54 protein-coding genes and 1 pseudogene (1 of these 55 running past the window's edge) are annotated in these 56,588 nt (G+C 71.8%); 36 read left to right on the top strand and 19 right to left on the bottom strand.

Annotation, left to right across the window (positions count from 1 at the left end; genetic code table 11):
- On the top strand, positions 1-791 hold the 3' portion of the coding sequence (locus tag OQ02_RS34655) for an ADP-ribosylglycohydrolase family protein (protein WP_033442888.1). The gene continues 43 nt to the left of window position 1, outside the view; the window shows 791 of its 834 coding nt (coding positions 44-834); the start codon falls outside the window, past its left edge; its stop codon occupies positions 789-791.
- Here OQ02_RS34655 and OQ02_RS34650 read toward each other — a convergent pair.
- The 4 genes from OQ02_RS34650 to OQ02_RS34635 are packed head-to-tail and all read right to left on the bottom strand — an operon-like array spanning position 779 to position 3,690.
- Positions 779-1,630, bottom strand: coding sequence for an SRPBCC family protein (locus tag OQ02_RS34650; RefSeq protein ID WP_033442887.1), 852 nt, complete (start codon positions 1,628-1,630; stop codon positions 779-781). The genes OQ02_RS34655 and OQ02_RS34650 overlap by 13 nt on opposite strands.
- The gene (locus OQ02_RS34645; RefSeq protein WP_033442886.1) at positions 1,627-1,941 is read right to left on the bottom strand and encodes an ArsR/SmtB family transcription factor; all 315 of its coding nucleotides are present in this window, start codon (positions 1,939-1,941) and stop codon (positions 1,627-1,629) included. Before OQ02_RS34645 ends, OQ02_RS34650 begins: the two co-directional genes overlap by 4 nt.
- 55 nt (positions 1,942-1,996) lie before the next feature.
- On the bottom strand, positions 1,997-2,746 hold the full coding sequence (locus OQ02_RS34640) for an alpha/beta fold hydrolase (RefSeq protein WP_033442885.1): 750 nt from the start codon (positions 2,744-2,746) through the stop codon (positions 1,997-1,999).
- A gap of 20 nt (positions 2,747-2,766) precedes the next feature.
- A complete protein-coding gene (locus OQ02_RS34635) occupies positions 2,767-3,690 on the bottom strand; it encodes a sigma-70 family RNA polymerase sigma factor (RefSeq protein WP_051773151.1) in 924 nt (307 codons plus the stop codon).
- Positions 3,691-3,797: 107 nt separating this feature from the next.
- On the opposite strand from OQ02_RS34635, the gene OQ02_RS34630 reads away from it, so the two are divergent.
- The 7 genes from OQ02_RS34630 (at position 3,798) to OQ02_RS34600 (ending at position 8,737) form a co-directional block, all read left to right on the top strand.
- Positions 3,798-4,931, top strand: a complete 1,134-nt coding sequence (locus OQ02_RS34630; RefSeq protein WP_231500348.1) for an aminotransferase-like domain-containing protein — start codon at positions 3,798-3,800, stop codon at positions 4,929-4,931.
- 106 nt (positions 4,932-5,037) lie between these two features.
- On the top strand, positions 5,038-5,427 hold the full coding sequence (locus tag OQ02_RS34625; protein WP_156077493.1) for a hypothetical protein: 390 nt from the start codon (positions 5,038-5,040) through the stop codon (positions 5,425-5,427).
- A complete protein-coding gene (locus tag OQ02_RS34620) occupies positions 5,421-5,762 on the top strand; it encodes a hypothetical protein (RefSeq protein ID WP_231500347.1) in 342 nt (113 codons plus the stop codon). The genes OQ02_RS34625 and OQ02_RS34620 overlap by 7 nt, the downstream gene beginning before the upstream one ends.
- Positions 5,744-6,829 carry a sensor histidine kinase gene (locus tag OQ02_RS34615; RefSeq protein ID WP_197043630.1) on the top strand — a complete coding sequence of 362 codons (1,086 nt, stop codon included), beginning with the start codon at positions 5,744-5,746 and terminating at the stop codon, positions 6,827-6,829. Before OQ02_RS34620 ends, OQ02_RS34615 begins: the two co-directional genes overlap by 19 nt.
- Positions 6,826-7,431 (top strand): response regulator transcription factor, encoded by a 606-nt coding sequence (locus tag OQ02_RS34610; RefSeq protein WP_033442884.1) that lies wholly within the window; start codon positions 6,826-6,828, stop codon positions 7,429-7,431. The genes OQ02_RS34615 and OQ02_RS34610 overlap by 4 nt, the downstream gene beginning before the upstream one ends.
- Positions 7,432-7,582: 151 nt before the next feature.
- On the top strand, positions 7,583-7,966 hold the full coding sequence (locus tag OQ02_RS34605; protein ID WP_033442883.1) for a hypothetical protein: 384 nt from the start codon (positions 7,583-7,585) through the stop codon (positions 7,964-7,966).
- 15 nt (positions 7,967-7,981) lie between these two features.
- Positions 7,982-8,737 (top strand): hypothetical protein, encoded by a 756-nt coding sequence (locus tag OQ02_RS34600; RefSeq protein WP_156077492.1) that lies wholly within the window; start codon positions 7,982-7,984, stop codon positions 8,735-8,737.
- Here the strand turns inward: OQ02_RS34600 and rnhA are convergent.
- The gene (gene rnhA / locus OQ02_RS34595; protein ID WP_156077491.1) at positions 8,681-9,178 is read right to left on the bottom strand and encodes a ribonuclease HI; all 498 of its coding nucleotides are present in this window, start codon (positions 9,176-9,178) and stop codon (positions 8,681-8,683) included. The two genes, OQ02_RS34600 and rnhA, sit on opposite strands and share 57 nt — an antisense overlap.
- A 139-nt stretch (positions 9,179-9,317) precedes the next feature.
- On the opposite strand from rnhA, the gene OQ02_RS34590 reads away from it, so the two are divergent.
- Both OQ02_RS34590 and OQ02_RS34585 read left to right on the top strand, forming a co-directional pair.
- Positions 9,318-10,109 (top strand): class I SAM-dependent methyltransferase, encoded by a 792-nt coding sequence (locus tag OQ02_RS34590; protein WP_033442881.1) that lies wholly within the window; start codon positions 9,318-9,320, stop codon positions 10,107-10,109.
- 10 nt (positions 10,110-10,119) lie between these two features.
- Positions 10,120-10,713, top strand: coding sequence for a DUF7711 family protein (locus tag OQ02_RS34585; RefSeq protein ID WP_156077490.1), 594 nt, complete (start codon positions 10,120-10,122; stop codon positions 10,711-10,713).
- Here OQ02_RS34585 and OQ02_RS34580 read toward each other — a convergent pair.
- Positions 10,680-11,570: a ChbG/HpnK family deacetylase gene (locus OQ02_RS34580; RefSeq protein ID WP_033442879.1), complete on the bottom strand. Its 891-nt coding sequence runs from the start codon at positions 11,568-11,570 to the stop codon at positions 10,680-10,682. The two genes, OQ02_RS34585 and OQ02_RS34580, sit on opposite strands and share 34 nt — an antisense overlap.
- Before the next feature lie 81 nt (positions 11,571-11,651).
- Entirely contained in the window at positions 11,652-12,329 is a 678-nt protein-coding gene (locus OQ02_RS34575; RefSeq protein WP_033442878.1) for an MBL fold metallo-hydrolase, read from the bottom strand.
- Between the two features lie 115 nt (positions 12,330-12,444).
- Here OQ02_RS34575 and OQ02_RS34570 point away from each other — a divergent pair, with 115 nt between their 5' ends.
- Complete coding sequence (locus OQ02_RS34570; RefSeq protein WP_033442877.1) at positions 12,445-13,701, top strand: acyltransferase family protein; 1,257 nt, start codon at positions 12,445-12,447, stop codon at positions 13,699-13,701.
- Here the strand turns inward: OQ02_RS34570 and OQ02_RS43060 are convergent.
- Positions 13,671-14,348: pseudogene (locus tag OQ02_RS43060) on the bottom strand (maleylpyruvate isomerase N-terminal domain-containing protein); the annotation flags it as partial. The gene OQ02_RS34570 and the pseudogene OQ02_RS43060 sit on opposite strands and share 31 nt — an antisense overlap.
- A gap of 230 nt (positions 14,349-14,578) precedes the next feature.
- Between OQ02_RS43060 and uvrA the strand changes: the two are divergent.
- Both uvrA and OQ02_RS34560 read left to right on the top strand, forming a co-directional pair.
- A complete protein-coding gene (gene uvrA / locus OQ02_RS34565; RefSeq protein WP_033442876.1) occupies positions 14,579-17,452 on the top strand; it encodes an excinuclease ABC subunit UvrA in 2,874 nt (957 codons plus the stop codon).
- Positions 17,453-17,884: 432 nt separating this feature from the next.
- Positions 17,885-18,349, top strand: coding sequence for an SRPBCC family protein (locus OQ02_RS34560; protein WP_197043629.1), 465 nt, complete (start codon positions 17,885-17,887; stop codon positions 18,347-18,349).
- A 155-nt stretch (positions 18,350-18,504) separates the two neighbouring features.
- On the opposite strand, the gene OQ02_RS34555 is transcribed toward OQ02_RS34560, so the two are convergent.
- Both OQ02_RS34555 and OQ02_RS34550 read right to left on the bottom strand, forming a co-directional pair.
- Positions 18,505-20,121 (bottom strand): N-acyl-D-amino-acid deacylase family protein, encoded by a 1,617-nt coding sequence (locus OQ02_RS34555; RefSeq protein ID WP_033442875.1) that lies wholly within the window; start codon positions 20,119-20,121, stop codon positions 18,505-18,507.
- Positions 20,122-20,161: 40 nt separating this feature from the next.
- On the bottom strand, positions 20,162-21,415 hold the full coding sequence (locus OQ02_RS34550; protein ID WP_231500346.1) for an amino acid deaminase: 1,254 nt from the start codon (positions 21,413-21,415) through the stop codon (positions 20,162-20,164).
- 112 nt (positions 21,416-21,527) lie between these two features.
- Here OQ02_RS34550 and OQ02_RS34545 point away from each other — a divergent pair, with 112 nt between their 5' ends.
- Genes OQ02_RS34545 through OQ02_RS34535 form a run of 3 tightly spaced genes read left to right on the top strand, consistent with a single transcriptional unit; the run spans position 21,528 to position 23,671 of the window.
- A complete protein-coding gene (locus OQ02_RS34545; protein ID WP_081916147.1) occupies positions 21,528-22,496 on the top strand; it encodes a sugar kinase in 969 nt (322 codons plus the stop codon).
- Positions 22,493-23,242 (top strand): IclR family transcriptional regulator, encoded by a 750-nt coding sequence (locus OQ02_RS34540; RefSeq protein ID WP_033442873.1) that lies wholly within the window; start codon positions 22,493-22,495, stop codon positions 23,240-23,242. Before OQ02_RS34545 ends, OQ02_RS34540 begins: the two co-directional genes overlap by 4 nt.
- Positions 23,243-23,287: 45 nt before the next feature.
- Complete coding sequence (locus OQ02_RS34535; RefSeq protein ID WP_033442872.1) at positions 23,288-23,671, top strand: RidA family protein; 384 nt, start codon at positions 23,288-23,290, stop codon at positions 23,669-23,671.
- 174 nt (positions 23,672-23,845) lie between these two features.
- On the opposite strand, the gene OQ02_RS34530 is transcribed toward OQ02_RS34535, so the two are convergent.
- Positions 23,846-26,131 (bottom strand): ATP-binding protein, encoded by a 2,286-nt coding sequence (locus tag OQ02_RS34530; RefSeq protein WP_033442871.1) that lies wholly within the window; start codon positions 26,129-26,131, stop codon positions 23,846-23,848.
- A 101-nt stretch (positions 26,132-26,232) separates the two neighbouring features.
- On the opposite strand from OQ02_RS34530, the gene OQ02_RS34525 reads away from it, so the two are divergent.
- Entirely contained in the window at positions 26,233-26,829 is a 597-nt protein-coding gene (locus tag OQ02_RS34525) for a hypothetical protein (protein ID WP_033442870.1), read from the top strand.
- 54 nt (positions 26,830-26,883) lie between these two features.
- Here OQ02_RS34525 and OQ02_RS34520 read toward each other — a convergent pair whose 3' ends face one another.
- Positions 26,884-28,395: a S8 family serine peptidase gene (locus OQ02_RS34520; RefSeq protein WP_081916146.1), complete on the bottom strand. Its 1,512-nt coding sequence runs from the start codon at positions 28,393-28,395 to the stop codon at positions 26,884-26,886.
- Positions 28,396-28,685: 290 nt separating this feature from the next.
- Entirely contained in the window at positions 28,686-29,036 is a 351-nt protein-coding gene (locus tag OQ02_RS34515; protein WP_033442869.1) for a DUF1844 domain-containing protein, read from the bottom strand.
- A gap of 267 nt (positions 29,037-29,303) precedes the next feature.
- On the opposite strand from OQ02_RS34515, the gene infC reads away from it, so the two are divergent.
- From infC to OQ02_RS34495, 4 genes are all read left to right on the top strand, one after another.
- Positions 29,304-29,909, top strand: coding sequence for a translation initiation factor IF-3 (gene infC / locus OQ02_RS34510; RefSeq protein WP_033442868.1), 606 nt, complete (start codon positions 29,304-29,306; stop codon positions 29,907-29,909).
- Between the two features lie 73 nt (positions 29,910-29,982).
- A complete protein-coding gene (rpmI, locus tag OQ02_RS34505; RefSeq protein ID WP_033442867.1) occupies positions 29,983-30,177 on the top strand; it encodes a 50S ribosomal protein L35 in 195 nt (64 codons plus the stop codon).
- Between the two features lie 62 nt (positions 30,178-30,239).
- Positions 30,240-30,629: a 50S ribosomal protein L20 gene (gene rplT, locus OQ02_RS34500; RefSeq protein WP_033442866.1), complete on the top strand. Its 390-nt coding sequence runs from the start codon at positions 30,240-30,242 to the stop codon at positions 30,627-30,629.
- Entirely contained in the window at positions 30,626-31,474 is an 849-nt protein-coding gene (locus OQ02_RS34495; RefSeq protein ID WP_081916153.1) for a TrmH family RNA methyltransferase, read from the top strand. Before rplT ends, OQ02_RS34495 begins: the two co-directional genes overlap by 4 nt.
- A 127-nt stretch (positions 31,475-31,601) precedes the next feature.
- Here OQ02_RS34495 and OQ02_RS34490 read toward each other — a convergent pair whose 3' ends face one another.
- Positions 31,602-34,439, bottom strand: coding sequence for a hypothetical protein (locus OQ02_RS34490; protein ID WP_033442865.1), 2,838 nt, complete (start codon positions 34,437-34,439; stop codon positions 31,602-31,604).
- Positions 34,440-34,446: 7 nt separating this feature from the next.
- On the bottom strand, positions 34,447-36,204 hold the full coding sequence (locus OQ02_RS34485; RefSeq protein WP_033442864.1) for an HSP90 family protein: 1,758 nt from the start codon (positions 36,202-36,204) through the stop codon (positions 34,447-34,449).
- Between the two features lie 455 nt (positions 36,205-36,659).
- Here OQ02_RS34485 and pheS point away from each other — a divergent pair, with 455 nt between their 5' ends.
- From pheS to sthA, 4 genes are all read left to right on the top strand, one after another.
- Positions 36,660-37,727, top strand: a complete 1,068-nt coding sequence (pheS, locus tag OQ02_RS34480; RefSeq protein WP_033442863.1) for a phenylalanine--tRNA ligase subunit alpha — start codon at positions 36,660-36,662, stop codon at positions 37,725-37,727.
- A 3-nt stretch (positions 37,728-37,730) separates the two neighbouring features.
- Positions 37,731-40,208 (top strand): phenylalanine--tRNA ligase subunit beta, encoded by a 2,478-nt coding sequence (gene pheT, locus OQ02_RS34475; RefSeq protein ID WP_033442862.1) that lies wholly within the window; start codon positions 37,731-37,733, stop codon positions 40,206-40,208.
- A gap of 306 nt (positions 40,209-40,514) precedes the next feature.
- On the top strand, positions 40,515-41,006 hold the full coding sequence (locus OQ02_RS34470) for a hypothetical protein (protein ID WP_033442861.1): 492 nt from the start codon (positions 40,515-40,517) through the stop codon (positions 41,004-41,006).
- A 76-nt stretch (positions 41,007-41,082) separates the two neighbouring features.
- The gene (gene sthA, locus OQ02_RS34465; RefSeq protein WP_033442923.1) at positions 41,083-42,495 is read left to right on the top strand and encodes a Si-specific NAD(P)(+) transhydrogenase; all 1,413 of its coding nucleotides are present in this window, start codon (positions 41,083-41,085) and stop codon (positions 42,493-42,495) included.
- Here sthA and OQ02_RS34460 read toward each other — a convergent pair.
- Positions 42,492-43,337 carry an alpha/beta fold hydrolase gene (locus tag OQ02_RS34460; protein WP_033442860.1) on the bottom strand — a complete coding sequence of 282 codons (846 nt, stop codon included), beginning with the start codon at positions 43,335-43,337 and terminating at the stop codon, positions 42,492-42,494. The two genes, sthA and OQ02_RS34460, sit on opposite strands and share 4 nt — an antisense overlap.
- 14 nt (positions 43,338-43,351) lie before the next feature.
- Positions 43,352-43,999, bottom strand: coding sequence for an HAD family hydrolase (locus OQ02_RS34455; protein WP_033442859.1), 648 nt, complete (start codon positions 43,997-43,999; stop codon positions 43,352-43,354).
- Between the two features lie 15 nt (positions 44,000-44,014).
- On the opposite strand from OQ02_RS34455, the gene OQ02_RS34450 reads away from it, so the two are divergent.
- From OQ02_RS34450 to OQ02_RS34405, 10 genes are all read left to right on the top strand, one after another.
- On the top strand, positions 44,015-44,500 hold the full coding sequence (locus tag OQ02_RS34450; protein ID WP_033442858.1) for a hypothetical protein: 486 nt from the start codon (positions 44,015-44,017) through the stop codon (positions 44,498-44,500).
- A gap of 32 nt (positions 44,501-44,532) precedes the next feature.
- Complete coding sequence (gene argC, locus OQ02_RS34445; protein ID WP_033442857.1) at positions 44,533-45,549, top strand: N-acetyl-gamma-glutamyl-phosphate reductase; 1,017 nt, start codon at positions 44,533-44,535, stop codon at positions 45,547-45,549.
- 152 nt (positions 45,550-45,701) lie between these two features.
- Positions 45,702-46,856 carry a bifunctional glutamate N-acetyltransferase/amino-acid acetyltransferase ArgJ gene (argJ, locus tag OQ02_RS34440; protein ID WP_033442856.1) on the top strand — a complete coding sequence of 385 codons (1,155 nt, stop codon included), beginning with the start codon at positions 45,702-45,704 and terminating at the stop codon, positions 46,854-46,856.
- Positions 46,853-47,755, top strand: a complete 903-nt coding sequence (argB, locus tag OQ02_RS34435; protein WP_033442855.1) for an acetylglutamate kinase — start codon at positions 46,853-46,855, stop codon at positions 47,753-47,755. Before argJ ends, argB begins: the two co-directional genes overlap by 4 nt.
- Complete coding sequence (locus OQ02_RS34430; RefSeq protein ID WP_033442854.1) at positions 47,752-48,927, top strand: acetylornithine transaminase; 1,176 nt, start codon at positions 47,752-47,754, stop codon at positions 48,925-48,927. Before argB ends, OQ02_RS34430 begins: the two co-directional genes overlap by 4 nt.
- Complete coding sequence (gene argF / locus OQ02_RS34425) at positions 48,927-49,853, top strand: ornithine carbamoyltransferase (RefSeq protein WP_033442853.1); 927 nt, start codon at positions 48,927-48,929, stop codon at positions 49,851-49,853. The genes OQ02_RS34430 and argF overlap by 1 nt, the downstream gene beginning before the upstream one ends.
- Entirely contained in the window at positions 49,850-50,368 is a 519-nt protein-coding gene (locus tag OQ02_RS34420) for an arginine repressor (protein ID WP_033442852.1), read from the top strand. The genes argF and OQ02_RS34420 overlap by 4 nt, the downstream gene beginning before the upstream one ends.
- A complete protein-coding gene (locus tag OQ02_RS34415; RefSeq protein ID WP_033442851.1) occupies positions 50,361-51,557 on the top strand; it encodes an argininosuccinate synthase in 1,197 nt (398 codons plus the stop codon). Before OQ02_RS34420 ends, OQ02_RS34415 begins: the two co-directional genes overlap by 8 nt.
- A complete protein-coding gene (gene argH / locus OQ02_RS34410; protein ID WP_033442850.1) occupies positions 51,554-52,945 on the top strand; it encodes an argininosuccinate lyase in 1,392 nt (463 codons plus the stop codon). The genes OQ02_RS34415 and argH overlap by 4 nt, the downstream gene beginning before the upstream one ends.
- Positions 52,929-53,588 (top strand): DNA-3-methyladenine glycosylase, encoded by a 660-nt coding sequence (locus OQ02_RS34405; RefSeq protein ID WP_033442849.1) that lies wholly within the window; start codon positions 52,929-52,931, stop codon positions 53,586-53,588. Before argH ends, OQ02_RS34405 begins: the two co-directional genes overlap by 17 nt.
- Before the next feature lie 12 nt (positions 53,589-53,600).
- On the opposite strand, the gene OQ02_RS34400 is transcribed toward OQ02_RS34405, so the two are convergent.
- Both OQ02_RS34400 and OQ02_RS34395 read right to left on the bottom strand, forming a co-directional pair.
- Entirely contained in the window at positions 53,601-54,122 is a 522-nt protein-coding gene (locus OQ02_RS34400) for an EF-hand domain-containing protein (protein ID WP_197043628.1), read from the bottom strand.
- A 111-nt stretch (positions 54,123-54,233) separates the two neighbouring features.
- The gene (locus tag OQ02_RS34395; protein WP_231500345.1) at positions 54,234-54,686 is read right to left on the bottom strand and encodes a hypothetical protein; all 453 of its coding nucleotides are present in this window, start codon (positions 54,684-54,686) and stop codon (positions 54,234-54,236) included.
- A 98-nt stretch (positions 54,687-54,784) separates the two neighbouring features.
- On the opposite strand from OQ02_RS34395, the gene tyrS reads away from it, so the two are divergent.
- Positions 54,785-56,059 (top strand): tyrosine--tRNA ligase, encoded by a 1,275-nt coding sequence (tyrS, locus tag OQ02_RS34390; protein WP_033442848.1) that lies wholly within the window; start codon positions 54,785-54,787, stop codon positions 56,057-56,059.
- Positions 56,060-56,588: the final 529 nt, after the last annotated feature.

Raw genomic sequence — 56,588 nt, 5'->3', positions numbered from 1 at the left:
TCGAGTACGCCGACCGGTCCTTGGTCGCCGGCCACAACACGCTCGCCGGCTACGTCCAGCACCCCCGTCACCTCGGCATCCGACCCGGCGCGTACACCGACGACACGCAGATGACGCTGGCGCTGGCCGAGCTGCGGGTGTCCGGTGCGCCGTGGACGCCCGAGAACGTGGCGTCGGCGTTCGTGACCGCGTTCCACCGCGACCCGCGCGAGGGTTACGCGCGCGGGTTCCAGGCGTTCCTGGAGACCGTGCACACCGGCGCGGAGTTCCTGGCCCGCATCCGCCCGGACAGCGACAAGAGCGGTGCGGCGATGCGGGCCGCGCCGGCCGGTCTGCTGCCCACCGTGGCCGACGTCCTGCACCACACCGACGTGCAGGCCAAGGTCACCCACGACACGCCGGACGGCGTCGCGGCGGCGCGGGCGGCGGCGTTGGCCGTGCACTACTGCCACCACGGGCTGGGGCCGGTCGCGTCGGTCGGCTCGTGGATCGCCGAACGGCTCGGCTCGGACGTGTGGGCGCGGCCGTGGCAGGGCAAGGTCGGGTCGAAGGGCGTGATGAGCGTGCGGGCGGCGTTGACCGCGTTGTCCGCCGGCGGGTCGTTGAGTTCGGTGCTGAGGGAGTGCGTGGCCTTCACCGGTGACGTGGACACGGTCGCGACCGTCGCCCTCGCCGCCGCGTCGCGGTCCGCCGAGATCCGCGCCGACCTGCCCGCCGTGCTGGTCGACGGGCTGGAGAACGGGTCGTACGGCCGCGACCACCTGGCCCGCGTGGACGCTCAGCTGCTGTAGTGGTCGAGCAGTTCGGCGACCCGCTCCTCCGGCCACGGGCAGCGGACCTCGCCGAACGTCGCCGCGAAGAACAGCTCCAGGTGCGCGTGCCACGCCGCGAGCGCTTGCGGCGCGAACGCCGGATCGTCGACCGCGTGCGTCAGCTCCACGGTCGTGCCCTGGTCCGGGTCGTGCCGGAACTCCCAGCGCACCCGACCGGTGGGGGAGTCGAACGCCAGCACGCGCGGCGGCGTCCGCTCGACCAGCGGGCCCGCCGGCACGTGCGGGTTCGTGGCGCCGGTCGGCACGTCTTCCCCGCCTCCGGTGAGGAGCGCCCACACCTCGTCCAGCGGACGCCAGACGAGGTCGCGGACGAACCGCACCACGCCGCCGTCCAGCCGGCCCTCGTCCAGCCCGAACTCCCGGACGTACCGCTCCATCGGCCCGAGCACGTCCGCGGGCGGCTCGAACGGGCGGTCGGCCAGGCGGGCTTCGAGGCCCGCGAGGCACGTGTCCCAGCCCGCGGCGTTGCGCCCGGCGCCGTGCTCGTCACCGAGGACGTGCGTGAACACCAGCAGGCAGCCGCGGTCGTGCGGCAGCAGCTCGAACCTCAGCACGTCGGTGTTCCACCGGAACGCGAACACGTTCGGCGGGTCGGACTCCAGCACCTCGCCGGTGGTGACCTGGTCGGGGAACGAGAACGTCATCTCCCGCCCGTCGACCGCCACCGCCGCCGGGAACCAGTGCGCCAACTCGCCCGGTTCGGTCACCGCCCGCCACACCTTGGCCCGCGGGTGCGCGAGCACCCGTTCGAACCTCAACACGGGCTTGCCGTCGATCCTCCGCAGCTCGGTGCTCATGAGTCCGGGTCCATTCCGTCCAGTCGGCGTTCCAGGGCGTCGAGGCTGTCCTCCCACATCCGCCGGTACGGCGCGAGCCACGCGTCGATCTCGGCCAGCGGTTCCGGCCGCAACCGGTAGAGCCGCCGCTGCGCGTCCCGCCGCACCTCAACCAGCCCGGCCTCGCGGAGCACCTTGAGGTGCTTGGACACCGTCGGCTGGCTCACCGAGAGCCCGTCGACCAGGTCGTTGACCGGCCGCTCGCCGTCCCGCAGCACGTCGAGGATCCGTCGCCGCTGGGGGTCGGCGAGTACGGCGAACGTAGATGCCATAGCGGCAATATAGCCCGCACGGCATATGCGCTGTCAACCCGCCCGGACGCCGACGTCAGGCGACCACCTCCGCCCGGCGGATCGGCATGAGCGGCTCGGGGCTGGTGGTGAGGAACCCGGCCACCAGGTCCGTGCACAGGTCCGGCCGCTCGAACAGCATCAGGTGCGAGGTGCCCGGCAGGATGCACAACTGCGCGTTCGCGATCCCCCGGTACAGCGCGACCGTGTGTTCCAAGTGGACGATGTCGTCGTCGCTGCCCAGCACGAGCGTGGGGCTGGTGATCGCGCCCAGGTCGACCACCTCCGGGTCGTGCGCCGCGCGGGCGAACTTCTCCACGACGACGGGCAGGTGGTCGCGGCCGTCCGGTGACACCTCGGCGTACCGGTCGGCGATCTCACCCGGCAGCTCGCCGCCCGGCTGCGGCAGGAACACCCAGCCGTCCTTGGCGAAGGCCGTGTTGAGCACCGCCAGCCCGCGCACCAGGTCCGGTCTGCGCTGCGCCACGCCGAGCGCCACCACGCCGCCCGCGCTGTACGCCACCAGGTGCGCCGGGCCGCCGACCACCTCCTCCAGGAACGCGATCACGTCGCCCGCGAGCACGTCCACCGACACCGGCCCCGGCACGTCCGGCGTCCGACCGTGGCCCCGGCGGTCCACCAGGAACACCCGGAAGCGGTCCGCCAGCCGCGCCAGGCTCGGCTCGAAGTCCCGCGAGTCGCTGAACCCGCCGTGCAGCAGCACCACCGGCTCGCCCTCGCCGCGCACCTCGTACCAGGTGCGCACGCCGTTCACCGTCTCGTACATCACGTTCCTCCCCGTAGGTCTCACCTACTCGTACGGGAGGGGTCCGACAAAATCATCGGCAGAGCGAAGAGTTCGAACAGATGATCACCCAGATAGGTGGTCGAACCGACCATCAGGGAACCCGAGAACTCGACCAGCACCAGGGCGAACGGCCGGTAGGCGCCGTCCTCGTCCGGCCGGTACTGGCCGAACGCGGGCGTGCCGTTGGCCCACGTCGGCACCAGGCGGGCCGTCTCGCAGCCACTGTCCTCGTAGGACAGCGCGACCGCGATGTCGGCCCGCCCGCGCAGCCACCACGCGAACGGCGGCATGGTCATCGTCGCGTCCTCGTGCAGCAACGCCACCAACGTCTCCACGTCGTGCCGCTCGAACGCCGTCGTGTACCGCTCCAGCAACGCCTTGTCGAACGGCTGCAACGGCGCGGGCCTGCGGTCGGCGAGAGTGGCGCGTGCGCGTTGCAGCGCGCTGTTCACCGAAGCGACCGTCGTGGACAGCAGCTCCGCCACTTCGGACGCCTGCCAGCACAGCACGTCCCGCAGGATCAGCACCGCCCGCTGCCTCGGCGGCAGGTGCTGCAACGCCGCCACGAACGCCAGCCGCACCGTTTCCCGTCCCACGGCCACCTCGTCGGCGGGCAGCACCCGCGCGTCCGGCATCGGCTGCACCCACGTCGCGTCGGGCAGGGGCGCGCCCAGCGGCGTGCCCGCGGCGGAGGGCGACGTCAGGTCCATCGCCGTGGCCCGCCGCTGCACGCTGCGCAGCATGTCGAGGCACACGTTCGTGGCGATCGAGTACAGCCAGCCCTTCAACGACCCGCGCCCCGGGTCGAACGTGCGCCACGCCCGCACGAACGTTTCCTGCACGGCGTCCTCGGCCTCGAACGGCCCGCCCAGCATCCGGTAGCAGTAGCCGGTCAGCTCCACTCGATGCGCTTCCAGGTCCACCCCCACACGTTAGGATGAATCTCGGCGCGCCTCGACCCCGGTGCGACCCACATCCTGCGTGGCACGACCGCGTGAACTCTTCCGCTCGAACGATCCGAGGAGCCTCCGTGCCGCGCACGTTCACCGGTTCGCCCGTCCGCGACCTGCTCGCCCTCACCGCCCGTCCCGAGGTCATCTCGTTCGCCGGCGGCCTGCCCGCGCCCGAGCTGTTCGACGTCGAGGGCCTGCGCACGGCCTTCGACCAGGCGTTGGGCCGCCGCTCACTCCAGTACGCGCCCACCGAGGGCGACGTCGACCTGCGCGCCCTCGTCGCCGACCGGCTGACCGGGCGCGGCCTGGCCACCGGCGTGGACGACCTGCTCGTCACCAGCGGCTCGCAGCAGGCGCTGACGCTGGTCGTGACCGCCCTGCTCGAACCGGGCGCGGTGGTCGCGGTCGAGGAGCCGACCTACCTCGCCGCGCTGCAGTGCTTCCAGCTCGCCGACGCGCGGATCGTGCCCGTCGCCGGTGACGAGCACGGCATGGACCCGGCCGCGCTGGCCGACGTGATCGAGCGGGAACGCCCCTCGCTGCTGTACCTGGTGCCGACGTTCGCCAACCCGACCGGCCGGACGCTGAGCCTGGAACGGCGGGTCGAGATCGCCGCGCTGGCCGACCGGCACGGCCTGTGGGTGGTCGAGGACGACCCGTACAGCGAGCTGCGCTACCGCGGCGAGCCGGTGCCGTCGCTGGCCGCGTTGAGCGACCGGGTGCTGCACGCGGGCAGCTTCTCCAAGGTCGGCGCGCCGGGCATGCGGCTGGGCTGGCTGCGCGCGCCCGCGTCGCTCATGCGCACGCTGGTGATCGTGAAGCAGGCGGCGGACCTGCACACGTCCACCATCGACCAGGCCGCGGCGGCGGCGTACCTGAAGGCCAACGACCTCGACGCGCACGTCCTCGGGTTGTGCGCGGCGTACCGGGAGCGGCGGGACGCGATGATCGCGGCGCTGCCGTCGACCGTGCCCGCCGGGACCCGCTGGAGCGACCCGGACGGCGGCATGTTCGTGTGGGTGACCCTGCCCGATGGCGTGGACACGAACGCGCTGGTGATGTCGGCGTTGGAGCGGGACGTGGCGTTCGTGCCCGGCGCGCCGTTCTACGCGACCACACCGGACCTGTCGACGCTGCGGCTGTCGTTCACCACGAACACGCCGGCCGTCATCGCCGAGGGCATGCGGAGGCTCGCGACCGTCCTGCGGTGACCCGGGCTCGGCATCGACCTTCACGGTCGACCCGTGTGTTCCGCACGGGTCGACCGTGACACCGCGAGGGTGTGAGTTGCGCGCCGCCGGCCACAACGTGGTCCCCATGGAAAGAACTTCGATCCTCTCCCTCGTGGTGTCGGCCGCGCTGGGCATCGCGATCGTCGCCGACGGCGACGACGACTGGACCGGCTTCGGCACGTGGGGCCTGGTCGCGTGCGCGCTGGCGTACCTGGTGATCGGGTTGCTGCGGGGCGCGCTGAGCCGCCCGGAGGTGGCGTTGGCGCAGGTCGGCGGCGTCGTGGTGTTCGGCGCGGTGGCGACGGTCGCGCTGCTCGTCGACCCCGACGTCGGCCGGTACGTGGTGGCGGCGGGGTGGTTCGCGCACGCCGGGTGGGACCTCGTGCACTTCCGCGCGCGGCTGGTCGTGCCGACCTGGTGGTCCCTCGGCTGCATCGTGGTCGACACCGTCGTGGGGGTGTCGCTGGCGTGGTGAGGCACTTCGTGGAGATGCTGGTGGCGATGGTGGTCGGGATGGTCCTGCTCGACCCGGTGTGGGGACTGGTGGTGGCTTCCGACGTGCTCGCCCGGGGTGATGTCGCGGCGCTGGTGATGGCGACGGACATGACGGCCGGGATGTCGCTGTGGCTGTGGTTCCGCCGCCACCCGTGGCGGGAGGTCGTCGGGATGGCCGCGGCGATGTACGCGCCGTACCTGGTGCTGCTCGGTCCGTTCTGGGCGGGCTGGGTGTCGGCGTCGGCCCTGCTCGTCGCCGGGCACGTGCTGATGCTGCCGGCCATGGCCCTGGTGATGTGGCGGCACCGCCCGTGATGCGCCGTGCGCGGGTCCTCACGCTGGTGTCGCTGGGCGTGGCGTGGTCGACCAGCCTGGCCGGGCCGGGGATCGGCGTGCTGCTCGAACCGCGGCCGGCCTGGCAGGTGCTCGGGCTGGTGGGCGTGGTGCTGTTCGGCGCGGCGCACGCGGGGGTGCTGTACGCGGCGGTGACGCCGGTCGCGAGGGCACCGTGGGACGCGGCTTTCGTGGTGGCGGCCTTGTCGTCGGTGCCGTTGCTCGCGCCCGTCGCGGTCGGGCGGTGGGACACGTGGGCGTGGGTCGGCGCGTCGCTCGTCGGTACGGCTCCGGTGCTCGTCCGGCGGTGGTGGGTGGTGGCGCCGCTCGTGGTCGTGGTCGCCGTGGTGCTCGCGCCGGAACCGCTGCGGGCGTTGGTGATCACCGGTGGTGTCGGCGCAGGGCTGGCGTTGACGCACGTGCTGCCGGTGTGGCTGTGGGACCTGGTGGTGCAGGCGCAGCAGGGGCGCGAGGCGCGGGCCCGGTTGGCGGTGATCGAGGAGCGGCTGCGGTTCGCGCGGGACGTGCACGACCTGCTGGGGCACCGGTTGACGGTGATCGCGTTGAAGGCGGAGCTGGCCGCGCGGCTGGCGGACGTGGACGCGTCACGGGCGGGTGCGGAGGCGGGGGAGGTGCGGGAACTGGCGGCGTCGGCGTTGGCGGACCTGCGCGAGGCCGTGCACGGGTACCGGGCGGTGGAGCTCGACGAGCAGGCGTCGGCGATCGAGCAGGTGTTGACCTCGTCCGGGGTGCGGTGCACGGTATCCGTGCCGTCGTCGCTGCCCGCGGCGGCGCGGGAGCTGTCGTGGGCGTTGCGGGAGGCGGGGACGAACGTGCTGCGGCACAGCCGGGCGCGGTGGTGCACGATCGAGGTCGTGGTCGACGGTGACGACGTCCGGCTGACCGTGGCCAACGACGGCGCGTCCGGCGTGCGGGGGCACGGGTCGGGGTTGGGCGGGCTGGCCGAGCGGCTGGCCGGGGTCGGCGGGTCGTTGCGCACGGGGGAGGAGGCCGGGGTGTTCACGCTGGTGGCGACCGTGCGGTCGTGATACGCGTGCTGCTGGCCGACGACGAGGAGCTGATCCGGGTCGCGGTGGCGGCGCTGCTCGGGTTGGAGCCCGACCTGGAGGTCGTCGCGCAGGCCGGTGACGGTCGGGAGGCGGTGCGCGCGGCGCTGGCGCACCGGCCGGACGTGGCCGTGGTGGACCTCCAGATGCCGCTGCTGGACGGGTTCGAGGTGACCGCTTCGCTGGCGTCGTCCCTGCCGTCGTGCGCTGTGGTGATCCTGACCGGGCGTGGGAAACCACCCCACCTCCAGCGCGCGCTGTCGGCCGGGGCGAAGGGGTTCCTGCCCAAGGGTTCGCCTGGCGGCACGCTGGCCGACGTGATCCGGCGGGTGCACGGTGGCGCGCGGTACGTCGACCCGGCGTTGGCGGCGGACGCGCTGACCACGCCGCCGTGCCCGCTGACGCCGCGCGAGCTGGAGGTGCTGAGGTTGGCGGAGTACGACACGCCGGTGGCGGTGATCGCCCGGCGGACGCACCTGTCGGCGGGGACGGTCCGCAACCACCTGTCGGCCGCCGTGGCGAAACTCGGCGCGGCGAGCCGTTCGGAGGCCTACCTGACCGCGCACGACAACGGCTGGCTCTGATCTTCCCGGCTCCGGTTCCCCCGGTGCGGCCCGGTCCGGGGACCGGTTCGACGCCGTTCCCGGCAGGTAGCGGACGTTTGCGGTCGCACGAGACTTGGCCGGGGTGACCGGCGTCCCTACTTTCCGGGCATCTCAAGGGAAGAGGGGGCAGATGACCGACCACACGCAGTCGATCCAGTCGCCGCGACCGCCGACCGGCGCGCGTCCGGCGGTGGTGCTGCTGGCGGTGCTCGTCGTGGTGCTGATGGGGGCGGCGGTGCTGACGATCGTGCTGTTCGTCGGCGCGCGCGAGGAGCACGGGCTGGAAGTCCAGGGGCTGGACCGGGCGAGCAGTTCGCTCGCCGAAGCCGAGGACCGGCTCGCCGCGACCGACACCGCCAACGACGAGGTGGCCAACCAGATCTCCCGGCTGGAGACGCAGAACGCCGAGCTGCGCAAGTGCGCCGTGCCGGCCAAGGAATCGATCATCGCGGCCAGGGATGACGACGACGCGGCCCTCGGCCCCGCCGTCTCCCGCGCGTCGGACAACTGCTGAGCTGGGAGCACTCGCATGACCACGCCCGAAGCCGACCGACAGCCCACCACTTCACCGCAACCCCAACCCGTGCCGCCGCCCGCCGCTCAGCCGGAGACGCCGCCGGCGTCGCAGCCGCAGTCCGTTGGCCAGCCTGCGATTCCACCGACGTCCCAGCCCGCGACCCCGCTGGAGCCGGCGCAGACGTTCGAGCCGCAGTCACAGCCGCAGTCACAGCCGCAGTCACAGTCACAGTCACAGTCGAACCCCGCCACCACGCAGCCCCAGCTCCCCACCCCAGCGGAGGCGTCCGCAGCGTCCCAGCCGCCGCTCCAGCCAGAGCCGACCGCTCAACCGGAGCCGTTCCCGGCGTTCGACCCGCAGCAGCCCCAGCTCACCACCCCGTCGGAGCCGTTCCCGGCGTCGCCCCACCCGGCACCCGCCACCCGGAGCCGGGCGCCGATCGTCGTGCTGTCCGTGCTGGCCGCCGTGTTCGCCCTCGCCACCGCCGTCTTCACGTTCCTCTACCTCGGCGAACGAGCCGACCGGGACGCCATCGCGGCCTCCCGCGCGGACCGTGAGCGGGTACTCGCCGGCGTGCGCGAGCGGCAGGAAGAACTCGACCGGGCGCTGGGCACCAACCGCACCCGCGAGGCCGCGCTGTCCACCGACAACAGCTTGCTCAGCACCTGCGTGGAAGCGGCGAAGCAGTACTTCGACCTGCCGGCCGAGGAGTCACCCGAGTCGTCCCGGCTCTTCCGCGTCATGTACGACGTCTGCCCGCAGATCTGACTCCGACGCCGCCCGGACGCCGCGGACCGCGAGCCGGTCCGCGCGTTCGTTCTCCGGGTGCCCCGCGTGCCCCTTCACCCAGTGCCACTCGACCTGGTGCGGCGCGGCGGCGGCGTCGAGGCGTTGCCACAGGTCGACGTTCTTGACCGGCTGCCGGCCGGACGTCATCCACCCGTTGGTCTTCCACTTGGCCATCCACGACATGACACCGTTCCGCACGTACGTGCTGTCGGTGTAGATCCGCACCACCGACGGCCGCTTGAGCGTCTCCAGCGCCCGGATCGGTGCCATCAGCTCCATCCGGTTGTTGGTGGTGGCCTGCGACTCCCCGCCGAACAGGTCCCGCTCGTGCTCCCCGTACCGCAGCACCGCGCCCCAACCACCCGGCCCGGGATTCCCGCTGCACGCGCCGTCGGTGTAGACCTCCACCACCTGCTCCATGCGGCGAAACATACCGAGCCGATCCGGCCACCCGGGACACGGCGCTGGGCACGCCTCGCCGCCGACTTCACGTGACTCTCCGTTGCGCCGAGAGCGCAATCGCCTTCCGCCGCCCGGCGCCCGTGGGCACGCTGTCGGCATGGCACTGGGTTTCGCGGGTGAGGTGGCGGACTTCTACCACCGGTACCGGCGGGGATACCCGCCGGCGGTGTTCGACGCGGTCGTGGCGGCGTTCGGGCTGACGTCCGACGACGTCGCGGTCGACCTCGGGTGCGGCACGGGCCAGGTGACCGTGCCGCTCGCCGAACGCGTGCGCGCGGTGGTCGGGGTCGACCCGGAGCCCGACATGCTGGCGCACGCCCGGCGTGCGGCGGCGGACCGGGGCGTGGCGAACGTGGGCTGGGTGATCGGGACGGACGCGGACGTGCCCGCGTTGCGCGCCGTGCTCGGCGACGGGTCGGTCGGCGCGGTCACCATCGGGCAGGCGCTGCACTGGATGCGGCACGACGACCTGTTCACCTCGGTGCTCCCGCTGGTCAGGCATGGTGGTGGGGTGGCCGTGCTGACCAACGGGACGCCGCTGTGGTTGCAGGACAGCGACTGGTCGCGGGCGTTGCGGGAGTGCCTGGAGCAGTGGCTGGGCACGCGGGCCGGCAACGCGTGCGGCACCGACGAGGAGAGCCAGGAGCGGTACCGCGAGAGCCTGACCGCCGCCGGGTTCGGGACGTCCGCGCACCACGTCGACTACACCGGCACGCTGGACGTGGAGTCCATCGTGGGCGGTGTGCTCTCGGCCCTGCCCGTGGACCGACTGCCGCGGCCGGAGGAGCGCCCCGCCTTCGCCGACCGCGTCCGCCGCGCGCTGGAGCCGCACGCGCCGTTCACGGAGCACGTCCGCGTCACCGTGCTGACCGGGCGGCGGGATACGTGAAGATGAGCGGGTGAAGTGGTCACGAGCGGTGCGGCACGTCGAGGAGCTGGCGGCCAAGTGCGGGGAGCTGGCGAACCTGCCGAGTTCGATCCACCCGTTGCGGGTGGTGGCGTTGTGGGCCGTCGGGGACGTCCTCGGTGAGCCCCGGGACGTCGACCAGGTGACCGTCGCCGTGGTGGTCGACCTCCCGGTGGACGACGTGCCCTGGATGAGCGAGCCGCACGGGGCCGAGCACTGGGCGAACGCCAGCCGGATGTCGCGGAACCCCATCAGGCCGCTGTGGCGCTCGGCCCGCGCGCCGGTCTGGAACCACCTCGTCCACCGCCCCGCACTGGTCTGGGACGCGGTGGACGGGCCGGCGGAGAAGACCCTCGCGGCGCTCGCGGACGGACGCGGCGAGCAGGTCCGGCAGGCCGCGCCGGGAGCGGACGAGCTGCGCGCGCGCCTGCGTGACGAGTTGGCGGTGAGCCTGCGCGCACTGCGCCGGCAGACCCGTGCGTACGAGGAGAAGCGCTGGAGCCCCGGCAAGCTCACGACCGCCTCGGACGCCCTGTGGCGCGTCAGCGCCGGCTACCTCGACGTGCTGGACGCCCAGACCTCCTGAAGGGGCCGGTAGTCGATCACGGTGATGCCTTCGCGGTCGATGAGCTCGCGTGCCTGCGGGGAGATCAGGAACTCGTAGTCGGACCGGCGGACCCGCCAACCCCCGTCGACCGCCCGCGACCGCTCACTCGCGACGCTCGGGTGCACGGCCCACTCGCTGAGCCCCGGCGGCAGGTCGCGCAGCAGTCGGGCGTACCGGGCCGGCTTGGTGTCGACGTCGACGGAGAAGCTGTCCAGGAACGGGTTGTCCGTCACCGGCAGTCCGCGCCGCCGCATCCGCCGCCGGCCCTCGTCCAGCCAGACCCGCACCGCCAGGCCGTGTTCCGCCGCCAACGCCGTGGCCACCGCCAGGACGTCGTCCCGTCCACCGTCGGCCAGGCAGTGGAAGTCGAGGTGCGTAAGCCGCTCTCTGAGCCCGTCGCCGAGGCCGTTGCCGAAGCCGAAGACCGCGTCGATCTGTGCCCGGAACTCGGCCTCGACCTCGTCGGTCCGGGCGCGGGCGCGGAGTTCACCGCGCCTGGCGGCGGTGAACAGCAGGCCGTCCTCGTCCAGCAACGAGCCCACGTCCTCCTTCGCCGCCAACGGCCCCCACCGATCGGCGACCGCGTCGCGGACCAGGGTGAGGTGGATGCCGAACGTGATCCCCGGATGCCGTCGCAGCAACCCGACCGCGTGCCGCGCCGACGGACCCGACGTCATCAGGCTGCACGAACGGGCGATTCCCGCCTCTATCGACTCGACCACCGCCACGTCGACGTCCTCGTGCATGCCGAGGTCGTCGCAGTTGACGATGAGCACCCGCGCGTCAGGCGGATAACCCAGCAACTCACTCGACCGAGTGAACCCGGTGTGATCCATCCCCGCAGTGTGGCTGGCCCCCCGGGTCCCCGCCCTCGAATTTCCGGGGGCCGTCAACCGACGCGACGACCCCACTCGCGATCACCAGCCCCGCGAACGCCACTCGTCCAGGTGAGGTCGTTCACGCCCAAGAGTGGTGTCATCGCCGTGACCTGGGTAAACCCACGTGTCGTCCGGAAGTTCGGCGAAGATCCTGGTCTCCACGTCACCGATCAGCGACGTGAAGGTTTCAGGTGACGTCGTTTTGCCGACCCCTCCCGGGAAAAGCGAGTCGCCGGTGAAGACGTGGGGGTGCCCGCTTGGGTCGCGGTACAGGAGGGCGATGGAGCCCGGGGTGTGGCCGCGCAGGTGGATCACCGTCAACGGCACCTCGCCGACGTGCACGGTGTCACCGTGCTCCACCAGCACGTCCGGCGGAATCGGCAGCACGCCCGCGTCCGCGGCGTGCGCGACGGTGTTCGATCCGTTCGCGCCCGCCACCGCGCCGAGAGCACCCCAGTGGTCCTGGTGCTGGTGCGTGGTCACCACGGTCTTCAACCGAGGGCGGTCCACCGAGTGGCCCACCACGTCCGACAGCCGTTGCGGGTCGGCCGCCGCGTCGATCAGCAGCGCCTCGTTCGTCGCACGGCACACCAGCAGGTAGGCGTTGTTGTCCATAGGCCCGACGGAGACCTTCGTGATGGTCAACGCGTCCAACGTGCGCCGTGCCGCAGCCCCGCCCGGCGTCACATGCCCCGTGTAGTCCTCTAGTACGTCCACATCGGCCGACGGTAGCCGACCGGACACCCTCCAGGGGCAGCGCGACCGACCCCTAGGGTTGGAAACGATCAATACCGCCATCCCCGATGTCAGCCGAATAGGGTCTTTCCACCTCGTGCCTTCCCAACGCCGGATCAACTGGGACGTCCTGCGCATCCTCGCCGTGCTGTGCGTGCTCCTCCAGCACGCCACCCACGCCGGCCCGTCCGTCCACCCCGAACTCGGCCGCCCGTCCTTCGTCTTCAGCCTCGAATTCGGCGCGAGCGCGCTCGTGGTGATCTCCGCCTTCTTCGCCTGCGCGTCACTCGCCAAGGGCGAACCGGCCCGCTTCCTGCGCAACCGCCTGGCCCGCCTGCTGCCCGCCTACGTCGTGGCGGCCACCTGCACGTACGTCGTCCTCCGCTACCTCGCCCCGGCCGGCTGGAGCCACCTCGAACCCCGGGACCTGCTCTTCAACGTCCTGATGCTGCAGAACTGGTTCCCCGACGTCCGCCTGGTCGACTTCTCCTACTGGACCCTCCCGGTCCAGGTCACGGGCTTCGTCGCGGGCGCGCTGCTGGTGTCGAGGGTCCGCGGCCGGGCGGTCAAGGCGCTGCTCTGGGCGCTCGTCGTGCTGCCCCTGGTCACCCGCGCCTGGACGGTCGACGACGGCGTGGTCCGCACTCTCTACGACGGCCTGGGCGTGCACCGCGGGCAGTTGTTCGCCATCGGCGTCGGCATCTGGCTGTGGTCGAAGGGCCGCATCGGCGACCGGCACCTGTTCGCCCTGCTCACCGCGTGCCTGCTGGCCCAGGCCGTGCACAGCGCGGACTTCAAGTCGACCGTCGGGCTGGGCGTCCTGCTGATCGGCGTGTGCGCCGCGGCCGGCGGCCGGGACTGGGACATCGCCCCCGTCCGCCTGCTCGCCCGCCCCATCAAGTGGCTCGCCGGCATCTCGTACGGCGTGTACCTGGTGCACCAGGAGATCGGCTACGTCGTGATGGCGAAGGTCGCGGCCTACGGCCCGTGGACCGAGCTGGCCGCGTTCACCGGCGCCGCCGTCGTCCTCGGCTGGCTGCTGACGGCCTTCGTGGAACGCCCCGCGCACCGCGCCCTGACCGTGAGCCGCAACACCGTGAGCCGCGACACCGTCGGCGGCAACACCGTCCGCGGCAACACCGTGAACCGGCCGACCCTGAGCCGCCCCGCCCTGGCCGGCCTGCTGCTCACGGCACGCCTGCGCTCACCTCAGAGCCACTTGGGCAGCGTCGGCACCGACCCGTCCAGCCGCGCACCGCTGTGGCGCCCCGTCAGCCAGCCCAGCACGTCGGCCGCCGCACCGCTCACCGTCGACGACACCTCACTGGCCGCCGTCAGCGCCCAACCGCGTTGACCGCCGTCCGGGAACGTGACCTCCAACCGCACCGCCGGCACGTCCGGCCGGTCCGCGTACAGGCCGACCGCGTCCTCCACGAACCCCTCCAGCAGCTCGACCGGAAGGTCCTCGAACCCGATGCCACGGTCCAGGTCGACCAGGTGGAACCACACCTCGCGCAACCGCAGCCACGGCACGCGGTGCGCCAGGAACACCCCGCCCTTCGGGTGCACGACCTCCGCCTCCCACGCCGTCGCGGGCAGCTCGCGGGCGGCCGTCGAGAAGCGCTGGCACGCCGCGTCCAGATCCGCCCGCAGCAGCTGCGGCAACCTGCCCGCACCCTCGGCGATGTCCGCGTCACGGTCCGCCGCGCTCGGGTACATCTGGTGCTCGACCCCGGTCTTCGCCCACGTCAGCAGGTTCACCAAGGCGTCCGCGTTCCGTGCGAGATGCGTCACCACGTGCGCCCGGCTCCACCCCGGGAGCAGGCTCGGACCGCGCAGAGCGGGCAGGTCGAGGGCCGCCACGACCTCGTACAACACCTCCGTCGCCCGGTCGACCTCGGCGAGTCCGGTGACCGCGTCCTGGACCGCGGCGGACTGCTCGCGGGGCGCGGGTACGCTCGTCCGGTCGGATCGGACCTGGGCGGCATCGGCGAAGCTCATGGGCACCTCATCCCGGAGTTATGCGGCCGAACGGCCTATCACCCCAGCGTAGGGGCCTTGACTACCTGCCGGTAGAGCCGTTGGCGCACGATCGTGGAAGAGCCCGTAACGGTTTTGTCGGTGGTCGCACCTAGCATGGTTGGCGCCCTCCCCGACAGGGCCGAAGCAGTGGTCCGATACGCTTTTCGAACGTCTGTTCGGGGGAAGGTCGAATACCGAAGGGAACCGTTGTGGCCGATCGGCTTGTCGTTCGCGGGGCTCGCGAGCACAACCTGCGAGGGGTGGACCTCGACCTGCCGAGGGACAGCCTCATCGTGTTCACCGGGCTCTCCGGCTCGGGCAAGTCCAGCCTCGCCTTCGACACGATCTTCGCCGAAGGCCAGCGCCGCTACGTCGAGTCGCTGTCGGCGTACGCGCGGCAGTTCCTCGGCCAGATGGACAAGCCGGACGTCGACTTCATCGAGGGCCTGTCGCCCGCCGTGTCGATCGACCAGAAGTCGACCAGCCGCAACCCGCGGTCGACCGTCGGCACCATCACCGAGGTCTACGACTACCTGCGGCTCCTCTACGCCCGCGCCGGCAAGGCGCACTGCCCGACCTGCGGCGAGGCGATCAGCAAGCAGACGCCGCAGCAGATCGTGGACCAGGTGCTGGCGATGGAGTCGGGCACCAAGTTCCAGGTGCTCGCCCCCGTCATCCGGGGCCGCAAGGGCGAGTACCTCGACCTGTTCTCCACCCTCCAGTCCCAGGGCTACTCGCGCGCCAAGGTCGACGGCGTGGTGTACGCGCTGGGCGAGGTGCCCAAGCTGAAGAAGCAGGAGAAGCACCACATCGCGGTCGTGATCGACCGGCTGAGCGTGAAGGCCAGCTCGAAGCAGCGGCTGACCGACTCGGTGGAGACGGCGCTGCGCCTGGCCGACGGCCTGGTCGAGCTGGAGTTCGTCGACGTGCCGGAGAACGACCCCGGCCGGGTGCGCGGCTTCTCGGAGAACCTGGCCTGCCCGAACGCCCACCCGCTGGCGATCGAGGACCTGGAACCCCGGTCGTTCTCGTTCAACTCGCCCTACGGCGCCTGCCCCGTGTGCACCGGCATCGGCGTGCGCAAGGAGGTCGACCCGGAACTGGTCGTGCCGGACGACGAGCTGTCCCTCGCCGACGGCGCCATCGCACCGTGGGCGACCGGCCAGACCGCCGAGTACTTCACCCGGTTGTTGGAATCGCTGGGGCTTGCGATCGGGTTCCGGACGGACACGCCGTGGCGGCAGCTGCCCGCCAAGGCGCAGAAGGCGGTGCTGCACGGCGTCGACGAGCAGGTCAACGTCCGCTACAAGAACCGCTACGGCCGCGAGCGCTCCTACTACGCCAACTTCGAGGGCGTGATCCCGTTCCTGGAACGGCGGCAGGAGCAGACCGAGTCCGAGTACATGCGGGAGAAGTACGAGGGCTACATGCGGGAGGTGCCGTGCCCGTCCTGCCAGGGCACCCGCCTCAAGCCGGAGATCCTGGCCGTCACGCTGCACCACGGGCGCAAGGGCGACAAGTCCATCGCCGAGGTGTGCGCCATGTCCGTGGGGGAGTGCTCGGAGTTCCTGGACGGGCTGAAGCTCGGCAAGCGCGAGTCGATGATCGCGGGCGCGGTGCTCAAGGAGATCCAGGCCCGGCTGCACTTCCTGCTCGACGTGGGCCTCGACTACCTGTCACTGGACCGCGCGTCCGGCACCCTCTCGGGTGGTGAGGCGCAGCGGATCAGGCTCGCGACGCAGATCGGCTCCGGACTGGTCGGCGTGCTGTACGTGCTGGACGAGCCGTCGATCGGCCTGCACCAGCGCGACAACCACCGGCTGATCGAGACGCTGAGCAGGCTCCGCGACCTGGGCAACACGCTGATCGTGGTCGAGCACGACGAGGACACCATCCGCACGTCCGACTGGGTGGTCGACATCGGCCCCGGCGCGGGCGAGCACGGCGGCAAGGTCGTGCACAGCGGCCCGTACCAGGAGCTGCTGAAGAACAAGGAGTCGATGACCGGCGCGTACCTGTCCGGTCGCCGGTCGATCCCGATGCCCGCGGTGCGGCGCAAGGTCGACAAGAAGCGGCAGCTGACGGTGGTCGGTGCGCGGGAGCACAACCTGCGCGGCATCGACGTGTCGTTCCCGCTGGGTTGCCTGGTGTCGGTCACGGGCGTGTCCGGTTCGGGCAAGTCGACGCTGGTCAACGACATCCTGGCGACCGTGCTGGCGAACAAGCTCAACGGCGCCCGTCAGGTGCCCGGCCGGCACACCCGGATTCGCGGCCTGGAGCAGGTCGACAAGCTGGTGCAGGTCGACCAGTCGCCGATCGGCCGGACCCCGCGGTCCAACCCGGCCACCTACACGGGCGTGTTCGACCACGTGCGGAAGCTGTTCGCGGCGACCACCGAGGCGAAGGTGCGCGGCTACCAGCCGGGGCGGTTCTCGTTCAACGTCAAGGGCGGGCGCTGCGAGGCGTGCGCGGGCGACGGCACGATCAAGATCGAGATGAACTTCCTGCCGGACGTCTACGTGCCGTGCGAGGTGTGCAAGGGCGCCCGGTACAACCGCGAGACGCTCGAGGTGCACTACAAGGGGAAGACGATCGCCGAGGTCCTCGACATGCCGATCGAGGAGGCCGCGACGTTCTTCGAGCCGATCAACTCGATCCACCGGCACCTGCGCACGCTGGTCGACGTCGGCCTCGGGTACGTGCGGCTCGGGCAGCCCGCGCCGACCCTGTCCGGCGGTGAGGCGCAGCGGGTGAAGCTGGCGGCCGAGCTGCAGAAGCGGTCCACCGGCAAGACGGTGTACATCCTCGACGAGCCGACCACCGGCCTGCACTTCGAGGACATCCGCAAGCTGCTCGGCGTGATCAACGGGTTGACCGACAAGGGCAACACGGTGATCGTGATCGAGCACAACCTCGATGTGATCAAGACTTCGGACTGGGTGGTCGACATGGGTCCGGAGGGCGGGTCCGGTGGCGGCATGGTGATCGCCGAGGGCACGCCGGAGCAGGTAGCGGACGCCGAGGACAGCTACACCGGGCAGTTCCTGCGCCAAGTGCTACCCGCCGAGGCCGCAGTCGGCTGAGCAGAGACGACTCTGAACAGAGACAACTCTGCGCAGAGATCACCCTGAGCGGAGATCACCCGAAGGCGCTACGCCCGGCGGGGATGAATGGTAATCCGGATTGTGTTGCCGGAAGTATGGAGGAGCGGCGGCCTGGCACCGGAGCACGACCCAGGCCGCCCGAACGACCCTGGCCGCCCGGACGACTCAGCCCGCCCGGACCGCTCAGTCCCGTGAACGACTCGGGCCGTCCCGTGAACGGACGGTCGTCCCGTGGTGAACGGATGGTCGTTGGGCGGATGGTCGTCCTGTGGACGGACTCGGTCGCGTGGACGGACTCGGTCGCGTGGACGGACTCGGTCGCGTGGACGGATGGGGGTCGCGCAGGTGGTAGTCGTGCGTGATCATGGTGGTATGCCGCTGAACTCGTACCGATTCCGCAGTGTGTGGTCGGTGGACAGCACTCCTGCGCAGACCTTCGAGGTGCTGGCCGATCTGCGCAGCTACCCGCACTGGTGGCGTGAGGTGCGGGAGGCGCGCCAGGTCGCCGAGAACGCGGCCGAGCTGCGCTGCCGTTCCGTCCTGCCGTACGACCTGGTCTTCGAGACGCACCATAACGCCAAGGACCCCGACGCGGGATTGCTGCGCGCCGACCTCCTCGGCGACATGGACGGCACGGTGAGCTGGCGGATCTTCGCCGACGGCACCGGCTCGCGCATCGTGTACGACCAGGAGGTCGTGGTCTGCAAGCCGCTGCTTCGCCGCATCGCCCTGGTCAGCCGTCCGATCCTCAAGGCCAACCACGAGTTGATGATGCGCAGCGGCCAACGTGGCCTCCGCACGTACCTCGCCGGCTTCCAAGCCGCGACCCAAACCACCCAGGGCACCCAGGCCACCCAAACCACCCAGGCCACCTAGGCCACTTCTCAAGCCGCCTCCAACCCCTGACCCGCCCGCCGTTCCGGCACCACACCCGCGTGAGTCCTACGTTCCGGACGCGTGAGTCCTACGTTCGGGACATCCGAGTTCAACGCTCAGGACGACCCGTCGGCGGTGTTGATGCTGTCGGATGATCAGGTGCGGTGGCGTAGGGAGTGGCCGGGTAGGGCGTTGGTTCGACGGCCCTCGTCGATCACCGGCACCCCGTTGACGAGGACGTGCGTGATGCCGACGGCCGGCTGTCGGGGCTGGTCGAACGTGGCCCGGTCGGTGATCGTGTCCGGGTCGAACAGCACCAGGTCCGCCGCGTACCCCACCTTGACGAGCCCGCGGTCGGCTAGACGCAGTCGGCGGGCGGCACGCCCGGTCAGGTGGGCCACGCACTCCTCCAACCCGAGCACCCCCAGCTCCCGCACGTACCGGCCGAGGTAACGCGGGAACGTGCCCCACCCGCGCGGGTGGGGTTGGTCGCCCACCAGCAGTCCGTCGCTGCCGCCGGTGTGCGCCGGGTGCCGCATGATCGCCCGCACGTTGTCCTCGTCGCCCACGTGCATCAAGCACGACGTGCCCAACCGCTCCGACACCAGCACGTCGAAGTACAGCTCGGCGGGCGGCCGTCCGGCCCGGCGCGCGGACTCCGCGACGGAACGCCCGACCAGGTGCGCGTTCGCCGCCGCACGCACCCCGCTGACCTCGATCGCCTCCCAGTCCACCGGCACACCGTGGCACCCGTCCGACCCGGTCTCCTCGACCTCCACCCGGATCCGCTCCCGCACGTCCACATCGGACAGCCGGGCCAACGTCGCCTCCGGCCCACCCGCGCCGACCCAGCTCGGCAGCAACGCGGACAGGTACGTCGCACCCGGCAGGTACGGGTACGTGTCCAGCGTGACGTCCACGCCGGCCGCCAGGGCGTCGTCGAGCAACTCCAGCAGCTCACCCGCCCGACCCCGGTTGACCTCGAAGTTCATCGTCGCGTGCGCCAGGTGCAGCGGGCAGCCGGACTCGCGCGACACCCGCACCATCTCCGCGTACGCCTCCAGCGCGCCGGCGCCGTAACTGCGGTGGTGCGGGCTGTAGAACCCGCCGAGCCCGCCGACGACCCGGCACAGCGCGGTCAACTCGGCCGTGTCCGCGTACATCCCGGGCGTGTAGGTCAGACCCGACGACATCCCCACCGCGCCCTCGCGCAACGACCGCGCCAGCACGTCACGCATCCGGTCCAGCTCGGCGTCGGTGGCGGGCCGGTCGTCGTACCCGACGCACAACATCCGCAACGTCCCCTGCGGCACGAGGTACGCGGCGTTGACCGCGATGCCCCGGTCGAGGCGGTCCAGGTACTCGCCGACCGACCGCCAGTCCCAGTCGAACCCCGGCGGGTCGTCGTTCCACCCGGCCAACTGCCCGCGCAGCACGGCCAGCACGTCGTCGTCCACCGGCGCGTACGACAGCCCGTCCTGACCGAGGACCTCCGTGGTCACACCCTGGGACACCTTGGCCAGGTGGTCCGGCTCGGCCAACACCCGGAGGTCGGAGTGGGAGTGCATGTCGATGAAACCGGGCGCGAGGACCAGCCCGTCCGTGTCGACCACCCGCCGGCCGCCGAGCCGAGAGCCCAGCAGAGAACCGCTCAGAGAACCGCGCCGAGAGTCGATCGCCGCGATCCGGCCGGCGCGCACGCCGACATCGGCCCGGTACGAGGGCGCGCCGGTGCCGTCCACCACCCGCGCGCCCCGGAAGACGATGTCCACGCCGCTGCCCTCACCAGTAGGTGCCCCACGAGCACGTGTCTCAGAAGTACGTGCGCACCAGGTCGACCACGGTGGTGCCGTCGACCACCGGGATCAGCGGCCACTTGTCGAACACCGTGCACGGGTGCGACAGGCCGAGGCCGACCCAGTCACCGACCTCCACCTCGTCCCCGGACAGCCGCATGAACGCGTGCTGGTCGTTGAGCGCCGTGACCTCCGCCCGCAACGGACGCTCCACACCGTCACGCCCGCGCACCACCTGCGGCTCCGGCAGCCCTTCGTCGAACGACGCGTCCCTCTTGCCCAGCGTCAGCAACGCCAGGTCCTGCTGGGGCCGCGACGTCACCTGCGCCCACGCGCGCAACGCCGGCCGGAACGGTTCCGCGCCGGACATCCGGCTGAACGGCGACACACCGCGGTAGAACCCGTCGTCGTGGGTGATGTACGCACCGCTGCGCAGCACCGGCCGCACCGGGAACGGCCACGTCTCGGTCAACCTCGCCGCCACCTGGTCGAAGTACGCGCTGCCGCCCGCGGTGACGATCGGCTCGTCCACCTCGACCATGCCGCCCAACGCGATCGCCAACTCGCGCAGCGCGGTCAGGTAACCGTCCACAACGGACTGCGCCGCGGCCGACGCGTCGTGGGCCAACGCACCCTCGTAACCCCCGACGCCCACAAGCCGCAACGTCGGGGCGGCGACCACCGCGCGCGCGACGTCGAGCGCCGTGGCCAGGTCGCGCGCACCGGTCCGGCCGCCGGGCGCACCCAGCTCGACCAGCACGTCCACCGGGCGCGCGACCGTGCCCAACGCCTCGGTCATCCGCGCCACGCCCGCCACGGAATCCGCCCAACAGGTGAACTCGAACGTGTCATCGGCGGCCAGTTCCGCGGCCAGCCACCGCAGTCCGGCCGGGTCAACCAGCTGGTTGGCCAGCACCACCCGCCGCACCCCGAACGCCCGGTACACCCGGAGCTGGCTGGTGTTGGCCGCCGTGATGCCCCACGCGCCGTGCTCCAACTGGCGGACGAACAGCTGCGGGGCCATCGTCGTCTTGCCGTGCGGCGCCAGCAGCACACCCCGGTCGGCGCACCAACGGGCCATGGTGGCGAGGTTGTGCTCCAGCGCGGCGGCGTCCAGCACGACCAGCGGCCCGACGAAACCGTCGGCGAACAGGTCGAGCCGGCGCCCGGCCACGTCGCCGATCGTCGCGCCGAACACGTCCGACGGCAGGCCTTTGAACCGCCAGTCGACCCGTTCGTCGCGGATGGCGGCCACAGCGTCCAGGTCCACGTTCCCGCCCCTCACGTTGCATGTAACGCAACGACTATTGCGCGATGTGATCACCCAGTGTGTAACATTCGGTCGGCCGCCCCGTCAATCAAGCGAACCCGAGGGAGTGCGGATGCGGTTCGACCTGCCGGGCGGCGTGGTGTGCCTGGGCGAGACCATGGCGGTCCTGGTCCCCGCCGAACCCGGCCCGGTGCGCGCCGCGCGCACGTGGACGCGAGCCATCGGCGGCGCCGAGTCCAACGTCGCCATCCACCTGGCACGGCTGGGCGTCCGCAGCCGGTGGGTGAGCGCCGTCGGTGACGACGCGTTCGGCGGGGCCGTCCTCGACGCCGTCGGCGGCGCGGGCGTGGACGTCACCGGCGTGCGCGTCGACCCCGACCGGCCGACCGGCCTCTACGTCAAGGAAGCGGACGCCGACGGCAGCCCCGTGCGCTACTACCGGCGCGGCTCGGCGGCGTCCGCCATGGGCCCGGACACGCTGGACCGGCTCGACCTGGACGGCGTGGTGCTGACGCACGTCAGCGGCATCACGGCGGCGCTGTCCGACCGCTGCCTCGACCTGCTGCGCGCGATCCTGGCCCGACCGCGCGCCGTCACCGTGTCGTTCGACCTGAACTGGCGGCCCGCCCTGTGGCGCGACCGCGACCCGTCGGTCCTGCGCGACCTGGCCGACGCCGCGGACGTCGTGCTCGCCGGCTCGGACGAGGCACAGACCGTCTGGGGCACAGGCGATCCGGCGGAACTGCGGGCGCTGCTGCCGGGACCGACGACCCTCGTGATCAAGCAGGGTGCGCGCGGCGCGACCGTGGTGGAGGGCGGCGCGACGACGTTCCAGCCCGGCTTGCGGGTCGACGTGGTGGAGCCGGTCGGCGCGGGTGACGCGTTCGCCGCCGGCTACCTCGCCGCCCACCTCGCCGGCGACCCACCGGGGCGACGCCTGCGCGCCGGCCACCTCCAAGCCGCCGCCGCACTGCTCACCAGGGAGGATGTCGGCGACCCGCTGCCGCCCGCGGTGACCGTGCCGCTGCTGGACGCCGACTCCCGCACGTGGGCCGCCGCACACCTGAGGAGACGTCGATGAGCCAAAGCCTGGACCGGGCGCTGACCCTGGTGGGGGAGCTGGCCACCGGACCGAAGACGCTGGACGAGCTGTCGGGCGTCATCGACGTGCACAAGTCGACCGCCATGCGGCTGCTGCGGACCCTGGAGTCCCACCGGTTCGTGCAGCGCGAAGGCGTGCACCACTACCGGCTCGGCACCGCGCTGTTCGACCTGGCCAACCGGGCGCTGGAGGAGCGGGACGTGCGGCGCAGCGCCGAGAACGCCCTGCGCGAGCTGAACACCCGCACCGGCTACACCGTCCACCTCGCGTCCTACGAGGGCGGTGAGGTCATCTACATCGACAAGTACGACAGCACCCACCCGATGCGGATGTACTCGCGCATCGGCCGGCGCGCCCCGCTGCACTGCACCGCCGTGGCCAAGGTGCTGCTGTCTGACCTGCCCGAGCCGCGCCGCCGGGAGGTCGCGAACACCATCGACTACGTGCCGCTGACGGCGAACACCATCACGTCACCGGACGCCTACCTGGCCGAGCTGGACCGCGTCCGCACCGCCGGCTACGCGGTGGACAACGCCGAGCACGAGGACTTCATCCACTGCATCGCCGCCCCCGTGCGCGGCGCGCGCGGCGAGGTCGTGGCGGCGGTGTCGATGTCCGTGCCCAAGGTGCTGCTCGACTTCGAGGGCCTGCTCGCCCACCTGCCCGACCTGCTCGCGACGGCGCGGGCCGCGTCCGTCGAGTGCGGCTGGTCGCCCCGCGACTGACCCGGCCCCCGGCCGGAGAACTTCAGCCAAGAGAAGAGGAAACGCATGTCGAAGACCGAGATCAGGACCGCCGACGCGCCCACCCCGGTGGCCGCGTTCTCCCAGGGCGTCCGCAAAGGACCTGTCCTGCAGGTGGCGGGCCAGGTCGCGTTCGACCCGGCCACCGGCGCCGTCGTCGGCGACACCGTGGCCGAGCAGACCCGGCAGGCGCTGCGCAACGTCGCCGCCGTCCTCGCGGCGGGCGGCGCGTCCCTCGCCGACGTGGTGATGATGCGCGTCTACCTCACCGACACCGCCCACTTCGCCGACATGAACGCCGTCTACGACGAGTTCGTCACCGAGCAGCCGTTCCCGGCGCGCACCACCGTCTACGTCGGCCTGCCCGCCGGGCTCCTGGTCGAGATCGACGCCCTCGCGGTACTCGACTGACCCCTACTTCTGCCGGTGGTTCTGCGTGGTCTTCGCCGGCCGCGACGGCTTGACTCTGAGGCGCAACCCCCCTCGGAGCAAGCACGTCAGGGAAGGACCCGGCGATGGCTAGGAACGCATCACCGATCGGCTGAACGCGGAGACCACCCGCCGCTCCGCGCAGACGGCGGCGGACTACGGACGCGACCGCACGGCCGCGGCCCGGTCACGGCACTCCCCCGCCGCGACCGGGTCGCCCAGGTCGTCGTGCACGTCGGCCAGCGCGTCGAGCGCACCCGCCAGGCGCTGGTGCCGGTGCCCGTCCGCCAACCCGACCGCCGCCGCCAGCTCCACCCGCGCGCCCTCCGGGTCACCCAGCCGGTGCAGAGCGAGCCCCCGCAGGTAGTGCGCGTCGCACAGGCTCGGCAACGCCGTGCGCACCAGCCCCAGCGCTTCTTCGGCCGCCGCCAGGACCTCGGGCCACCGCGCCAACCGGCACAGGCTGTCCGCCATGCGCACCAACAACGTCGCCGACATCTCCGCCGTCATCACCGGCGCCAGCTCCAGCCGCCCGGACCGCACGTCCGCCAACAGCTCCCGGTTCACCTCCAACGCGTCCTCGTACCGCGCCAACCGGTCCAGCACCAACGCCAAGCACGACAACGAGATCCGCTCGCCCAACGGGTACCCGGCCGCCCGGAACAGCTCCTGCGCCCGCCGCGCGCTGACCTGCGCCGCCTCCAGCAGCCCGGTCCGCAGCTCCGACACCGACCGGTAGTGCAGCGCCCAACCCTGCTCCCGGACGTCCCCCGCCTCCACCGCCGCGCGCCACGCCTCGTCGTGCAACGCCAACGCCTCCGCGTGCCGCCCCATCAGCACCTCCAGCGTCCACGTCAGGAAGTTCAGCTGCACGGCCTCGTCCCGCACGCTGCCCAACGCCCGCGCCGCCGCCACCCCCGCGGTGAACACCTCGACCCACGTCTCACCACGTCCGCGCTGGTCGGAGTACCAGTGCATGGCCGTCGCCAGGCCCAACACCTCGACGTGCAGCCCGTCCGCGCCGGCCCACCGCAGCGCACCCAGCCAGTTCGCGGTCTCCGCGGCCAGCCAGGCGTCCGCCTCCTCCTGACCGCCCAACGCCCCCGACGGCGCCGCGTCCGGCCCGAAGAACCCCGCCGCCTCCACCGCCGTCCCGAGCAGCCAGTCCACCGCACGCCGCCGAGCCCGCGCGACCACCGGCGCCGGCTCCTCGTCGGCCAGCCGCTCACCCGCGAACACCCGGATCAGGTCGTGGAACACGTACCGACCGGGCACCTCGGCGGTGTCCAGCAGGCTCATGTCGACCAGTTCCTCCAACGTGTCCTCGGCCGCGAACCGGTCCACATCGGCCAGCACCGCCGCCAACTCCGGCCCGAAGTCCGCCCCCGGCACCAACGACAGCCTGCGGAACAGCACCGCCGCCTTCTCGCCCAGCTGCCGGTACGACATCTCGAACGCCGTCCGCACCTGGAGGTCACCCGCCGTCAACGCGGACAGCCTGCGCCGCTCGTCCACCAGCTGGCCCGCCAGGTGCCCGATCGTCCACTTCGGACGGCTCGCCAACCGGTTGCCCGCGATCCGCAGCGCCAGCGGCAGGTGCCCGCACAGCTTCGCCACCCGCGCCGTCGCCACCGGCTCCGCGCCGACCCTGGCCCGGCCGGCGATCGCGCCGAGCAGCTCGAACGACTCGCCCTCGTCCAACACGTCCAGCCCCAGCCGGCGGCCCGCCTCCAACCCGCCGAGCACCAGCCGGGACGTCACCACCACCAACGACCGCCCGCCCGTCGCCAGCAGCGGACGCACCTGCGCCTCGTCGGACGCGTTGTCCAGCACCAACAACGTCGACCGCTCCCGCAGCCGCGCCCGGTACAGGTCCGAGCGCTCACCGTCGCCGGCCGGGATGTTCTTCTCCTCGACGCCGAGCGCCAACAGCATCCGGTGCACCACCTCGGACGGGTGGACCGGCCGCACGTCCATGCCGCGGAGGTTGAAGAAGAAGCACCCGTCCGCGAAACGGGACGCCAACCGGTACGCCGCCCGGACCGCCAACGCAGTCTTGCCCGCACCCGGCGGACCGTGCACGACCACCAGCGACGTGGAGCCCGGCCGCGTCTCCTCCGCGACCGCCGCCAGCACGGCCAACTCGGCCTCGCGCCCGGTCAGGTCCGCGACGTCCGGGGGCAACGCCGACGGCGTCACCGACGGCGCCCGCCGGGCCCGGCCCTCCTTGGCGGCGTCCAACAACGCCCGGGTGTCCGGTTCCGCCAGCGACAGCACACCGGCCAACGCCTCCACCGTGCGCCGCTGCGGCCCCTTCGCGCGACCGCGTTCCATGTCGCTGATCGCCCGCACGCTGACCCCGGAGCCGTCCGCCAGCTCTTCCTGCGTCAACCGGACCCGCAACCGGTGCGCGCGCAGCAGCTCACCGAACGTCGTGACCACACGTCGACATTAGTGCGCCGCGCCCCCGCGACCTGCGGCCGACCTCGGCGATGCCGATCACGTCGGTTTCCGGTGACGCGTTACTGGTAAGACCACACCCCATGAAGTGGTACGCGGATCGCTCGCCCCGGCTGGCGCGGCAGGTGGTGGCCGACCTGCTGGCGGTCGCCTGGATGTGGTTCTGGACGACCGTGGCCCTGGCGGTGGGCGACGCGGTCCGCACGTTGCGCGCGCCGGGCGACGGGCTCGTCGACGCGGGGCGCAACCTGAGCGAGACGTTCGGGGACGCCGCCGCCAAGGCCCGAGGCGTCCCGCTGGTCGGCGGGCAGCTGGCCGACGCGCTGGACCGGGGCAAGTCGGCGGGCGGCACGCTGTCCGACGCGGGCGGCGCCCAGATCGACGCTGTCGAGACCACCGCCCTGTGGCTCACCGTCGCGTTCATCGCCCTGCCGCTGGCGTTCCTGCTGATCACGTGGCTGCCGCTGCGGCTGCGGTTCGCCCGGCGGGCCGCCGTGGCGCGACGACTGCGTGATCAAGGCCGCCACGACCTGCTCGCGCTGCACGCGCTCAACACCCTGTCGCTGCGCGACCTGGCGGCGTTCCCCGGCGACCCCGTCGAGGGCTGGCGCCGCCAGGACGCCGTCGTCGTCAAGGCCCTCGCCGACCGGCAGCTCAGGGCCAGCGGGGTCCACCCCTGACAGCACGACGCCGGGGCCCCGTGCGGGACCCCGGCGTCGTGCCTGCTCAGAGCTCTAGCCCAGGTAACGGTGCCAGAAGTACTGACCCTGCGGACCGTAGAGGACCACGTTCGAGTCGTTCTGGACCATCAACCGGTCCGCCGCCGTGCGGTCGGTGCGGCTGTGCCACACCGGCACACCGGCCGCCGTGTAGACGACGAAGTTGCCGTCCACCTGAAGGGTCGCGTACGTCGCGCCCGAGCCGTTGGAACGCGTGTGCCACAGCGGCTGACCGGTCGCCGTCGCGTACAGCACCAGGTTGCCGTCCGCCTGCATGACCAGCTTGTGCCGGCCGTCGTTGGACGACTTGCTCTGACCGGCGTTCAGTCGCTCGCCCTTGGCCAGCGTGTCGGCGACCGCGTTGGCGGTGTACAGCGACAGGTTCGGCGAGCCCGGACCGGCGTCCGCGACCCGGTTCGGCGTCGCGGCACCCTTCAACGCGGCCTGGACCTGCTCGGGCGTCGCGGTCGGCTTGCCCGCGAGGTACAGCGCCGCGGCACCCGCCACGTGCGGAGCCGCCATCGACGTGCCGCTGATCACCTCGGTGTCGTAGTCACTGCCGTTCCACGTCGACCTGATGTCCAGGCCCGGCGCGTACATGTCCGTGCAGGTGCCCCAGTTGGAGAACCACGCACGGGCGTCCCGGCTGTCCGAGGCGTTGACCGTGATGGCCTCGGCCACGCGGGCGGGGGAGATGTAGCACGCGTCCATCTCGTCGTTGCCCGACGAGATCGTGTACGTGATGCCCGACGCGATGGACCGGCGAACGGCCGCGTCCAGCACGTCGTCCGCCCAGCCGCCGAGGCTCATGTTCGCCACGGCCGGCTTCTGCGCGTTCGCGGTCACCCAGTCGATCCCCGCGACCACGCCCTCGGTGGTGCCGTAGCCGTCGCAGTCGAGGACCTTCACCGCGTGCAGCTTGACGCCCTTCGCCACACCGTGCGCCGCGCCGCCGACCGTGCCCGCGACGTGCGTGCCGTGGCCCGCGCAGTCGAAGTTGTAGCCGTCACCGGAGGTGTTGGCGTCGAACGTCGCCCGGCCACCGAAGTCGGTGTGCGTGGTGTGGATGCCCGTGTCGATCACGTAGGCGTGCACGTTCGAGGCGGTCGTGCCGTAGCTGAAGTGGTTGTTGAGCGGCAGGTCCCGCTGGCTGAGGCGGTCGAGGCCCCAGGACGGCGGGTTCGGCTGGTCGATCGTGGCCTTGAACTTCTGGTTCTGGGCGACGAAGTCCACGGCCGGGTCGGCAGCCAGCTTCTTCGCCGCCTGCTCGTTCATGGACGCCGAGAAGCCGTTCAGCGCGGCGGAGTAGCGGTGCGTGACCCGGGCGCCCACCTTCGCGGCGACCGCGTCCGTCTGCCCGGCGTCCTTCAGCACCACGATGTAGCTGTCCGCCACGGTGTCCGGTCTACCGGCGTTGCGGATTTCGCCTTCGGCCGCGTGCGCCGGCGTGATCACCAGCGCCGACGCCACCACAGCGGCGCCGGCCGTGCCGACTATCCGATTCCAAGGCGCGCGAAAACTACCCATGTCTGGGTTCCCCCCTTGAGCAGGGTCGATGTACGGGAGTTCGCGCGAACGTGATGCGAACAATAGCCAAGGAGGCCCCGCACACATACCCCTTAAATTCCGCACTCCGGGGACGTGAGCGCCGATACGCAGGTCACACCCCGTCCGAAGTGCGGGAGAGCGATGTGGATCACTCGACTGTCCCGCCGCGGGCGGAGCACGCGCCACGAACGTCCAACCCGCTTGTTCCGAACGCCGGAAAGCGGCGCTGCGAATGCACTATCCCAGTGTTGCGAATGCACTACCCACAGTCAGTAGACGGGACCGGTGTACTTCTCGCCCGGACCCTGGCCCGGCTCGTCCGGGTACGCCGACGCCTCGCGGAACGCGCGCTGCACGGACTGGAGGCCCTCGCGCAGCGGGCCGGCGTGCGGGCCGAGGTACTCGACCGACGCGGTGATCAGGCCGGCCAGCGCGGTGATCAGCCGGCGGGCCTCGTCCAGGTCGCGGCGCGGGCTGTTGTCCGGGTCCTCGTCGGCCAGGCCGAGGCGGTCGGCGGCGGCGGAGAGCAGCATGATCGCCGCCTTGCTGATCACCTCGACGCTGGGAACGTCGGACAGGTCGCGGACGTTGTTCGAAGGCAGGTCGGTCACGGGAGCCATTCTCGCAACCAGCCCGGACGGGTCGCCGATTCGGGGGTTGACAACGCCGTCTGCTACTATTCTCCGCGCGACCAGTCCCCACACGTGTGGGGACGGCAAGTGGAGCCCCGCTCCCACCCGAGTCTGCCGCTTCGTGCAGGTGGCCGGGTCCGGTCCATCGAAGGGTCGACTGCGCCCTTCGTTGTGCGATCGGTAGGAAGCGGGCCTCACACCGGGTAGGTGTGGGGCCTCTTGTCTTTGGCGCACAACGAGTCACAAAGGACGTGAATGACAAGTCCCTCGAACCGAGGTGCTCCGGTGAGCACCGAGCCGCGCATCAACGACCGCATCCGCGTGCCCGAGGTTCGTCTGGTCGGGCCGAACGGCGAGCAGGTCGGGATCGTTCGCATCGAGGACGCGCTCCGACTCGCCCAGGAATCGGATCTCGACCTCGTCGAGGTCGCCGCACAGGCTCGGCCGCCGGTCTGCAAGCTCATGGACTACGGCAAGTTCAAGTACGAGAGCGCGCAGAAGGCCCGTGAATCGCGCCGCAACCAGCAGCTGACGGTCATCAAGGAGCAGAAGCTCCGGCCGAAGATCGACCCGCACGACTACCTGACGAAGAAGGGCCACGTGGCCCGCTTCCTGTCGCACGGGAACAAGGTCAAGGTGACCATCATGTTCCGCGGCCGTGAGCAGTCCCGGCCGGAACTGGGTTACCGACTGCTGCAGCGGCTCGCTGAGGACGTCGCGGAGCTGGGGTTCGTCGAGTCGAACCCGAAGCAGGACGGCCGCAACATGATCATGGTGTTGGCGCCGCACAAGACCACGAAGACGCGTCCGATCAGGAACGACAGCGCCGACGAGGCGACGGACGAGTCTGTCGAAGAGTGATCTCCCGGCCTCCGGGCCGGGAGCAAGCATGGCCGCCCCCATCCCCGGTGGCTGCACGAGACTGAGGACGGAAATGCCCAAGAACAAGAGCCACAGCGGGACCTCCAAGCGCGTGAAGGTCACCGGCAGCGGCAAGCTGCTCCGCGAGAAGGCCGGCAAGCGCCACCTGCTGGAGAAGAAGTCCAGCAAGCTGACGCGTCGCCTCTCCGGCACCACCGAGGTCGCGAAGAACGACGTGCCGCGGCTGAAGAAGCTGCTCGGCCTCTAAGACCTTCACCCCCTTGAACACCGGGGCCCTCCCCGGCCCCACGAGATCGACAGGATGGACCCGTGGCACGCGTCAAAAGGGCAGTGAACGCCCAGAAGAAGCGCCGTACCACCCTTGAGCTCGCCAGCGGCTACCGCGGCCAGCGTTCGAGGCTGTACCGCAAGGCCAAGGAGCAGGTGCTCCACTCGCTCAACTACGCCTACCGGGACCGCCGCGCCCGCAAGGGTGACTTCCGGAAGCTGTGGATCCAGCGCATCAACGCCGGTGTCCGCGCCAACGGCATGACCTACAACCGCTTCATCCAGGGCATGCGGCTCGCCGAGATCGAGGTCGACCGCAAGATCCTGGCCGAGCTGGCCGTCAGCGACCCGGCCGCGTTCGCCGCGCTGGTGGAGCTGGCCAGGGCCGCGCTGCCCGAGGACGTCAACGCGCCCGCCGAGGACAAGGCCTGAGCGCGAACGACCGCGCACCACGACCCGGGGATGCTCCGTTCACCGAACGGACTCCCCGGGTCGTTGCCGCTAAGCGTCTGACCAGGCGCTCCGGCCGTGACCGCGCCGAACGCTTCCTCGCCGAGGGCGCGCAGGCCGTGCGCGAGGCCCTGGCCTGGGCCGCCGCCGGCCGCGGCCGGGTGCACGAACTCTTCGTGACGTCCGTCGCCGCCGACCGGAACCCGGCGCTGGTGCGCGAGGCGATCGACGCCGGTGTGCCGCTGAGCGCCGTGACCGACAAGGCCGCCGCCGTGCTGTCGGACACCGTGACACCGCAGGGCATCGTCGCGGTGTGCTCGCTGGTGGACGTGCCGGTGGCGGTGGCGCTGCGGCCCGGGGTGCGGCTGGTGGCGGTGCTGCACGGGGTGGCTGATCCGGGGAACGCGGGCACGGTGGCCCGGGTCGCGGACGCCGCGGGCGCCGACGCGGTGATCTTCGCGGGCGACGCGGTCGACCCGCACAACGGAAAGTGCGTGCGTGCGTCGACGGGCAGCGTGTTCCACCTGCCGATCGCGCGGGTGCGCGATGCCGGTGAGGCGTTCGCCGCCTGCCGCGAAGCGGGGCTCCGGCTGGTGGCGGCGGACGGCTACGCGCCTGAGGACCTCGTCACCGCCGACCTGCGCGGTGACCTCGCGGCGCCCACGGCGTGGGTGTTCGGCAGTGAGGCGCACGGGCTGCCCGACGAGGTGGTGGCGGGGCTGGACGCTTCGCTGAAGGTGCCGATCTACGGCGGGGCCGAGAGCTTGAACCTCGCCACGGCCGCCGCCGTCTGCCTCTACGCGTCGGCTCGCGCCCAGCGGGCCTGATCACCGGCAGGCGGACGCGCGCCGTCCGCGTCGACCCGGGTCGACGCGGACGCCACGCGGTCGCCGTCCGCCGGCACCGTCGCTGTTCCGCCGTTCGCTGCTCCGCCCGTTCGAGGCGTCTGGAGCGTCACCCCTCCAGGCGGATGGACAGGGCGCGGAGCAGCGGGTCGCCGGTGGTCGGTTCGGACCGCGCCCTCAGCGCTTCTTCCAGCACGTTCGCGATGTCACCGAGGATCTGCGCCGGCGTCTCGTCGTTGACCAGGGCGCCGGCGCGGCGGGCTTCCGCCTCGGCGTTCACCGGGTCGCCCGAGTCGAGGAGGAACTTCGCGCCTCGTGCCACCAGGAACGTCTGCCAGTCGAGGTCCTCCAGCTGCGCGGCCAGTTCCTCGGCGATGCCGTTCTGCTCGATGGCCGCCGCGTGCTCGCCCGCCTGGACGTGCAGGAACGCCCGGATCGCGGCGATTCGCGCCGTCAGGTGGGTGCGGTGGTCCGGGTCCTCCACGGACGGCACCAGCGCTTCGGCCTCGGTCAGGGTGGTGGCGCACTCGGCGGCTTCGTCGTTCGGCAGCGCGGCTGCGGCCTCCACCAGGGAACCCGCCGCCTCGGCGAACTCCGACACCGCCTGCCACGCCGCCGCCGCGCCTTGGTACGCGGAGGCCGCCTCGACGCGGAGGTCCAGTCGGCGCAGGACGCCGGCCAGGACGTCCAGGACCATGGCCCGCCGCCACGGTTCGTCGGCCGGTACCAGACCGAGGGCCGCTTCCAGGTGCCGGCGGGCGGTTTCCGTCTCGTCCAGGCGTGCGCACACCTGGCCCAGCCGATAGCGGACGGGGACGACCACGTCGGGGTCCACGTCGCCGGCTTCGACGACCCGGACCGCTTCTTCCAGGGCCTCCGCGGCTTCCACGTGCCGGCCCGACTTCAGGTAGCCACCCGCCAGCGCGTAGCAAGCCTTCGCGACGTCGTCCGGCACGCCGACCTCGTGGCCGGCGGTGACCGCTTCCCGCAGTTCCGCCAGGTGCTCGGCCTCCAGCCCCAGCCGTTCCACCGACGCCACCCGCTGCCGGTGCGCCTCGGCAGTCCACGGGCCGCGCGGCGTGCTGAACGACGTGACGAACTCGGCGGCCGTGCGGACCGCGTCCTCGTCACCCTGGACCGTCTGCACCTTCACCAGCAGCCGGAGGGCGTCGAAGCGGACGGACGCGGACGGGCCCGCCGCCAGGATGTCCGTCACCTCGGCCTGCGCCTCCTCCAACCGCCCGGCGGACGCCAGGTGCTGGGCGCGGTCGCAGCGGGCCCGCGACACCAGCTCGGGTGCCTCCGCCTCGGCCAGCGCCAGCGCCTCCGCCGTCAACGCGCCCTGCTCGTCGGCGTAGGCGTTCTCGTCGGAGTCGGCGTCGCCGTCGGTGGCTGAGTCGGCCGCGTCGGCCAGCAGATCCGCCAGCAGCAGCCTGGTCAAAATGCGGGTGTAGGCGGTGCCGGCGACGTCGGCTTCGGCCAGGCACGTGCGCGCCACCGCGATGGACTCGGCCTGCCCGCCTTCCTCCGCGCGCAGCCCGGCGCTCCGCGCCCGGTAGCGGTTGGCCAGGTCGTGCTCACCGCACGCGGCCAGCCGCTCGATCGCGGCGTTCAGTTCGGCCAGCACCTCGACCTTCGGCCGCACGTGCCCGGCGACGGTCGCCCGCCGCGCCGCGACCAGCGCGCCCAGCGACTCGGGCAGCAACGGGTCCATGTCCTCGGGCAGCGACCGCAGCAGCCTCATGCCGAGGATGAACTCGCCCTGGTCGAACGCGTCGCACATGTTCTGCGCCAGCTCCACCGGGTCGGCGACCGCGACCGGCTCCTCGACCACGGGCACCGGGGGAGCGGCGACCGGCACGGCCAGCGGCACCGGGATGGTGTCCTGGGCGGCCAGCGTCACCTTGATCCGGGTGCTCACCGCGTCGGTGCCGTTGCGCCCGTCGAACCGGGCCGCGATCTCCAGGGCCTTCGCCTCCAGCAACTCCCGCAGCTCCGGCGCCGTCAGCACCGTCGTCCGCCCGTCCTGCGGCACGGCGAACTCCTCGTCCGCGGACACCCGGCTGAGCAGCAGCGCGGCGCCGGCGGCGAAGTGCATGGCCCGTGACGGACTGGTCGAGTGGTGCACCCGGTGCAGGTGGCCGCGCAGCAGCTCCACACCCCGCCGCACGTTGCCCGACGTCGCGCAGAACTCCAGGTGGTCGTCCAGGTACCCGCCGACCAGGTCGTCACGCACCAGCCGGTACGCCACCACGTGCGCCTGCCGCGCCCGGTCCAGCTCCCCGAGCGCCACGAACGCGGGCGTCAACGTGGTCAGGATGCCCTGCGGCTGCGTCGCGCACCCCGTCTCCTGCGCCAGCTGGTGCTCCGCGTGCGCGACCGCCTCGGCGTGCCTGCCCTGCCGGATCAGGTGCCCGGCCTGCTCCTCGATGACGCACGCCTCGCAGTCGCTCATCGGACCGCGGTCCACCGCCAGGTAGCGGGCGAAGTGCTCCCGGTACGCCTCGTCGTCGCCGACGTGCGCGGCCAGGTCGGCGCGCGCGCCGTGCACCGGCTGCATCGAGTAGCCGAGCCGCTGGTAGCGGGCCGCGAGCTGGTCCACGAACGAGCCGATCTGCGCCAACGTGAACCGGTGGTCCGCGATCAGGCCGCTGACGATCCACTTGTGCGCCCAGTCGAAGCTGTGCGTCTCCCACTCGTCGAACGCCGTGGGGTCGCGCTGCTCCGCCGTGCCGCACCACGCGAACGGCGCCAGCATCAGGTCGTAGCGGCCCAGGTCGTACGCGGAGCGGATCAGCGCGATCCGGCAGCTCACCGCCAGCGGCAGGTGGTCGAGGGCGTCCGCGGCCCGCGCCGCGCGTTCCAGCGCCTCGTGCCGCGCCATGCCCTCGGGCAGGTGGTACGCCTCCACGAACTGGCGCTCGGCGGCTTCCTTGTCCTCGTTCACCGCAGCATCATCCCTTTTGCCCGTCCACAGCACGGTCCAGCAGTTCCAGGAAAGAACGGTTCAGCGCCGCGGTGTCCTTCGGGCGCATCGGCCGCCGCGCTTGCAGCAGGGCGTGCACGTACAGGGACTCCACGGTCAGCTCCACCAGCGCCGGGTCGTCCAGCCCCGCCAGCCGCTTCACCAGCGGGTTGCGGCAGTTGAGCACGAGCCGCTGCGACGCGTCCGACGACGACTCCGCGAGGCTGCCCAGCAGTTCCGCCCACAGCGGGTCGGCCTGCTCGCCGACCTGCGCCGCGTCCCGCTTGCGCTCCGCTTCCACGTTCGTGACCAGCAGCGCGGGCAACGAGCCCGGGTCGAAGTCACGCGGCACGACCTCGCAGTCGTGCCGCTCCAGCACGTCCTTCGCCTGCACCAGACGCTCGCGCAGGGCGCGCTCCAGCTCGGCGTCGGGGTCGTCCAGCGCGGCGAGCACCTCGCTCGGCGCGACCCGGCGCGCGGCGGTCGGGCCGTCCAGCGCGACCAGGCGTTCCATGATCTCCACGTCGTAGGCGTAGCCCGCGTTGACCAGCCCCATGCCCTGGGCGTGCGCGACCGGCGCGAGCTGGCGGAACTCGTCCACCTCGGGCACGTGCGCGATCACGCCGTGCTTGCGGCGGAACTGGCGCAGCGACTGCGGGCCGTCGGTGGTCTCGAACGGCAGCCACCGCTCGACCAGGCGCAGCATCTCGTCGTCCGCCCTGGCCAGCGACTTGATGCCCAGGTGGTGCGCGTCCAGCAGGGCCCCGGTGCGCTCCGGGTTCGTCGCGTCGAGCCGGACCAGCCAGTCGCGGACCTGGCGGCCCAGCTCCTCTTGCACGGCCAGCAGCGTCTCGTCCTGGTAGAGCGCTTCGCGGCTCGCGGTGGGGCGCAGCGACGTCGTGTCCACCACGCAGCGCACGAAGTACGCCCACTCCGGGAGCAGGCCCTCGATGGCGTCGCCGACGAGCATCCGCTTCAGGTAGACGCGGTGCGACTGGCGGGCGCCGGGGTGCACGCCGCGCGGCAGCACGTACGCCACGCCCTTCAGGCCGACGGTCGGCACCTCGACCGGGATCGCGTCGAACGGGCGCACGCCCAGCACCTTCTCGCCGTACGCCATCGGGTCCTCGGTCCACGGCAGCTCGCCGTGCGTGATCACCTCGTCGCCGACTCTGACCGTCACCGGCAGCAGCTCGCCGTACTCCGAGACGAGCGCGCGCACCACGTCCCGCTCGAGCCAGTGCTCGGAATCGCGGTGCGGCACCAGTTCGATGGTGGTGCCGACTTCGCCCCGGGCGTCCTCGTCGACCTCCACCTCGTAGTTGCCGGCCGCGTCGGCCGTCCACCGCACCGCGGGCCCGCCGCGCGCGGACCGGCTGACCAGCCGGATGCGCTCGGCGACGAGGAACGCGGACAGCAGGCCGACGCCGAACTGGCCGAGGAACCCCTGGCGGGCGAAGCCGAGGTCGTCGCGCTTGGACGTGCGGCCCAGCGTGGAGAGCAGGTCGTGCACCTCGCGCTCGGTGAGGCCGATCCCGGTGTCGGAGATGCGGAGGGTGCCGCCGGAGGACCCGACCGGCTCGATCACGACCTCGCCCGGCGCGTCCGGCTGGAGCGCGCGGCGGGCGGTGATCGCGTCCACCGCGTTCTGCAGCAGTTCCCGCGCGTACACGCGAGGGCTGCTGTAGAGGTGGTGGCTGAGCAGGTCGATGATCCCGCGCAGGTCGACACCGAAGGTGTGTGCCATGGGAGTGGGGTTCCACCTCGGGTCAAGGTCAAGTGGGACGGACGATTCTAGGGGGCGTGCCGGCGGCTCGTGACCCGGTTTTCCGCTGATCGCCCGCCGGGTCCTGCTCGCGTGGTCAAGACTGCCACGGCCCACCGACAATTCCGGCCGCGGTGCGATCCCGGGCCGGGACGCGGGCGGGGACGCGGGTCGGGACGCGGGCGGGGACGCGCGGGGGCACGGGCGGGGACGCGCGGGCGGGGACGCGCGGGGGCACGGGTCGGGAACGCCGGTCGGAAACGCCGGTCGGGACGGGGAATCCGCCCGGCGCCCGGTGAGTGCGGGATCACTCAGCGTGGGTGCCGAGGGCGGCGGTGGGGCCGGTGGGCGGCCGATCACCTAGGATCGGACCGCCGCTCCGCGTGCCTCGCGGAGGGCTGACCACCTGTGTCCGTGACGGGAGCTGTCCACCAACCATGTCCGGAGCCAACGACCCGTACGACCCCAAGCAGGTCGCGGCGCTCTCCCCGGAAGCGCTCGAAGCTGCGGTCGGGCAGGCTCGTGAGGCGTTCGCGAAGGCGGCCGACCTCGACGAGCTGGCCGCCGTGAAACCGAGCCACCTGGGCGACCGCTCGCCGGTCCTGCTGGCCCGCCGCGAGATCGGCGCGCTGCCGCCGGCCGCCAAGGCGGACGCGGGCAAGCGGGTGAACGAGGCGCAGAACGCGGTCAAGCTCGCGTTCGAGGAGCGCCGTGCCCGGTTGCAGATCGAGCGCGACGAACGGGTGCTGCGCGACGAGACGGTCGACGTCACGCTGCCGTGGGACCGCGTGCCCCGCGGCGCCCGCCACCCGATCTCGACGCTCGCCGAGCGCATCGCCGACGTGTTCGTGGCCATGGGCTACGAGGTCGCCGAAGGCCCGGAGCTGGAGACCGAGTGGTTCAACTTCGACGCGTTGAACTTCGGCAAGGACCACCCGGCGCGCTCCATGCAGGACACGTTCTACGTGGCGCCCGCCGACTCGGGTCTGGTGCTGCGCACGCACACCAGCCCGGTGCAGGCGCGCACCCTGCTCGACCGCGAGCCGCCCGTGTACGTGGTGTGCCCCGGCCGGACGTTCCGCACCGACGAGCTGGACGCCACCCACACGCCCGTCTTCCACCAGGTCGAAGGCCTGGCCGTGGACAAGGGCCTGACCATGGCGCACCTGAAGGGCACGCTCGACGCGTTCGCCCGCGCCATGTTCGGCGAGGACTCCAAGACCCGGCTGCGGCCGAGCTTCTTCCCGTTCACCGAGCCGTCCGCCGAGGTGGACGTGTGGTTCCCGGAGAAGAAGGGCGGCGCGGGCTGGGTCGAGTGGGGCGGCTGCGGCATGGTCAACCCCAACGTGCTGCGCAACTGCGGCATCGACCCGGACGTGTACTCGGGTTTCGCGTTCGGCATGGGCCTGGAGCGCACGCTCCAGTTCCGCAACGGTCTGCCCGACATGCGCGACATGGTCGAAGGCGATGTCCGCTTCACCCAGCCATTCGGAACGGAGGCCTGACCGGTGCGCATTCCGGTTACCTGGCTGGTCGAGAACCTGGAGTTCGCCGAGAACCCCACCCCCGACCAGCTCGCCGAGGCGTTCGTGCGGATCGGCATCGAGGTCGAGGACGTCCACCAGCTCGGCGGTGTCACGGGTCCGCTGGTCGCGGGTCGCGTGGTGGAGATCGAGGAGCTGACCGAGTTCAAGAAGCCGATCCGCTACTGCCAGGTGGAGGTCGGCCCGGACCAGGTCAACGGCATCGTCTGCGGCGCCTCGAACTTCCGCGAGGGTGACACCGTCGTGGTGGCGCTGCCTGGCGCGGTGCTGCCGGGCGACTTCACCATCGCCGCGCGCAAGACCTACGGCAAGACCAGCAACGGCATGATCTGCTCGGCCCGCGAGCTGGGCCTCGGCGACGACCACGCGGGGATCATGGTGCTGCCCAGCGGCACCGCGCAGCCCGGTGACGACGCGATGGAGCTGCTCGGCCTGGGTGACACGGTGATCGAGGTCGCGCCGACGCCGGACCGCGGCTACGCGTTCTCGGTGCGCGGCCTGGCCCGCGAGATCGCCTGCGCGTTCGACGTGCCCTACCGCGACCCCGGCACGGCCGAGGTGCCCGAGGGCGAGGGCGAGGTGCTGCCCGTCCACATCGAGGACCAGGCGGCGTGCTCCCGGTTCGTGGCCCGCCGCGTCAGCGGTGTCGACCCGACCGCGCCGACACCGTGGTGGATGCGCCGGCGGTTGATGCTGGCCGGCATCCGGTCGATCTCGCTGCCGGTGGACGTCACGAACTACGTGATGCTGGAGCTCGGCCAGCCGCTGCACGCGTTCGACGCGTCGTCGGTCAAGGGCGGCCTGGTGGTGCGGCGGGCGGTGGCCGGCGAGAAGCTGACCACGCTGGACGAGCAGGTCCGCGCGCTGGACCCGGACGACATCGTGATCGCCGACGACAGCGGCGTGATCTCGCTGGCCGGCGTGATGGGCGGCGCGAGCACCGAGGTCGGCGCGGACAGCACGGACATCCTGCTGGAGGCGGCGAACTGGGACCCGGCGTCGATCGCCCGCACCGTGCGGCGGCACAAGCTGCCCAGCGAGGCGGCGAAGCGGTTCGAGCGCACGGTGGACGCGGCGTTGGCGCCGGTCGCGCTGGAACGCGCGGCACGCCTGCTGGACATGTTCGCCGACGGCAGCATCAAGCCCGGCCGCACGGACGTGGGCGCGCCCTCGCTGCCCGCGCCGGTGACGATGCCGATCGACCTGCCCGACCGGGTCGCGGGCGTCCGCTACGGGCGTGGCGTGACGGCGCGCCGGCTGGGCCAGATCGGCTGCCAGGTCGAGGTCACCACCGGTGACGACGGCGCGACAATGGTCACCGCCGTGCCGCCGACGTGGCGCACGGACCTGACCCAGCCCGCCGACCTGGTGGAGGAGGTGCTGCGGCTGGAGGGGTACGACACGATCCCGTCCACGCTGCCGCCCGCACCGGCCGGTCGGGGGCTGACCGAGCAGCAGCGCCGTCGCCGCACGGTGTCGCGCGCGCTGGCCGAGAACGGGTTCGTCGAGGTCAAGCCGTTCCCCTTCGTCGCGCCGACGGTGTTCGACGCGCTCGGGCTGCCGGCGGACGACGTGCGGCGCACCGTGGTGACCGTGCTGAACCCGCTGGAGTCGGACAAGAACGCGCTGGCCACCACGCTGGTGCCGGGGCTGCTGGAGACCGTGCAGCGGAACCTGGCCCGCGGGCAGAAGGACCTCGCGGTCTACACGATCGCGCAGGTGACGTTGCCGCGCGCGCAGCAGGTGCCGGTGCCCGAGGTGGGCGTCGGCGAGCGGCCGACGGACGCGCAGGTGGCGTCGCTGCTGGCGGCGCTGCCGCAGCAGCCGGTGCACGTGGCGGCCGTGCTGGCGGGCGACCGCGAGCAGGTCGGCTGGTGGGGCAAGGGCCGCCCGACGGATTGGGCGGACGCGGTGCGGGCCGCGCGGCTGGTCGGCCAGGCGTACGGGGTGGAGCTGACCGTGGTCGCCTCCGACCTGGCGCCGTGGCACCCCGGCCGGTGTGCGGAGCTGCGCGTCGGTGACTGGCCGGTGGGCCACGCGGGTGAGCTGCACCCGAAGGTGGTGGAAGCGCTGGGCCTGCCGAAGCGGACCGTGGCGCTGGAGCTGGACCTCGACGCGATGCCGTTGACGGACGACCGGCCCGCCCCGATCGTGTCAGCCTACCCGCCGGTGCTGCTGGACGTGGCCGTGGTGGTGCCGCAGGAGGTGCCCGCCGAGCAGGTGGCGCGGGTGCTGCGCGGCGGCGGTGGGGCGTTGCTGGAGGACATCCGGCTGTTCGACGTCTACAGCGGCGACCAGGTCGGCGAGGGCAAGCGGTCGCTGGCGTACTCGCTGCGCTTCCGCGCGCCGGACCGCACGCTGACCGTGGAGGAGGCGACGGCGGCGCGCGACGCGGCCGTGGCCGCCGCGGCGGAGCGCTTCGGCGCGGTGCTGAGAGGCTGAGGAACCGTCCTGGACCCGCACTGGTGCGGGTCCAGGACTGGGCCGGACGGGTGAACCACTCCATGGTCGGGGGATGGTGAACGCCCTGGTCAGTGCTCGTCACCGTGCGTGTCAAGGGGTCCAAAGACCTGAGTATCCGGGCCGCGTTGGTCCTTGCGCGCAGGTTGAACGTTCTCCAAGATTGGTTCCGCGGCCCGCTGGGCCGAGGGGCGAAGCGATGAACCGCCGGGCGAGTCTGGTCGCCGGTCCGACGGGGAGCTAGCGGCGAACCCACCGCCTGGAGCAGCAATCGAGTGAGGTTGCCTCATGCGCAGCTTGGGTCCGCGGATGGAAGTCGCCGTCGCCATGAGCATCCTCGGTGTGGGCGCCGCCGTGGTGGCCGCCATGCACCTGACCTGGCCGGAGCCCGAGCTTCCCCCCATGGCGTACGCGGTCAGCGGCGGTGAGGTGTCCGACCTGCGGCCGTTCGAGATCAACGACATCTCCGGCGGCGCGGTCGAGCTGACGCCGGGCAGCGAGGGCGTCCGCCTGGTGCGGCTGTCCAACCCGAACAGCGTGGACATCGTGGTGCTGACGCTCCAGGCCGTGCCGGGCCAGCCGACGGACGAGGCGCACAACCGCGTGCCGGACTGCCCGGCCGGTGTGCTGACCGTCGTGCCGATGCCCGAGCCGGTCGTCATCCCGCCCGCCGGGTCGGTCGAGGTCGAGATGGTCGTGCAGATCGCGCACGACCTGCCCGCCGCGTGCCGGGACCTGGTCTTCCCGCTGACGTACTCGGGCCGGGCCGCGCGCGGCTGAGGCCGTGCGCCCGAACGGCGCCACGAGTCCGCTCGGCGTGACACCGCGCGACGTCCCGGTGTGCGAGGCTTCCCGCATGAGCGAGTACGACTACGACTTGGTCGTCATCGGGTCGGGCCCCGGCGGGCAGAAGGCCGCCATCGCGGGTGCCAAGCTCGGCAAGCGGGTCGCGATCGTGGACCGGCCGGACATGGTGGGCGGTGTCTGCGTGAACACCGGCACCATCCCGTCGAAGACGCTGCGCGAGGCGGTGATGTACCTGACCGGGATGAGCCAGCGCGAGCTGTACGGCGCGAGCTACCGGGTCAAGGCGGACATCACCATCTCCGACCTCCTCGCCCGCACGCAGCACGTGATCGGCCGCGAGGTCCAGGTCGTGCGCGCGCAGCTGCACCGCAACCAGGTCGACCTGCTCAGCGGCACCGCCCGGTTCCTCGACCCGCACACGATCGCCGTGGACGGCGCGCACCGCGGCGAGCACCACGCCATCACCGGCGAGAAGATCGTGATCGCCACCGGCACCCGCCCCGCCCGGCCGAGCCAGGTCGACTTCGACGAGGAGCGGGTGCTCGACTCGGACGAGGTGCTCGCGCTGGAGGAGATCCCGGCGTCCCTGGTCGTGGTCGGGGCGGGCGTGATCGGCATCGAGTACGCGTCCATGTTCGCCGCGCTGGGCAGCCGGGTGACGGTGGTCGAGCAGCGCGACCGGATGCTCGACTTCTGCGACCCGGAGATCGTGGAATCGCTGAAGTTCCACCTGCGCGACCTCGCGGTGACGTTCCGGTTCGGCGAGAAGGTCGTCAACGTCGACGTGTCCGAGAGCGGCACGGTGACCACGCTGGCCAGCGGCAAGCGCATCCCGGCCGCCGCGGTGATGTACTCGGCGGGCAGGCAGGGCAACACCGAGGCGCTCGACCTCGGGCTGGCCGGCCTGGAGGCGGACAACCGCGGCCGGCTGTCCGTCGACGAGCACTACCGCACGCCCGTCGAGCACATCTACGCGGTCGGCGACGTGATCGGCTTCCCGGCGCTGGCCGCCACGTCGATGGACCAGGGCCGGCTCGCCGCCTACCACGCGTTCGGCGAGAAGGCGCGCGAGCTGTCCGCGCTCCAGCCGATCGGGATCTACACCATCCCGGAGATCTCCTACTGCGGCGCGACGGAAGCCGAGCTGACGTCGTCCGCCGTGCCGTACGAGGTCGGCCTGGCGCGGTACCGGGAGCTGGCCCGCGGTTCGATCGTCGGCGACGCCTACGGGATGCTCAAGCTGCTGGTGTCCACTGTGGACCGCAAGCTGCTCGGCGTGCACCTGTTCGGCACCGGCGCGACCGACCTCGTCCACATCGGACAGGCGGTCATGGCGTGCGGCGGCACGGTGGACTACCTGGTGGACACCGTCTTCAACTACCCGACGCTGTCCGAGGCGTACAAGGTGGCCGCGCTGGACGCCACGAACAAGATCCGCGCCCTGGAGCGCTTCGGCGCCTAGGCGTGCTCCGGCAACCGGTCGAGGAACGCGGCGATCAGCGGCGCGATCTCCGGCAGGTTCTCCTCCAGCGCGAAGTGCCCGGTGTCGAACACGTGCAGCTCGGCGTCGGGCACGTCGCGCAGGTACGCCTTCGCGCCGTCCTCGGTGAAGATCGCGTCGCCGCGTCCCCAGAGGACGAGCGTCGGCGGCTTCGCCGTGCGCAGCCACTCCTGCCACTCGGGGTACCGGTCGACGTTGGAGCGGTAGTCGAGGGCGAGGTCCACCTGGAGGTCCGTGCGGCCGGGCAGGTCGAGGAAGTGCTGGTCCAGCGTCCAGCCGTCGGGGGAGACCAGCGCGGGGTCGGTGGTGCCGTCCTCGTACTGGCCCCTGGTGGACGCGAGCGTCATGAACCCGGCCGCCACTTCGCGGTCGTCGTTGGCGATGAACGCACGCGCGTTGTCGGACAGGCCGTCGGTGTAGGCGTTGGCGTTCTGCACGACCAGGCCGGTGATCAGTTCGGGCCGTCGCACGGCCAGCCGGAAGCCGACCGGACCGCCGAAGTCGAACGCGTAGAGGGCGAACCTCCGCAGGGCGAGCGCGTCCACGAACTTCTCGACGGTGTCGGCGAGGCGGTCGAACGTGTGCGGGCCGTCGAGGTCGCCGCTGTGGCCGAAGCCCGGGTAGTCGGGCGCGACGAGGTGGAAGCGGTCGCCCAGCGCGTCGATCAGCCGGCGGTACTGGTGCGACGCGCTGGGGAAGCCGTGCAGGAGCAGGAGCGTGGGCGCGGCGGCCGGGCCGGCTTCGCGGTAGAAGACCCGGACGCCGTCGACGTCCACGTGCCGGTGGAACACCTGGGGGATCATGCGGCCGACTGTACCTAACGGTTAGATGGGGGATCAACCATTAGATTGGTGACGAGGTGCAGCCGGGCGTCGCGCACGTCCCGCAGTGGCGGGACGAGCAGCGTCGGCATCCCCGCCTCCACGCCGGCCCCGTCGTGGGTGGAGCGGTCGCCGACCATCAGCGTCTCCGCCGGCGCGGTGCCGAGCTCGTCCAGCGCCACCCGGAAGATCGCCGGATCGGGCTTCACCAGGCCGTGCTCGAACGACAGCACGAACGAGTCGACCGGCAGGCCGTCGAACGCGGGCCGGATGTCGAAGTGGATGTCGCTCAGCACCCCGATCCGCATGCCGTCCCCGTGCAGCCGCCGCAACGTCGGCGCCGCGTCCACCGCGAACGGGTTGAACGCCGGGTCGCACTCCACCGCGTACAGCGAATCGGCCAGCTCTTGGTCGAACCCCGCCGCGCGGAACGCCGCGTAGCACGTCTTCCGGTGCAGGTCGGCGTCCGCGTCCATGCCCGGCACGTCCAGCCGGCGGGTGTCCAGCCTCCCGATCACGTCGGCGGCCTGTCCGACGTCCCGTCCGATCCGCCGCAACGCCTCCGCCACCCACCCCCGGAAGGTCGGGGTGAGCACCAGCGTGCCCCGCCAATCGAAGATCACGGCCCGTAACCGGTCCGCCATGCGCACTCCCTCGTCGTGGCCTTCGCGCTCGACGTGGTCACGATCCTCTACAGCTTCGAGCACGCCGACCGGGTCTTCGCCCTCGCCCACTCGGACAACGACACCTCGATGAACGGACCGGTGTCCGAGGGGTTCACGTACCTGTCGTGGATGGTGTCGCTGGTGGTCGTGGGCGTGAGCACCCTGCTGCTCGGGCTCGCCGTCGTGGCGCTGCTGCGCCGCCGGTGGTGGGGTTACCCGCTGACCCTGGTGGTGATGGTGCCGCACGCGGCGTTCACGGCGGTCGCGCTGCCGACGGTCGGGTGGCGGACAAGGTCCTCGCCGAGCCCTCGTGACCACGCCCCTTACTACGACCCGGTCGTCACGCCGTTGGTCGTGCAGGTCGCGGACGTCGCCATGATCCCGCTGGGCTTCGTCGGAGCGGTCAGCGCGCTCGTCCTGCTGGCGCTCCCGGTGAGTCGCCGGTTCCAGCGGGAGGTCGAGCGGGCGAACCCGGGTTGAGTGACTTTGCATCACCGTGCATACTTATCCGCATGACGGTAAGGATCGCGGTCGCCGGGGCCAGCGGGTACGCCGGGGGCGAGGTGCTCCGGCTCCTCCTCGGGCACCCGGACGTGGAGATCGGCGCGCTCACCGCCGGCGGCAACGCGGGCTCGACGCTGCGCGCACACCAGCCGCACCTGCTGCCCCTGGCCGACCGGGTGCTGGAGGAGACGACCGCCGACACCCTCAAGGGCCACGACGTCGTCTTCCTCGCCCTGCCCCACGGTCACTCCGCCGGGATCGCCGCGCAACTCGGCGACGACGTGCTGGTGATCGACTGCGGCGCGGACCACCGGCTCACCGACCCCGCCGCCTGGGACCGGTGGTACGGCGGCACGCACGCCGGCAGCTGGCCGTACGGCCTGCCCGAGCTGCCCGGTCACCGCGACGAGCTGCGCGAAGCCCGCCGGGTCGCCGTCCCCGGCTGCTACCCGACCGTGTCCTCCCTGGCCCTGGCCCCCGCGATGGGCCTCATCGAGCCCGAGGTGACGGTGGTGGCGGTCTCCGGCACCTCCGGCGCGGGCAAGTCGCTCAAGGCCAACCTCCTCGGCTCCGAGGTCATGGGCTCGCTCAGCGCCTACGGCGTCGGCGGTGCCCACCGGCACACCCCCGAGATCGCGCAGAACCTGTCCCGGATCGCACAGGAGCAGGTCAAGGTCTCGTTCACGCCGGTCCTCGCCCCGCTGCCGCGCGGCATCCTCGCCACCTGCTCGGCGACCCTGAAGGACGGCGGTACGGACGTCCGCGAGGTCTACGAGAAGGCGTACGCCGACGAGCCGTTCGTGCACCTGCTGCCCGAAGGCCACTGGCCGACGACCGGCGCGGTGCTCGGCTCGAACGCCGTGCAGCTCCAGGTGACCGTCGACCGCGACCTGGACCGGCTCGTGGTGGTCGCCGCCATCGACAACCTGGCGAAAGGCACCGCGGGCGCCGCGGTGCAGTGCATGAACCTGGCACTCGGCCTGCCGGAGACCACCGGCCTGTCCACCGTGGGAGTCGCACCGTGAACCACAGTACTGACGGCCTGTCCACCGTGGGAGTCGCACCGACTGCGCACAGCGGGACACCCGCACCCGAGCGCCGTACTGACGGCCCGTCCACCGTGGGAGTCGTACCGACTGCGCACAGCGGGACACCCGCACCCGATCGCCACCGGGGCGTGACCGGCCCGAAGGGCTTCAAGGCCGCCGGTGTCGCCGCCGGCATCAAGGAGTCCGGCGCGCTGGACCTGGCGCTCGTCGTCAACGAGGGTCCGGGCCAGGCTGCCGCGGGCGTCTTCACCACCAACCAGGTCAAGGCCGCGCCCGTCCTCTGGACGCAGCAGGTGATCAAGGAGCGCGCGCTCCACGCCGTCGTGCTCAACTCCGGCGGCGCGAACGCGTGCACCGGCCCCGAGGGCTTCCAGGACACCCACGCCACCGCCGAGAAGGTCGCCGAGGTGCTGGACGTCGGCGCGATCGAGGTCGCGGTGTGCTCCACCGGCCTCATCGGCGAGCGCCTGCCGATGGACAACGTCACCGCGGGCGTCGAGAAGGCGGCCCAGGAGCTGGACGCCACCGACCAGGCCGGGCTGAACGCCGCCACCGCCGTGATGACCACGGACACGCACCCGAAGCAGTCCTGGGCGGGCCACCCGGACGGCTGGTCCGTCGGCGGGTTCGTCAAGGGCGCGGGCATGCTGAACCCGAACATGGCCACCATGCTCAGCGTCCTCACCACCGACGCGGTGATCGACGGCGACGCGCTCGACGCGGCCCTGCGCACGGCCACCGCCAAGACCTACGACCGGCTCGACGTGGACGGCGGCACGTCCACCAACGACACCGTGCTCGTCCTCGCGTCCGGCGCGTCCGGCGTCACGCCGACCGCCGACGAGTTCGCCGAACTCCTCACCGCCGTGGCGAAAGACCTGGTCAAGCAGCTCCAGCAGGACGCGGAGGGTGTGACCAAGGAGGTCACCATCACGGTCAACGGCGCGCTCACCGAGGCCGAGGCGGTCGTCGTCGCCAAGACCGTCGCCGAGGACAACCTGGTCAAGACCGCGCTGTTCGGCTCCGACCCGAACTGGGGCCGGATCGCGATGGCCGTCGGCCGCGCCCCCGCCGAGGTGAACCAGCACGAGCTGGGCATCACGATCAACGGCGTGACGCTGTTCGAGCACGGACACAAGGCCGCCGACCGCAGCGAGGCCGACCTGTCCGGCCGCGACGTCGACATCGTGATCGACCTCAACCTGGGCGACGGCACGGCGACCGTGCTCACCACCGACCTGTCGCACGCCTACGTCGAAGAGAACAGCGCGTACAGCTCGTGAACGCCCACGAGAAAGCCGGAGTCCTGATCGAGGCGCTGCCGTGGCTGCAGCGCTTCCGGGGCGCGACGGTCGTCGTCAAGTACGGCGGCAACGCGATGGTCGACGACGAGCTGAAGCGCGCGTTCGCCCAGGACATGGTGTTCCTGAAGCTCGCCGGCCTGCACCCGGTCGTGGTGCACGGCGGCGGCCCGCAGATCGCGGCGATGCTGAAGCGGCTGGGCATCGAGAGCGAGTTCCGCGGCGGCCTGCGGGTCACCACGCCCGAGGCGATGGACGTCGTCCGGATGGTGCTGGTCGGCCAGGTGCAGCGGGAGCTCGTCGGCCTGATCAACGAGCACGGCCCGCTCGCGGTCGGCCTGTCCGGTGAGGACGCCAACCTCCTGACCGCCGCCCGCCGACCGGCCATCGTGGACGGCGAGCCGGTCGACATCGGCCTGGTCGGCGACATCGTCGGGGTGAACCCGGACGCGGTGCTGGACATCGTCCGCGCGGGCCGCATCCCGGTCGTGTCCACGGTCGCGCCCGACGCGGACGGCGTGGTCCACAACGTCAACGCCGACACGGCGGCGGGCGCGGTGGCGGTGGCGCTGGAGGCCGCGAAGCTGGTCGTGCTCACCGACGTGGAAGGCCTGTACTCGGACTGGCCGGACAAGAGCTCGCTGCTGCACCAGGTGCACGCCGAGCAGCTGGAGAAGATGCTGCCGGACCTGGACAGCGGCATGGTGCCGAAGATGGAGGCCTGCCTGCGCGCGGTGCGCGGCGGCGTCCCCGAGGCGCACGTGATCGACGGCAGGCTCGCGCACTCGGTCCTGCTGGAGGTCTTCACCTCCGAAGGTGTCGGAACGATGGTGACCGCCGGCGACGCCGGCACTCAGACTGGGGCGGACGACGAGGCATGAGCGACCAGCAGCGGTGGCAAGCCGCGATGATGAACAACTACGGCACACCGGGCCTGACGCTGACCCGCGGCGAGGGCGCGTACGTCTGGGACGCGGACGGCAACCGCTACCTCGACCTGCTGACCGGTATCGCGGTCAACGCGCTCGGCCACGCGCACCCGGCGATCGTCGCCGCGGTCACCGAGCAGATCGGCAAGATCGGCCACACCTCGAACCTCTACATCAACGAGCCCGCGCTGAAGCTCGCCGAACGCCTGCTCGACCTGTCCGGGGTGGACGGCGACGGCCGGGTGCTGTTCAGCAACTCCGGCGCGGAGGCCAACGAGGCCGCGTTCAAGCTGAGCCGCCGCACCGGGCGCACCAAGGTCGTCGCGACGGACGGCGGGTTCCACGGCCGCACGATGGGCGCGCTGGCCCTGACCGGCCAGCCCAAGAAGCGCGATCCGTTCGAACCGCTGGTGCCCGGCGTCGTGCACATCCCGTTCGGCGACGTCGCGGCCCTCGAAGCCGCGATCGACGACGACACGGCCGCGTTCATCGTGGAGCCGATCCAGGGCGAGAACGGCGTGGTCGTGCCGCCCGAGGGCTACCTGCAGGCCGCCCGCCGGATCACCGCCGAGCACGGCGCCCTGCTCGTCCTGGACGAGGTGCAGACCGGTGTCGGCCGCCTCGGCACCTGGTTCGCGTTCCAGCAGGTCGGGATCGTCCCGGACGTGATCACCCTGGCCAAGGGCCTCGGCGGCGGGCTGCCGCTGGGCGCGTGCATCGCGATCGGCGCGGCCAAGGACCTGTTCGAACCCGGCCACCACGGCACCACGTTCGGCGGCAACCCGGTGTGCTGCGCCGCCGCGCTCGCGGTGCTGGACACGATCGCCGCGGACGGCCTGCTGGAGCACACCGCCGCGGTCGGCAAGGAGATCGCGACCGGGGTCGAGGCGCTGGACCACCCGCTCATCGCCGGTGTGCGCGGCGCGGGCCTGCTGATCGGCATCATGCTGCGCGAGCCGGTCTCGGCGAAGGCCGCCGCGGCGGCGCAGCGGGCCGGCTACCTGATCAACCCCATCCAGCCCGACGTGATCCGGCTCGCCCCGCCGCTGGTGCTGGACGAGGCCGACGCCCACCGGCTGGTCGTCGACCTCCCGTCGTTCCTGCCCTCGCCCGAGGAGTCGTGATGGTGCGCCACTTCCTGCGTGACGACGACCTGACCCCCGACGAGCAGGCCGCCGTCCTCGACCTCGCGGACGAGTACAAGGCCGACCGGCTGGCCGCCAAGCCCCTCGCCGGGCCGAAGTCCGTCGCGGTGATCTTCGAGAAGAACTCCACCCGCACCCGGCTGTCGTTCGAGGTGGGCATCGCCCAGCTCGGCGGCAACCCCGTCATCATCGACGGCCGCTCCATGCAGCTCGGCCGCGAGGAGACCATCGAGGACACCTCCCGCATCCTGTCCGGGTACGTGGACGCGGTGATCTGGCGGACGTTCGCGCAGAAGCGCATCGACGCGATGGCCTCCGTCTCCCGCGTCCCGGTGATCAACGCCCTGACCGACGAGTTCCACCCGTGCCAGGTGCTGGCCGACCTCCAGACCATCCGCCGCGTGCACGGCGAGCTCGCCGGCCTCACCGTCACCTACCTCGGCGACGGCGCGAACAACATGTCCCACTCGATGCTGCTCGGCGGCGTCACGGCGGGCATGCACGTGCGGATCGCCGCGCCCGAGCTGTTCCAGCCGCTGCCGTGGGTGCTCGACGACGCCCGCAAGCGCGCCCTGGAGACCGGCGGCTCGGTCCAGGTGATCGAGGACCCGCGTGAGGCGGTCGACGGCTCGGACGTGCTGGTCACCGACACGTGGACGTCGATGGGCCAGGAGAACGACGGCCGCGACCGGATGCGCCCGTTCCGCCCGTACCAGCTCAACGCCGACCTCGTCGCCGCCACCGGCGTGAAGACGACCGTGCTGCACTGCCTGCCCGCGCACCGCGGCCAGGAGATCACCGACGAGGTGCTGGACGGACCCGACAGCGCCGTGTGGGACGAGGCCGAGAACCGCCTCCACGCCCAGAAGGCACTGCTGGTGTGGCTCCTGGAGCAGTCACGATGACGCGAACCGCGCGGCAGGCCCGCATCGTCGAACTGGTCGCCCAGCGCGCCATCCGCAGCCAGTCCGAACTGGCGAAGACCCTTGCGGTGGAAGGCATCGAGGTCACCCAGGCCACGCTGTCCCGCGACCTGGACGAACTCGGCGCGGTCAAGCTGCGCGGCCCCGACGGGGGCGCGCCCGTCTACGTCATCCCCGAGGACGGCAGCCCGGTGCGCGGCGTGCAGGGCGGCACGTCCCGCCTCACCCGCGTCCTCGGCGAACTGCTCGTGTCGGTCGACCACTCCGGCAACCTCGCCGTCCTGCGCACCCCGCCCGGCGCGGCCCAGTTCCTCGCCAGCGCGCTCGACCGGGCCGCCCTCAACGACATCGTCGGCACCATCGCCGGTGACGACACCATCCTCGCCGTGGCCAGGGAACCGCTCACCGGGGCCGACCTGGCGGCCAGGGTGACCGCGCTCGCCGCCGGCCAGGACCAACCAGGAGAAGGACAACAGCAGGGAGAAGGCCATGAGTGAGCGGGTGGTCCTCGCGTACTCCGGCGGGCTGGACACCTCCGTCGCCATCGGCTGGATCGCCGAGGAGACCGGCGCCGAGGTCGTCGCGGTCGCCGTGGACCTTGGCCAGGGCGGCGAGGACATGGAGACGATCCGCCGACGCGCGCTCGAGTGCGGCGCCGTCGAAGCCGTCGTCGCCGACGCGCGCGACGAGTTCGCCGAGCAGTACTGCCTGCCCGCGCTCCAGGCCAACGCCCTCTACATGGACCGCTACCCGCTGGTGTCCGCGCTCTCCCGACCGGTGATCGTCAAGCACCTCGCCGAGGCCGCCAAGCACCACGGCGCGACGACCGTGTCCCACGGCTGCACCGGCAAGGGCAACGACCAGGTGCGCTTCGAAGTCGGCATCGGCGCCCTCGCACCCGACCTGAAGGTCATCGCGCCCGTCCGCGACTACGCGTGGACCCGCGACAAGGCCATCGCGTGGGCCGAGGACCGCGACCTGCCCATCGACGTGACGAAGAAGTCGCCCTACTCCGTCGACCAGAACGTGTGGGGCCGCGCGGTGGAGACCGGGTTCCTCGAGGACATCTGGAACGCGCCCGTCGAGGACCTCTACTCCTACACCCGCGACCCGGCCGAGCCGCGCGACCCGGACGAGCTGGTCATCACCTTCGACGAGGGCGTGCCGGTAGCCATCGACGGCGAGACCGTGACCGCGCTCCAGGCCGTCCAGGAGCTGAACCGCCGGGCGGGCGCGCACGGCGTCGGCCGGCTGGACCTCGTCGAGGACCGCCTGGTCGGCATCAAGTCCCGCGAGATCTACGAGGCGCCCGGCGCGATCGCGCTGATCACCGCGCACCAGGAGCTGGAGAACGTCACCCTGGAGCGCGACCTGGCCCGCTTCAAGCGGCAGGTCGAGCAGCGCTGGACCGAGCTGGTGTACGACGGCCTGTGGTTCTCGCCGCTCAAGCACGCGCTCGACAGCTTCATCGACAACACCCAGCGGCACGTCACCGGCGAGATCCGGATGGTGCTCCACGGTGGCCGCGCCGTCGTCACCGGGCGGCGCAGCGACGAGTCGCTGTACGACTTCAACCTCGCCACGTACGACGAGGGTGACACGTTCGACCAGAGTCTGGCCAAGGGCTTCGTGCAACTGTGGGGCCTGCCGAGCAAGATCGCCGCGAAGAGGGATTTGGGCAAGTGAGCGCACTGTGGGGTGGCCGGTTCGCCAGTGGTCCGGCGGACGCGATGGCGTTGCTGTCGGCGTCGACGCACTTCGACTGGAGACTGGCCCCGTACGACATCAGGGGATCACGGGCGCACGCCCGCGTGCTGCACCGCGCGGACCTGCTGACCGCCGACGAACTGGACCGGATGCTGGCGGCGCTGGACGCGCTGGAGGCCGACGTGGCCGCCGGCGCCTTCACCCCGACGCTGGCCGACGAGGACGTGCACACCGCGCTCGAACGAGGGCTGATCGAGCGCGCCGGACCCGAGCTGGGCGGCAAGCTCCGCGCCGGCCGGTCCCGCAACGACCAGGTGGCCACGCTGTTCCGGATGTGGCTGCGCGACGCCGCCCGGCGGGTGTCGGCGGGCGTGCTCGACGTGGTCGACGCGCTGGCGGACCAGGCGACGGCGCACGCCACCACCGTCATGCCCGGCCGCACGCACCTCCAGTCCGCGCAGCCCGTGCTGCTCGCGCACCACCTCCTCGCACACGGGCAGGCGCTGCTGCGCGACGTCGACCGGCTGCACGACTGGGACAAGCGCACCGCCGTGTCCCCGTACGGGTCGGGCGCGCTGGCCGGCTCGTCCCTCGGGCTCGACCCGGCGGCCGTCGCCGCGGAGCTGGGCTTCGACGGCCCGGTGGAGAACTCGATCGACGGCACCGCGTCCCGCGACTTCGCCGCGGAGATCGCGTTCGTGCTGGCCATGATCGGCGTCGACCTGTCCCGGATCGCCGAGGAAGTGATCATCTGGACGACCGCCGAGTTCCGCTTCGCGGTGCTGGACGACGCGTGGGCCACCGGCAGCTCGATCATGCCGCAGAAGAAGAACCCGGACGTCGCCGAGCTGACCCGCGGCAAGTCCGGCCGGCTCATCGGCAACCTGACCGGCCTGCTGGCCACCCTCAAGGCGCAGCCGCTGGCCTACAACCGGGACCTCCAGGAGGACAAGGAGCCGCTGTTCGACTCGGTCGAGCAGCTCGAACTGCTGCTGCCCGCGCTGGCCGGGATGATCGCCACCATGCGGTTCGACACCGAGCGGATGGCGTCCCTCGCGCCCGCCGGGTTCACCCTCGCCACGGACATCGCCGAGTGGCTGGTGCGGCAGGGCGTGCCGTTCCGGGTCGCGCACGAGGCCGCCGGCGAGTGCGTCCGGGTCGCCGAGACGCGCGGCGTCGGCCTGGAGGACCTGACCGATGAGGAGTTCGCCACGATCTCGCCCGCGTTGACGCCCGACGTGCGTAGCGTGTTGACCGTGGAAGGTTCCATCGCGTCACGCGACGCCCACGGCGGCACCGCGCCCGACCGGGTCGCCGAGCAGTTGAAGAGGCTGCGCGACAAGGTGTCCGTTGCCCGCAACGCCTAGGCAGCTCACCGAGCAGGAGCTCGCCGTCGACCCGGTCGACGCCGCGCGGCTCCTGCTCGGGAGCGTCATCGAGTCGACCACCCCCGAGGGAGTGGTCGGCGTGCGGATCGTCGAGGTCGAGGCGTACCGGGGCGGCGACGACCCGGCGTCCCACTGCTACCGCGGCCGGACACCGCGCAACGACGTGATGTTCGGCCCGGCCGGACGGCTGTACGTGTACTTCGTCTACGGCATGCACTTCTGCGCGAACGTCGTGTCGCTGACCGACGGCGTGCCCGGTGCCGTGCTGCTCCGCGCCGGCGAGGTGGTGACCGGCACCCCGCTGGCCCAGACCCGCCGCCCGACCGCCCGCAGCCACGCCGAACTGGCCAAGGGACCGGCCCGGCTGACCGGCGTCCTCGGCCTGGACCGCGAGCACAACGGCGTGAACCTCACGTCGTCCGACGCGTCCGTGCGCCTCCTGGCCGGCGACCCGCTCCAGCCGTCCGACATCCGCACCGGCCCGCGCGTGGGCGTCGCTGTCGCGGTCGACGTCCCGTGGCGGTTCTGGATCGACTCACCGGCCGTCAGCACCTACCGCCGGGGCACCCGCCGGACCCGCCTCACCGCGGCGCCCCTGGAGCCCTCCGTCCCCGACGCCTGACCCGCGCGGGCGTCAGACCTCGCCGAAGACGTGCGTGCCGGGGGCGTCCGCGTCGTCACCGGCCCAGAACTCCACCCAGTGGCCGACGAACTCCGACTTCGAGATCGACCCGTCGCCGTCCAGGTCCAACCGGGCGAACACGCCGTCCGTCGGCGCGTCGTCCCCCGTCCAGGCGTGGATCATCCGGGCGTACTCGGGCGCGGACACCGCGCCGTCGCCGTCCTCGTCCACCGCCGCGAACATCGACTCGGCCGTGGCCACCACCAGGTCGAGCATGGTGCCCAGGTTGCTCACCACGGACAGCACCTCGTCCATCGTGACCTTGTCGTCGCGGTCCCGGTCGGACGCCGAGCGCAGCGCGTCCCACCAGCTCATCATGATCTCCCGCAACCGGTCCTCACCGTCGGCGCCCCGGATGCCCACCCACCGGTCCGTCAACGCCTCGAAATCGGCCCGCTCGAGGAACCCGTCGCTGTTCACGTCCATCGCGCCGAACACGATGGAGGTCTTCTTCCGCTGCAAGTCGCTGGCCACGCAAGCAAACTTGGCCGGGGAACGCGGCCAGGACAATTGACCAGCCGGGGCAAACCCGTGTGCGCGAGAGTGAACACGTCCGTGACGGTGGGTAGCGCCCGGTCGCCGGGTTCAGCGCACCGTCCTCCGGTACCACGTCCGCCGCTCACCCGAGGGCAACGCGATCCGGCTGATCACGTTCGTCAGCACCGCCCCGATCACCAGCCACAACAACGCGGCCAGACCGTCGTTGAACAGCGTCCGCACACCGGGGTCCGCCGGCGTGAACAGGTCGCGCAGGCCCAGCGACACCGCCGCCGACCACGAGTCGATCAACCGGGCGAACCCGTTCGCCGGGTTGGCGCCGCCGATCACCAGGAAGATGTGGATCGCCAGCACGATGGCGAACAACCAGCACAGCAGGTCGATCACGGCGCACACCACGCGCACGGTCCGCACCCGGCCGTCGGTGCGCTCGACGACCTCCTCGTGCGTCGGGTACGCCGCCTCAGTCGGTGGCACGTACTCGGTCGGGCGGTCGGCAGGGCGGTGAGCGGGACGTGGGTCGTGATCCGGGTAGGTCATCGCCGCGGTCCTCTCCGTGCGTCGGGGCCCCCTCGCCGACTACCCGGCACGGGCACCGGCTCAAACCGGTTTGACCAGGTGGGGGAGAATGGCGTCCCGTGAGCGAGCACATCCTCGATGAGCTGTCCTGGCGCGGCCTGATCGCGCAGTCCACCGACCTCGACGCCCTGCGGAAGGATCTCGACGCGGGCCCGCTCACCCTCTATGCCGGGTTCGACCCGACCGCGCCCAGCCTGCACGCCGGCAACCTCGTCCCGCTGCTCATGCTGCGCCGCTTCCAGCGCGCCGGGCACCGGCCGATCGTCCTCGCGGGCGGCGCCACCGGCATGATCGGCGATCCGCGTGACAGCGCCGAGCGCGCGCTCAACACGCTGGACACCGTCGCCGAGTGGGCCGGGCGCATCCGCGGCCAGCTGGAGCGGTTCGTCGAGTTCGACGACAGCCCCACCGGCGCGGTCGTGGTCAACAACCTGGACTGGACCGGCGGCGTCTCGGTGCTGGAGTTCCTCCGCGACGTCGGCAAGCACTTCTCGATCAACGTCATGCTGGCCCGGGACACGGTCAAGCGCCGCCTCGAAGGCGACGGCATGTCGTACACCGAGTTCAGCTACCTCCTGCTCCAGTCGCACGACTACCTCCAGCTCAACCGGAAGTACGGGACCAGGCTCCAGGTGGGCGGCTCCGACCAGTGGGGCAACATCGTCGGCGGCGTCGACCTGGTCCGCAAGGTCGACGGCAAGTCCGTCCACGCGCTGACCGCGCCGCTGGTCACCGACGCCGAGGGCCGCAAGTTCGGCAAGTCCACCGGCGGCGGCAACGTGTGGCTGGACCCGGAGATGACGTCTCCGTACGCCTGGTACCAGTACTTCGTGAACGTGGGCGACGCCGACGTGCTCCGCTACCTGCGCCTGTTCACCTTCCTGTCCCGGGACGAGATGTCCGAGCTGGAGCGGCAGACCTCCGAGGCGCCGCACCTGCGGGCCGCGCAGAAGAAGCTGGCCCAGGAGTTCACCGACCTGGTGCACGGCGAGCACGAGACCCGGCAGGTCATCGCCGCGAGCCAGGCCCTGTTCGGCCGGGGCGAGCTGCGGGAGCTCGACCTCTCCACGATCGAGGCCGCGATGGCCGAGGCGCCGACCGGCGAGGTCCGCCTGGCCGACGCGCCGACCATCGTGGACCTGCTGGTCAGCTCCGGGCTGGCGGAGAGCAAGGGCGCGGCGCGGCGCACCGTGAAGGAAGGCGGCGCGTACGTGAACAACGCCAAGGTCGCCGACGAGGAGTGGGTGCCCGCCAAGGAGGACCTGCTGCACGGGACGTGGCTGGTCGTCCGCCGCGGCAAGCGCAACACCGCCGGCGTGCGGGTGCAGGTCTGACCTGCGCGAAGCCGCTCGCAGAGCCGGTTCGAAGGCCGTCGGTCCCCCGTGGACCGGCGGTCTTCGACGTTTCTTGATGTGATCGCGGTCACACTGTTGCGGGTGGAGCGGGTCGGATAGCGTGGAGTCGAGTGCACCACGGGCTGCTGACCTGCGGTTTCAGCCAGTGCTGTGGTGTTGCGCCCCCGATTTGACCTCCGGTTCGGGTGCGTGTAACTTTCTCCATGTCAGCGCGGAACGGGCCGGGAAAACCGGAACGGAGCGCGGCAGGTCACGAACCAAGCTCCCGCTAGCGTGGTAGAGTGGGTGGCCTCGAAACGGAAGACCCAGTCCCGGCTCGTCTGAGCCGTTGCGACCAGGGCGTCTAGTTTCACTACAGCTTTCCTGAATCACAAGCCTCGGATCGAGCCGTGCGAGCGGCGCGAGATGATGTGCGCGTGTTCTTTGAGAACTCAACAGCGTGCCGAATAGCCAGTAAATTTATGAACCTCGTCAAGAGGTTTCCTTTGAGATTGTTACTGGACAACTG

Origin of the sequence: Saccharothrix sp. NRRL B-16314 (assembly GCF_000716595.1) — a bacterium.
In the GTDB taxonomy this organism is placed as follows: domain Bacteria; phylum Actinomycetota; class Actinomycetes; order Mycobacteriales; family Pseudonocardiaceae; genus Actinosynnema.
The sequence above is the reverse complement of the archived record's forward strand: the minus strand, read 5'-3'. Positions and strand labels throughout refer to the sequence as shown.

What these genes read in the sequence shown, in the direction of transcription:
- OQ02_RS34650 (WP_033442887.1), bottom strand. Translation starts at nt 1,630, where the DNA reads ATGAGCACCGAGCTGCGGAGGATCGACGGCAAGCCCGTGTTGAGGTTC.
- OQ02_RS34645 (WP_033442886.1), bottom strand. Translation starts at nt 1,941, where the DNA reads ATGGCATCTACGTTCGCCGTACTCGCCGACCCCCAGCGGCGACGGATC.
- OQ02_RS34640 (WP_033442885.1), bottom strand. Translation starts at nt 2,746, where the DNA reads ATGTACGAGACGGTGAACGGCGTGCGCACCTGGTACGAGGTGCGCGGC.
- OQ02_RS34625 (WP_156077493.1), top strand. Translation starts at nt 5,038, where the DNA reads ATGGAAAGAACTTCGATCCTCTCCCTCGTGGTGTCGGCCGCGCTGGGC.
- OQ02_RS34605 (WP_033442883.1), top strand. Translation starts at nt 7,583, where the DNA reads ATGACCGACCACACGCAGTCGATCCAGTCGCCGCGACCGCCGACCGGC.
- OQ02_RS34600 (WP_156077492.1), top strand. Translation starts at nt 7,982, where the DNA reads ATGACCACGCCCGAAGCCGACCGACAGCCCACCACTTCACCGCAACCC.
- rnhA (WP_156077491.1), bottom strand. Translation starts at nt 9,178, where the DNA reads ATGGAGCAGGTGGTGGAGGTCTACACCGACGGCGCGTGCAGCGGGAAT.
- OQ02_RS34590 (WP_033442881.1), top strand. Translation starts at nt 9,318, where the DNA reads ATGGCACTGGGTTTCGCGGGTGAGGTGGCGGACTTCTACCACCGGTAC.
- OQ02_RS34580 (WP_033442879.1), bottom strand. Translation starts at nt 11,570, where the DNA reads ATGGATCACACCGGGTTCACTCGGTCGAGTGAGTTGCTGGGTTATCCG.
- OQ02_RS34545 (WP_081916147.1), top strand. Translation starts at nt 21,528, where the DNA reads ATGCGGTTCGACCTGCCGGGCGGCGTGGTGTGCCTGGGCGAGACCATG.
- OQ02_RS34540 (WP_033442873.1), top strand. Translation starts at nt 22,493, where the DNA reads ATGAGCCAAAGCCTGGACCGGGCGCTGACCCTGGTGGGGGAGCTGGCC.
- OQ02_RS34535 (WP_033442872.1), top strand. Translation starts at nt 23,288, where the DNA reads ATGTCGAAGACCGAGATCAGGACCGCCGACGCGCCCACCCCGGTGGCC.
- OQ02_RS34525 (WP_033442870.1), top strand. Translation starts at nt 26,233, where the DNA reads ATGAAGTGGTACGCGGATCGCTCGCCCCGGCTGGCGCGGCAGGTGGTG.
- OQ02_RS34520 (WP_081916146.1), bottom strand. Translation starts at nt 28,395, where the DNA reads ATGGGTAGTTTTCGCGCGCCTTGGAATCGGATAGTCGGCACGGCCGGC.
- OQ02_RS34515 (WP_033442869.1), bottom strand. Translation starts at nt 29,036, where the DNA reads ATGGCTCCCGTGACCGACCTGCCTTCGAACAACGTCCGCGACCTGTCC.
- infC (WP_033442868.1), top strand. Translation starts at nt 29,304, where the DNA reads ATGACAAGTCCCTCGAACCGAGGTGCTCCGGTGAGCACCGAGCCGCGC.
- rpmI (WP_033442867.1), top strand. Translation starts at nt 29,983, where the DNA reads ATGCCCAAGAACAAGAGCCACAGCGGGACCTCCAAGCGCGTGAAGGTC.
- OQ02_RS34485 (WP_033442864.1), bottom strand. Translation starts at nt 36,204, where the DNA reads ATGGCACACACCTTCGGTGTCGACCTGCGCGGGATCATCGACCTGCTC.
- pheS (WP_033442863.1), top strand. Translation starts at nt 36,660, where the DNA reads ATGTCCGGAGCCAACGACCCGTACGACCCCAAGCAGGTCGCGGCGCTC.
- OQ02_RS34470 (WP_033442861.1), top strand. Translation starts at nt 40,515, where the DNA reads ATGCGCAGCTTGGGTCCGCGGATGGAAGTCGCCGTCGCCATGAGCATC.
- sthA (WP_033442923.1), top strand. Translation starts at nt 41,083, where the DNA reads ATGAGCGAGTACGACTACGACTTGGTCGTCATCGGGTCGGGCCCCGGC.
- OQ02_RS34460 (WP_033442860.1), bottom strand. Translation starts at nt 43,337, where the DNA reads ATGATCCCCCAGGTGTTCCACCGGCACGTGGACGTCGACGGCGTCCGG.
- OQ02_RS34455 (WP_033442859.1), bottom strand. Translation starts at nt 43,999, where the DNA reads ATGGCGGACCGGTTACGGGCCGTGATCTTCGATTGGCGGGGCACGCTG.
- argC (WP_033442857.1), top strand. Translation starts at nt 44,533, where the DNA reads ATGACGGTAAGGATCGCGGTCGCCGGGGCCAGCGGGTACGCCGGGGGC.
- OQ02_RS34430 (WP_033442854.1), top strand. Translation starts at nt 47,752, where the DNA reads ATGAGCGACCAGCAGCGGTGGCAAGCCGCGATGATGAACAACTACGGC.
- argF (WP_033442853.1), top strand. Translation starts at nt 48,927, where the DNA reads ATGGTGCGCCACTTCCTGCGTGACGACGACCTGACCCCCGACGAGCAG.
- OQ02_RS34420 (WP_033442852.1), top strand. Translation starts at nt 49,850, where the DNA reads ATGACGCGAACCGCGCGGCAGGCCCGCATCGTCGAACTGGTCGCCCAG.
- OQ02_RS34415 (WP_033442851.1), top strand. Translation starts at nt 50,361, where the DNA reads ATGAGTGAGCGGGTGGTCCTCGCGTACTCCGGCGGGCTGGACACCTCC.
- OQ02_RS34395 (WP_231500345.1), bottom strand. Translation starts at nt 54,686, where the DNA reads ATGACCTACCCGGATCACGACCCACGTCCCGCTCACCGCCCTGCCGAC.